The organism is Rhodococcus sp. MS16 (assembly GCF_013277795.1).
GTDB classification, from domain to species: domain Bacteria; phylum Actinomycetota; class Actinomycetes; order Mycobacteriales; family Mycobacteriaceae; genus Rhodococcus_F; species Rhodococcus_F globerula.
On sequence record NZ_VBTM01000001.1, the window covers coordinates 229,198 to 286,051 of the forward strand.

The window sequence follows — 56,854 nt, forward strand, 5'->3', positions numbered from 1 at the left end:
CGAGGCCGTTGAGCGCCATAGTTGCTGCGGTGAGATCGATCGCGCGCTGATTGATGTCCGTCGCGGTGACGGAATCAGCGTAGGTCTTGGCGTGCAGGGCTTGGATTCCGCAGCCGGTGCCCACATCGAGGACCGTTCCGACGCGAGACGTCGGCGTTGCCTGCAGTAATGACAGTGAGGCGTGGCCAACACCGAGGACGTGGTCGCTGGTTGTGGACTGCTTCGGCCGAATTCCACCGTCCAGGTCTGAAATCACCCAATGATCGCCGGCACCGACGTCGATGGGCCGCAGATCCACGGCGGCACGCACAGCGGAGTCGGCTGAATTTTCGAGCAGACCGGCTTCGATCGCATCGTCGACGGTCAGCGGCGCCAACGCGGCGGCGACGTCCTCGCGAGCACAGTCGTCGGCGAGAAGGAACAACCGGATGAGAACACCGATTTCTCCGTGCTCACGGCTCGCGCGTCGCACCGGAACCGGTTCACTGCGACCGAGCGCTGCGTGAACTTCCGGACCGAGCAGCTCGAGCAGGGTGTCGGTGTCGAACCGATTGCGCAGCAGAGCCGTGCGCAGCGCAGGGGTGATGGACAGGAGAGTTGTGCTCACCCGGACATTCTCGCAGGCGACGAATTTCTACCAGGTGATGCGTCAGCTCTCGATGATGTGATGCGGACTCGACTCGATCTCGCCGGCGTTGCGGCGTCGGCCGTCGTAGCGACTCGGCTCGTCCTTCGTGCGCGGTGGTCGATCATTTGCGATGAGGACCGCGATCCACGGAAGTGGGATGGACGCACCGATAATCAGCATCGAGACCCAGCCGTTCTCCCAAATGCCATACGCGATGGCAGCCAGAATCAACGCGGGGAAACGGAAAGCCATGATCGTCATGTACTTCCGCACGCGCGCTTTGTGCTGCTCGTCGATGGACAGCTGTGCTTCGGTGATCAATACGGGATTGTCGGGTGTTCCGGCTTCGTCGGGGTGACCGAACGCGCCATTTCTTGCCATAGCTCCACTGTTCCACTCTCGGCCGACAATTGCACACGCGGCCCGACGCTCGCACCGCTGCCGCGTAGACGGCATTATTGGAGGTATGAGCACCCAAACCAAGGAACGTCCCGACGTCTCGACCGACGAAACGACCGATGACGACACCCCGAAGGTCTTTCACTACGTCAAGAAGAACAAGATCGCCGAAAGCGCCGTGATGGGCACCCATGTGGTTGCACTGTGCGGCGAGGTCTTTCCGGTCACCAAGTCTGCGAAGCCGGGATCGCCCGTGTGTCCCGACTGCAAGAAGATCTACGAAGGACTTCGCAAAGGCGAATGACCGGGCAATCGGGAACGGCGTCGTTGCGCCGGATCCGATCCGCAGTCCGAACTCGGCGACTCGACAGTGTCAGTGCAGTCGGTCGCCGGGTTCGTTTCTGCTCCGATGCCGTCGCAATCCTTGACGTCCGAGTTGGCGCGCCGACTTCGCGGCCGACCGTAGGTCGGCACTGCCGCCGGATCGGACCTGTCACCGGACACCCGAATCGGACTTGTTGCCAGGTGCCACGTCAGAGTGGTCACCGGCCCGGCGCTGTTGTCGTCCTCCTGCTGTGCGGCCAGCCACTCGCGGACCTGTTCCAGGCGCGTCGCTCGCGCCGGCCAGAATTCTTGCACCGTCGCGTTGAACTCGGCGCCGAGCACCACTGCAAAGCCGAGGAAGAATGTGAACAGCAGGAAGGCGATCGGCGTCGCCAAGGCTCCGTAGGTGTAGCCGGTGCCCGTGACAAATCCCAGGTACCAGCGCAATCCGGTGCTCGCGGCCATGAAGAACACACCGGCCACCAGTGCGCCCGCGAGAAGTCGATGCCACGGCAGGGACTTCGGTAGCGCGACTTTGTACAGCGTTGTCAGGCCGATGATGACCAGCAGGCCTACGGCCGGGTAGTAGAAGGTGTCGACCAGGTTGGAGCCCACGTCGTACCACGACGGTGGCAACACACGTCCGATCATGGTCGGGCCGAGCGCGACCATCGGCAGGATGAACACGGCCATCCCGAGGAACATCACGTAGAGCAGTAGCGCAAAAATTCGCTGCCAGATCGCGTTACGGGCATCCTTCTGCCCGTGCGCTTCGACAATCGAATCCACGAACGTCGAGATCGCCGACGAACCGGCCCACAGCGACAGCAGGAAGCCGACCGAGATGATTTCCGGCCGGCCGCGCTGGAGAACGTCGGTGACCGTCGGCCTGATGATCTGATCGACGACGTTTTCGCTGAATATCGTCCCGCTGAACGTGACGATCTTCGACTCGATGATCTCGACCGTGTTCGGTCCGAACCAGCCGCCGATGTAACCGATCATGCCGAGCAATCCCAGCAGTAGCGGCGCCAGTGAGAGTGTCTGCCAGAACGCAGCCGTTGCGGCTTTGCCGAAGATCGAGTCGTCCCAAGCCTTGCTCAGAGTGCGGCCGATCAGCTGGCCCGTGCGGCGCAGCGGATGCCATCTGCGGTGATGCAGATCACTTCCGTGCGTTTTCGGGCCCGCCTTTTCACTCATAATCACTCCAGCATTCCTGATGACACACCTCGTTGCCCAACCGTGGCGTCGCCGTGTCGCATATTTTTCCGCGGTGAGGTTGTGTCTCCGATCTCGCGAAACCTCGCCGCGGGGAGGGGATCGACAGTGAATCCGGCCATGCCCGGGCGCTTCGGGTGCGGCTTTCGTCGGTAGCGACAGTTAGGCTCGTCGCCGGACATTCATGAAAAATCTAGGAGCGCGAGGCAACAGTGCGATTCCAGCGGAGGCGCGCTTATGACGTCTGAGACAACGACGACAGAAGTGACAGGGGCAGCCGAAGTGAACAACTCGACCGAGAGTGCCGGAGCGCAACCGACGGCCTCGACAGGGTCGCTTCGCGCGTGGCAGCGGCGGGCACTCACCAAGTACTTGGCGAGCAGTCCTCGGGACTTTCTCGCGGTGGCAACACCGGGTGCAGGTAAGACGACATTTGCTCTGCGAGTGGCGTCGGAACTGCTTCGCGACCGGACTGTCGACCAGATCACCGTCGTCGCGCCCACCGAGCATCTGAAGCATCAGTGGGCGGAGTCGGCGCAACGTTCGGGCTTGTCGTTGGACTCGCGGTTCTCCAACTCCACCGGCCAGACGTCCAGCGACTATCACGGCGTCGTTCTGACGTATGCCCAGGTGGCGGCGCATCCTACTAAGCACCGAGTCCGGACCGAAGGTCGCAAGACCCTCGTGATTCTCGACGAGATCCACCACGGCGGTGACGCAAAAAGTTGGGGTGAGGCAATTCAGGAGGCGTTCGGCGACGCCACCCGCCGCTTGGCACTGACCGGAACTCCGTTCCGAAGTGACGACAGCGCAATACCTTTCATTCAGTACGAGCCCGACAAAGAGGGATTGCTCCGATCCAAAGCCGATCATTCCTACGGCTACTCCGACGCGCTCAAGGACGGCGTTGTCCGTCCGGTTGTCTTTCTCGCGTATTCCGGTGAGGCCCGCTGGCGCAACAATGCCGGCGAAGAGTTCACCGCCCGACTGGGTGAGCCGCTCAGTGCCGAGCAGACCGCCCGAGCCTGGCGCACCGCACTCGACCCTGCCGGTGATTGGATTCCCGCCGTCCTGCAAGCAGCAGACACCCGTTTGGGGCAGCTGCGTTCCACCGGTATGCCCGACGCCGGTGGGCTGGTCATCGCCACAGACCAGACAGTTGCTCGCGAATACGCCAAGGCGTTGACCGCGATCACGGGGGAGGAGCCCACCGTGGTCCTCTCCGACGATCCCACCGCGTCCAAGCGCATTGCGGAATTCGGTGCGAGCGACCAGAAATGGATGGTCGCCGTGCGCATGGTGTCGGAGGGCGTCGACGTTCCGCGTCTGGCCGTCGGCGTGTATGCGACCAGTGCATCGACACCGCTGTACTTCGCGCAGGCCATCGGCCGATTCGTGCGTTCACGGCGTAAAGGCGAGACCGCAAGCGTCTTCCTTCCGTCGGTACCGGTCCTGTTGGACCTCGCCGCTCAGTTGGAGGCCCAGCGCGATCATGTCCTTGGCAAGCCGCACCGCGAAAAGGACGGCCTCGACGACGATCTTCTCGCCGACGCCAACAAGCAGAAGGACGAACTCGGCGAGGAAGAGAAGGCGTTCACGTCCCTCGGTGCCGACGCCGAGCTCGACCAGGTGATCTACGACGGTGCCTCGTTCGGAACGGCCACGTTCTCCGGCAGCGACGAGGAAGCCGATTATCTCGGTCTGCCCGGTCTGCTCGACCCCGATCAGATGCGTGCACTCCTACGGCAACGCCAGGCAGAACAGGTGAACAACAACTCCGCCAAAGCGTCGGCTCCGGCGCCGACTGCCGCAGTGGTCGCCGAGCGCGCTGCTACCGCCGATCAGCTGGGCGCCTTGCGACGAGAGCTGAACGGCCTGGTCGCGATGAATGTGCACCGCACCGGACGGCCTCACGGAATCATTCACGCCGAACTGCGTCGAGTGTGCGGTGGCCCGCCGACGGCAATCGCGACGGTCGATCAGCTCACCGAGCGCATTGCGATTCTGCGTAGCTGGTAGAAATCCTGAAGACGGCAAAACGGGCGATCACAGTAATTGTGATCGCCCGTTTCGGCGTTCATGGTGCGCCTCGCGAAGAGGCCACCCCCGGCTGACAGGTTAGTTTGCGGGTTCACTCTCGGAGACGACGGCATTCATCTCGCGAAGTCGATCCGCGTGTTCGGTTGCGTGGTGTCCGCAGAAGAGAAGCTCGCCGCCGGTGGGAAGCACGGCGCGTACGCGTGCTCCGGCACCGCACCGGTCGCACCGGTCGGCAGCGGTCAACTGTGGGCTGGTCAGTGTTCCGGGCATGACTCCTCCGTACTGGCTTGACGGCTTTCGTGCCGCGTGCCTGGGGCCTGGTCCGCCGCGTCGGAATGGCGCGGTAGATCCACTCTTACAGACGTTTGGCGTTCATGGGTTGTTCCCAGAAGAGTTTCTTAGTGTTGTGTCTCACTGGAAATGCGCTGGGCAGGCATTCTGTGTGCAGAATTGTTCGCTGAGAGCTGATTCAAATCCGCGTGTACAGAGCGATATTCTGGGGCGATGAACCAGGAAACCGGAACGGGCGCCGACGCATCGGCCGAGTTGCTCCATATGTGCACACGCGTCGAATGGGAGCGTGCGCAAGAGGTCGGGCAGCGCGTTCCCGACGGATTTGCCGCCGAGGGTTTTGTGCACATGTCGACGCCCATTCAGGTTCATCTACCGGCGAACCGGATCTTCGCGGGCCGAGACGACATAGTGTTGCTCTCCCTGGATCCGGCTCTGCTGGGAGCTGAAGTCAAGTGGGAACCGGGGGTGCCGTCGGATCCTGATTCGATGCGCTTTCCTCATCTGTTCGGGCCGATTCCCGTCGCGGCTGTCACTGCCGTTACTGCGTACATTCGCGACGAGAACGGTGCATTTCCGTCCCTGCGGTGACGCGATGGAATACGCAGCGCAGCACCGGTCGACGATAATTTCGCCCTCCTGCGAAACTTGTCACAGATCGGCGCTACCGTTGATATATGAATGTAGAAGTCACCCCTCTGCCGGGCATCGGGACTCGTAAGGATTTTGTCCTGGCCTCCGGTCGCCGCGTGGGTGTCGTCACTCATCGTGACGGACATACGGACCTCATCGTGTCCAAGGAAAACGATCCTGATGCGTGCGCCGCGTCGTTGCCGCTCACCACGGAAGAGGCCGCTGCACTGAGCAACCTGCTTGGTGCGCCGCAACTCGTGGCCCAGCTCGAAGACGAACACAGTGACATACCCGGGATCAGAACCAAACAGCTGTACATCAAGGACGGTTCCCGATACGACGGACAGACACTCGGCGACACCGGGATGCGGACACGCACCGGCGTCTCGATCGTCGCCGTGATGCGTGCCGGGCAGGTGAATCCGTCGCCGAACCCCGACTACACGTTCACCGGAGGTGATCTGCTGGTGGCAGTCGGTACACCCGACGGCTTGGCTGCCGCTGCAAAAATCCTGACCAACGGCTGACTGGCAGGTGGATACAACCACACTTGCACTCATCGAACTGGGCGCGGTCTTCTTCGCGCTCGGTCTTCTAGGAAGGCTCGCAGCACGATTCGGCATGTCGCCGATCCCGTTCTACCTGATCGGTGGCCTGTGCTTCGGTCAGGGTGGATTCATCCAACTCGGCGATATCGGCGAATTTGCGCACCTCGCAAGCGAAATCGGTATCGTTCTCCTCCTGCTCCTGCTGGGACTCGAGTACACCGCAGCCGAATTGATGACCGGGCTCAAACGGTCGAGGGTTGCCGGCATCGTCGACATCGTTCTCAACGCCACACCGGGCGCGGTAGTCGGTCTGATGCTCGGGTGGGGTGTTGTCGGCGCGACGGTCATGGCCGGTGTCACCTACATCTCGTCGTCGGGAATCATCGCGAAAGTTCTCAGCGACCTCGGACGTCTGGGCAACCGCGAAACACCCGTCGTTCTCTCGATCCTCGTGTTCGAGGATCTTGCGATGGCGGTGTACCTGCCGATTCTGACGGCGATGCTGGCGGGTGTCAGCTTCATGGGTGGACTCGAAGCTGTGGGAATTTCGCTGCTGGTCATCACCGTCGTTTTGGTGGTGGCCTTGCGATACGGACGGTATGTCTCGGCTCTGCTGGACAGTCCCGACAGTGAGACATTGCTCCTGAAGTTGCTTGGTGCTGCACTGCTGGTGGCCGGCGTCAGTTCCGCGATGCAGGTCTCCGCGGCGGTGGGGGCCTTCCTGCTCGGCATCGCGATTTCGGGTTCGACGGCACACAACGCCAGTCGGGTGCTCGAGCCCCTTCGTGATCTTTTTGCGGCGATGTTCTTCGTGGTGTTCGGACTCAGCACCGATCCAAGCACCATTCCGCCCGTGCTCGGGTGGGCTGCGATCTTGGCAGTCGTCACCGCGATCACCAAACTGATCACCGGGGCCTGGGCGGCAAAACGTCAGGGTGTGGCCCGCATGGGCCAGGCCAGGGCGGGCGCGGCACTGATTGCTCGCGGCGAGTTCTCGATCATCATCGCCGGTCTGGCAGTGTCCGCGGGCGCCGTGGAACCGGAACTCGCAGCGCTCGCAACGGCGTACGTGCTTCTGATGGCCGTGATCGGTCCCGTTGCGGCGCGAGTTGTCGAACCGGTCACCTCGTTGTACATCAGAGTTCGCACAAAGTCCTGATTGCGACAATATTCTGTTTTGATGCTCAATGGAATCGCTCGTCCCGCCGCAACAGTGGCATGTGCCTTCCTGCTCGCGTGTGCTCCGGTTCCCGCGTTTGCGGGCGGGATTCCCACCACAGACCAAGGCGTGGCGGCAGCGCAGGTTGTTGTCGACCGATCACTGCACCTCGAGGGTGCGTCGAATGCGAGGGACGTCGGCGGCTATCGAACGTCGGATGGACGTACGGTTCGGATGGGACAGGTCTTCCGGACCAATGCACTCGACAAACTGACGCCCTCGGATCTTGCGGTGCTGCACCAGCGCGGCGTGGCGTCGGTCGACGACTTCCGGACGGTCGTCGAACGCGCCATGTCCCCGGACCGCATCCCGGAGGGTGCCCGGAGCAATTGGTTCGACGTGATCGGGACCAACCCGGTGAACTTCCCGGCTCTGGCGGATATGCAGTCGATGTACACGGTCATGGTGAGTGATCCCGGAGCGAGCCGAGCATTCCACGACGCACTGGCGAATATCGCTGACACGGACGGCGCTGTCCTGTACCACTGTTCGGCAGGCAAGGACCGAACCGGCTGGATGACTGCCGTTCTGCTGACACTGCTCGGTGTGTCCCGCGAAGACGTGAACGCCGACTACTTGCTGAGCAACCAGTACCTGACCGGTCCCCGCACCGGCATAGCCTTCGTGGACGGTGTCGAGCAGTCGTGGCTGGATACGTCGTTCGCGACAGTCGAGCGCATCTACGGCAGTTTCGACAACTACGTCCGGGACGGCCTTCAGTTGAGCCAGGACGATATCGCACGGCTCGAGAACAAACTCTTGGCCTGAGGCTGTACGAAAGAAAAAGAGCCGCTCCCCGAGGAACAGGGGAGCGGCTCTTTTTGTGGAGCTGGTGTGACTAGTCGAGGTAGTCGCGCAGTACCTGCGAACGCGACGGGTGGCGCAGCTTCGACATCGTCTTCGATTCGATCTGGCGAATACGCTCACGCGTGACGCCGTAGACCTGTCCGATTTCGTCTAAAGTCCTCGGCTGGCCGTCGGTGAGGCCGAAGCGCAGGCGAACCACTCCGGCTTCGCGCTCGGACAGCGTCTCGAGGACCGACTGCAGCTGATCCTGCAGCAAGGTGAACGAGACGGCGTCAACTGCGACAACAGCTTCGGAGTCTTCGATGAAGTCACCGAGCTGGCTGTCGCCCTCGTCGCCGATGGTCTGGTCGAGAGAGATGGGCTCACGCGCGTACTGCTGGATTTCCAGCACCTTCTCCGGCGTGATGTCCATTTCCTTGGCGAGCTCTTCCGGCGTGGGCTCACGGCCCAGGTCCTGGAGCAGCTCTCGCTGGATACGGCCGAGCTTGTTGATGACCTCCACCATGTGCACCGGGATACGGATGGTGCGTGCCTGGTCGGCCATGGCACGGGTGATGGCCTGACGGATCCACCATGTTGCGTAGGTCGAGAACTTGTAGCCCTTGGTGTAGTCGAACTTCTCGACTGCACGGATCAGGCCCAGGTTGCCTTCCTGGATGAGGTCCAGGAACGCCATGCCGCGGCCCGTGTATCGCTTCGCGAGCGAGACGACGAGTCGGAGGTTGGCTTCGAGGAGGTGGTTCTTGGCGCGATTGCCGTCGCGGCAGATCCAGCTCATGTCGCGGCGCTGAGCTGCAGGCAGCTTTTCGCCCTTGTCAGCAAGATCCTGCATGATCTGCACGGCGTACAGACCGGCTTCGATGCGTTTGGCGAGTTCGACTTCCTCTTCGGCGTTGAGGAGTGCGACCTTGCCGATCTGCTTGAGGTAGGCGCGAACGGAGTCGGCGGACGCCGTGAGTTCGGCATCCTTACGAGCCTGACGAAGTGCCTCGGACTCTTCCTCGTCCCAGACGAAGTCGCCGGACGCTTTGTCCTTGTCGGTCGGTTCCTCGGTGGCGGGCTCTTCGTCCTCGCCGACTGCGACGACCTCGACCTCTTCGAGGTCTCCGTCCGTGATGTCGATGTCTTCCAACTCGACGTCGCCGTCTTCTACATCAGGATCCCCGGCCTTCTTGGGGCCTGCCTTCTTTGCTGCGGCCTTCTTCGCCGGAGCTTTCTTGGCGGGGGCCTTCTTAGCTGCTGCCTTCTTGGCGGGGGCCTTCTTCGCCGGTGCCTTCTTGGCGGCCGGAGCTGTGACGGTGGCCGCCTCCACGGCTGAAGATTGTGGCTCTGACTCTGATGGAGAATCAGCAGTCTGACGTGTATCGGTGGCTGCCACGTACGCCCTTTCGTGACGGTGTCGTGCGGCGTCACGCCAGAGTGGTGATCCGGCGGAGAGGTCAATGGTTGTGGCCGGCGCGCAGCCGGACTCCACCATTGTAACGACTCTCAGGAAACTCTTACGTCACGACGGGCGTTAACGGCTTTTTTCGGACCGGATTAACCCCTTGTTTCACCTTTTCGCTTGGCCCATCGCCAGCGGAATCACCCTAAATTTTCGATGCGGCGAGGGCGGCGCCTGCGATTCCGGCGGTGTTCAGGAGTGCGGCCGGAACGACTGGCGTGCGGTTGGTCAGCAGCGGAATCCACTTTTCGTGTTTGCGACTGATCCCGCCGCCGGCGATGAACAAATCGGGCCACGTCAGATCCTCGATCGTCGTGAGCACCTTCGAGACCTCGACGGCCCAGTGCTTGTAGCTCAGATCTTTTTTCTCCTTCACCGACGACGCAGCTCGATGTTCGGCTTCCTTGCCGTCGACTTGGAGGTGGCCGAACTCGGTGTTGGGCAACAGAACTCCGTTGTGCAGAATCGCCGACCCGATGCCGGTTCCGAAGGTCAGCAAGATGACAACCCCGGACGCGTCCTTGCCGGCGCCGTAGGTGTCTTCGGCGATACCTGCGGCATCGGCGTCGTTCAGAACGGTGACGGCCCGGCCGCCGAGAGCCTTGCCGAACAGTGCAACAGCGTCGGTTCCGATCCAGGACTTGTCGATGTTGGCGGCGCTGCGAGCGACGCCACCGGTGACGACCGACGGCAGGGTGATGCCGACCGGTCCGGCCCAGCCGGCTTGCTCGACGATCTGCGTCACAGTCGTGGCGATTGCCTCGGGAGTCGAGGGTTGCGGGGTCAGGATCTTGATGCGCTCACCGATCATCTCGCCGGTGCTCAGATCGATGAGAGCGCCCTTGACTCCACTGCCGCCTACATCGATTCCGAAACCTGTCGTTGTCATCGTCCTGCGCTCCTGAGGGCTCGAATTCGAATGTCGCGATCTGACCGAATCAAACACTAACCCGATTGGGTGCGCGTGGTGCGGCGCAACGAGGGATGTGTTGCGATGGTGGTGTGCGCCCACAAGAGATTTCCCTGTCCGAGTTGTCCACGGATTCGCTCGATCCTGCCGAACTGAGAGTGGTGGCGGTGGCCGTCGCGGAACGCGCTGCTGCGCACGTTCGCGCCCGTCGTCCGGAAGTGTTCGGCGTCGTCGGTTCGGGTGAGAGCGAGAACGGTTCCGACGCCGGAACCGTTGCGGCCAAGAGCACACCGACCGACCCGGTGACGATCGTCGACACCGAGACGGAACAGGTGATCCGGGATCTGCTTGCGACGCTGCGGCCGCACGATTCGATTCTCGGTGAGGAAGGTGGCGGAGACGCAGGCGACGTCGTAGGGGTCCGCTGGGTTGTCGATCCCATCGACGGAACTGTGAACTTCCTCTACGGAGTTCCGGCGTTCGCGGTGTCGGTAGCGGTGCAGATCGACGGAGTTTCCGTGGCCGGCGCGGTAGTCGATGTGTCTGCAGGGGCGACGTATTCGGCGCACCGCGGTGGCGGCGCCACGATGACCACCGAGGACGGTGCGGTCAGTGAGCTCGCCGCCAACCCGGTGACCGAGCTGTCAATGGCTTTGGTGGCTACAGGTTTCGGATACGGCGCTCAGCGACGCAAGGCACAAGGGCGGTTCATCGCGGAGATTTTGCCCCAGGTGCGCGACATCAGGCGGATCGGTTCTGCGGCGCTGGATTTGTGCATGGTGGCGACCGGTCGCGTCGATACCCATTTCGAGCACGGACTGAGCCCATGGGATTGGGCTGCCGGTTCGTTGATCGCCGAGGAAGCCGGTGCCGTGATCTGCATTCCGGGCCCGAATTCGACGTCTGCGGCGGGCGACATCGTCTACGCGTGCGCCCCGGGGATCGCCGACGAGTTCGCGGCGATGCTCACCGCATGCGGTGCGGACCGCCCGATCAGCACCTAGCGGTTCGCGCCGCCTTCAAGAGATCGATGTCCATTGCCGCGGCTTCGGCATTCGCGGGTTGCTCGGCGAGGGCGCGGAGCACCTCGCCGGCATCGGTGTTGGGGGAGACCTTGCTGAAGTACGTGCCCAGCGCAAAATCGACCGTGTCGTCGGTCCGGCCGTCCCTGATCAGTTCTGCACACGGAGCGACCAGCCACACGGCACTGGCCGCAGCGATTCCGTTCTCCCCGAAGCGGATCTGGCCCTGGCATTGCATGTTCTGATCAACGTAGACCGGGTCGTTGCCCACTTGTACGTCTGGAGCGCTGGCAAAGCCGTAGTCCTTCAGCTGGGCGGCTACCTGCGAGGCCTGACCGCTTTCACCGTTGGCGTTGAAGACTCGAACCTTGGTCGCAGCCAGCGGCGCCGGTTCCACGTCGAGCAGCGTGGTTCGGTCCACAACCGAACCGAGGGGCATCGGTTGTGGGGCGGCCGGATCGGACGATGCCTGCGGGCGATTGCAGGCGACCGTATCGCTGATTTTTGCGTCAGCCGTGAGGATCTTGATCCACAGCGCGCTGCCGAGGACGGCGAGTACCGCGAACACCGCGACGACCGGCCACACGCGTCGGCGCCGGAACGGACGACCTCGGTCGTCGGTCGCGCTGCCTTCGGTGATCAGAGAAACCACGGTATCCCTCGACTTTCTGGACGAGTTGGAGCTTCGTCGTCAAGCCGAGCAGAGCGGGCGTGACGTTCGGTGCCTACCTTAGAGGGCGCGCGGTTCAATCCCGTTCAGGTGTGTGGTGACTGGCCGTCAACCGAATTTCGCCGAGTTGATACGTCGGTGCTGCTGCGGTGATACCGCGGTGATTTCAGGGGAGTTTTCGGGGTCGAAGATCACAAAATGCTGTGTAGTTGGTGACGATTCGCAGACTTTTTTCGGAAATGACCGAATGGGTTACTACTTTCGCGCTTACTTCGGCTACTGTCTGGCGGCCCAGGTCGTTCGACTGGGCGTCGGCTCCATGCCGTAATGACAACCAAATGAGGCACAGATCACGTTCTCGGGAGAAGTTTCCGGGCACTTTTCCACCCGCTGCCACGTTGTGCAGCGACAGGGAATGATCTCCATGCCACGGCGGTTTCCATGCGCATGACGGGATCTACCGGATTCCAGGCGTTCATGGGACCGGGATACACGAGAAGGATGAGGGGTAAGCGACATGGCAACTGACTACGACGCACCGAGGCGTACAGAGTCCGACGAGGTTTCGGAGGATTCGCTCGAAGAGCTGAAGGCGCGGCGCAACGAGGCGCAGTCGGCTGTCGTCGATATCGACGAGACCGACACTGCAGAATCCTTCGAGCTGCCCGGTGCAGACCTTTCCGGCGAAGAGCTGTCGGTTCGGGTCGTTCCGAAGCAGGCCGACGAGTTCACGTGTTCGAGTTGCTTCCTGGTGCATCACCGCAGCCGTCTGGCGAGCGATGCAAACGGACAGCTCGTGTGCATGGACTGCGCAGCCTGATAGTTCTTCGCAGCTTTACATTGCGTCCCGACGGTCGACCCGATGTCTTCGGGTCGACCGAGGGATCAAGGCGGTCGTGAGACCGCCTACTACTTTGCTCAGTCTTCGCTGAGAGCTTTGACCAGTGCTTCGGGTCGACGTGAGCTCACGAGCCAGTACGGCGTCGGATCTTCTGGATCATCGAGGACGATCAAGACCATGGTCTTGACCCACGGTCGGTGCTGGACAAAAGCGGACGGGTCGAGCTGGCGACCCATCGCGGCACTCTTTGCCGAAGCAGGTACCGCAGCGGCGCGTGAGATCAGATTCACTGGAATGTGCGCTCGGCCGACATGCAATTCCTTGACCCCGCCGGTTTCGACAACCTCGACGCGGGTGCGGCTGAGCCAGAACGACAGCCAGATCGGGATGGGTAGCAGCACCACGTACGCGAGCAGCGACACCAGGCCCGGGCGCCCCATGTGGACTTCCGCTGCCAGGAGCGCGGCCACGGCGATTCCGGCGATCCACCACCCGATGGGCAGCCAGAGGCGCTCGGAATAGAGCGTCGTGGACGCAGGGGCTGTGGTAGCGACGTCAGGTCGAGATGTTTCGGGCACGAGTCAAGGATAGTCCGTCTCGCGCAGTGGTCCTCTAGGTGCTCCGCGCCCAGTAGTCCTCTCTCCAGTCTGCGCCGAGTAGTCTTGGCCGACGTGAGCGATCATCTCTCCATCGCCTTGAAGCGACTGGACCCAGACCTGCCGGTTCCGCAGCGTGCACATCCCGGTGATGCCGGTGTGGATCTGTGCTCCACCAGCGATGTCACTATCGAGCCCGGCCGCCGTACCCTCGTTGGTACGGGTATTGCGATTGCCTTGCCGGTCGGCACTGTCGGACTCATCCATCCGCGTTCCGGACTTGCTGCAAAATCGGGTTTGTCCATCGTGAATGCGCCGGGCACCGTGGATGCAGGTTATCGAGGCGAGCTCAAGGTGTGTCTGATCAATCTCGACCCGGACACAGCGGTCGAGATTCGTCGCGGCGACCGAATTGCGCAGCTCGTGGTTCAGCGCGTCGAACTGCCGGTATTCGAGGAAGTGGAGTCGCTCGACGACACCGCCCGAGGTACCGGTGGATACGGTTCGAGCGGCGGACACGCGATACTCGACACCGATGCAGGTGTGAGTCCTGTCGTAGAGGGAGTCTGAAACATGTTCGGACGTAAGAAGAAGTCAGATGTAGACGAGGAACCGACAGGTTTCTTCGAGGACGAGGATGTCGACCAGGTCGACGAATCCGACGACGCAGACGACACGGTGAGCGAAGAGTCCGAGGGCCCGTACGACATCGCGGACATCGAGTCCGACGATCCGACTGCCGGTCGGAACGGTCAGCGACTCGATCTCGGTTCTGTTCTGGTTCCGATGCCTCCTGGCGGCCAACTGCAGGTGGAGATGGCGCCAAACGGGTCACCCCAGGCCGTGCACCTGGTCACCGAACACGGACGGGTCACTGTCGCCGCCTACGCGGCACCGAAATCGCCTGGCCAGTGGCGTGAGGTTGTCGCCGAACTGGCGCAGTCCTTGCGAGACGACAATTCGCCGGTCAGCATCGAGAACGGTCCGTGGGGTCGCGAACTGGTCGCGGAGACCGCTGCCATGGATTTGCGTTTCATCGGTGTCGACGGTCCGCGGTGGATGGTTCGGTGTGTTGTGGCCGGTCCCAGTGGATCGACAGCCGCCGGCGCGCCGCTGGTTGCTATTGCGCGCGACATTCTGCGCGATACCGTCGTCAATCGCGGAGCGGAGCCACATCCGGTGCGGACTCCGCTGCCGGTGGTGCTGCCGCAGGCGTTGGCCGAGCAGCTCGCTGCCGCGCATGAGCAGCAGATGGTCGCGCAGCAGCAGGCCGCAGCTCAGCAACAAGTCGATCAGCAGATCGCTGCGAGCCAGCAGGTGCAGCAACAGCCGCCCACGCCGCCGGTCCCGCCGCAGCGCCGGGGCGAATCCGGTTCTGCCATGCAGCAATTGGGTCAGTAACTCACGTTTACTTCAGGCGCTCGCGGCGGTTGAGAGAATCCGGCCGCCGTGAGCGCCTCGAGGCAGGTGGCCCCGAGTATCGCGGCGTCGTGGCCGATCTGGTCGAGCTCGACTGTGCCCACTTCGGCGCGGGGGAGCGCGGCCGCCCATTCGTAGCCGACGGTCGCCGGATGAACCGGATCGTCGAGCGCTATCGCGATTCCGACCGGAACGTCGATCTCCGCAAGAGCTGCTTCGGTCAGCGAGTAATACGTCGCGGCCTCGTCGAGAGCCGCCGGCAGATCCGGCCACTGCGAACGCCACGAACGTTCCAGTTCGTGTCCCAGCCAGGCCGGGCTGGAGGCGAGCATCGCTGCAATGACCGATTCCAGACCTTCGCTGCGCAGCTGTGACGAGGTGAACCGTGCGCTCGCCGCTGCCGGTGCGTGATCGGGTGCTCCGGTCCACGGTGGCAGCGCCGCCAATACTCCCGACGTCTTGTCCGGATTGAGCGCTGCCCACTGCAAGGCGACGGCAGCACCGATGGACACACCACCGACAAGGATTTTCCCGTATTCGGTGGCTGCGGCATCCATCGCGTCGAGGTAGCTGCCGACGACACGCCGAGGGTCCGGTTCGATTGCGACGGTGCGCACACTTCGAGCGCTGAGCGGCCCGCGGAACGCGTGGTCCACGAAGTGTGCGTCAGAGCCCGTACCAGGGAGAACGACGGCAACGGACGGTGAATGTGTGAGCGCCATTACCTGATCTTGCCTGGTGCCCCGAGATCACCGATCGACCGGTGTGGTTACCCGCTCGTAATGGGGCTACAGTGGCGAACACACAGCCCTTCCGTGACGCGAAACCCGTGCGTCACATTTGTTCGCAGGAGCGCGCAATGGCACCCGCCGCCGCAGGATATTTTCGCCGACTGACTCGTCGCCTCACCGAGGATGTCGATCAGTTGGATGCACAGGAAATGACCGAGTCCATCGAGGCCGTGGGAGGCCGGAAAGCATGCGACTGTCGGCGCGGTGAAGAAGTCACGATGGAGGGTCGACTCCGTAGCGTCGACGCGTGTCCGAAGTCGGGCAATGCCAGTATCGAGGCGGAATTCTTCGACGGCACCGAGGTCATCAACCTCGTCTGGATCGGCCGCCGCCGGATTCCGGGCATCGAGACCGGCAAGACCATCCTGATCCGTGGCCGCGTCGGCGAGCGGGACGGGCGCAAGGCAATCTTCAATCCGTACTACGAGCTGCGCGGCGAGTAGCCGCAGCCGTAGGACCAGACACAGCGCATTTGCCGCATAACGCGGCGCGTGTGGCACCCTCGACAGGTGAGCGAACCCAAACAGCAATCGGTGATGGACCAACTCGGTGGAGTGAGTGGTCTCGTCTACACGTCGCTGCCGATTCTGATCTTTGTTCCGGTCAACAGCATCTGGAACCTCACCGCTGCCATCTGGGCGGCAGTGGGCGTGGCCGTGCTGATCGCAGCGTGGCGCGTCTTCCGTAAAGAGTCGATCCAGCCGGCAATTTCAGGCGTTCTCGGTGTCGCCGTATCGGCGTTCATCGCGCACCGCACCGGAGATGCGAAGGGCTACTTCCTCTTCGGGATTTACACGAGCCTCGCCTATGGTGCCGCATTTGTAGTGTCGATACTGATTCGCTGGCCCCTGGTCGGCATCATCTGGGGTTTTCTCAACGGTCACGGCAACCTGTGGCGTCGACACAAAGGCGCGGTGCGGGCTTACGACATCGCTACCGCGGCATGGGCGTTGGTGTTCGGCGCCCGGTACGTCGTGCAGTCGCAGTTGTACGACACAGATCACACGGGTTGGCTCGCGGTGGCACGTATCGCGATGGGGTGGCCGCTCGCCGGCCTGGCGTTTGTGGTCACCATTTGGGCTGTGCGCAAGGCAGATCGGATTGTCGAGCCCCCGCCTACCGAGAGCGATATCGAAGCGGTAGGCGAGGAGCCAGGCGATCAGCCGGATCAGCGCGACGTCAGCTGACCAGATCCTGATACTCGGGGTGCTTGCCGACGAACTTCACGACGTACGGGCACACCGGGTGTACTTTCAGCCCGCGTGATCGCAGTTGGTCCAGTGCGCCGCTCACCAGGATTGCTGCCAATCCGAATCCCTCGAAACGGGGATAGATCTCGGTGTGATTGAACGAGAGCACGTCGCCGGCAGTAGTGTAGTCCTCGATCCCGGCAAGCTCGCCGTCGACGTGAATCTCGAAGCGGCTCTGAGCCGGATTGTCGACGACAACGGTATTTTCGGGTGCAGCGGCCATGATTATCCCTTTCGTTGTGTGATGTCGGTGTCAGGCGTCGAGGCTCGTTGTCAGGCGTCGAGACGCAGCGCCGTTCGGAGCTGGTCCTCGGTGTCGATAGCCGCGACGAAAAGAAGTTCGTCGCCGCCTTCGATCGGGTCGTCGAGTTCGGGAACGATGACGCGGCCTCCGCGCAGGATCGTCACGAGCGCGCAGTCTCGGGGGAGTTCGAGCCGCTTGACGGGCTTGCCGGCGAGGGGAGTGTTGTCTGGCAGGGTGATCTCGACGAGGTTGGCCTGCCCCTGACGCAGAGTCATGAGTTTGACCAAGTCGCCGACCGAGACGGCCTCTTCGACCAGCGATGCCAGCATCCGGGGGGTGGAAACGGCGACGTCGACGCCCCACGACTCGTCGAACAGCCATTCGTTTCGCGGATCGTTGACGCGGGCGACAACGCGGCGCACGCCGAATTCCGTTTTTGCGAGCAAGCTCAGTACGAGGTTGGCTTTGTCGTCACCGGTTGCGGAGATCACCACCTCGTACTCCTCCAGCGAGGCCTCCTCGAGTCGGCTGAGCTCACAGGCATCGGCATGTACCCAGGTGGCTTCGGGCACTGACTCGGGTTCGACGTGTTCGATCTTGCGTTCGATCAGCATGACGTCGTGGTTACTGCGAATCAGCTCGCGCGCAATGGAGCGACCTACGGCACCTGCGCCGGCGATGGCGACCTTCACCTGGAACTTCCAATCACGTTGTGGTGCATCATGTTTTCGGGCAGTGCGGTCGGGTGTGACGTGTGCATAGCAGCCGCCTCAGTCGTCGCTCGGCGGCGGATTGCCGGCAAGTGCGATCGCTTCGGCGACGGTGCCGGACACCGCTGCGATGTACACCTGGTCGTCGGCTTGGATGACGGTCTTGCGATCGGGGAGAACGCCGGTACCGAAGCGGATGATGAATGCCACCCGGGAATTGGTCGCGCCTTCGAGAACCGAGATGGATTTACCGGCCCAATCCTCGTGTAGCGCAAGTTCGGTGATCGCGACGTTTCCCGACGGATCGCGCCACTTTGCCGTCTGGCTTTCCTTGGTCAACGTGTGCAGGAACCGGTCGGTCGACCATGGAACTGTTGCCACGGTGGGGATGCCGAGGCGCTCGTACACAGCGGCGCGCTTCGCGTCGTAGATTCGTGCGACGACGCGTTCGACACCAAAAGTCTCGCGCGCGACCCGGGCCGCGATGATGTTGGAATTATCACCCGACGAGACTGCCGCGAAGGCGTCGGCGCGCTCGATGCCTGATCGAATCAGTACGTCGCGGTCGAAACCCATGCCGAGGACTGTGGTTCCCGGGAAATCATGGTCGAGACGCAGAAATGCACTCTGATCGCGGTCGATGACCGCAACTTCGTGTCCGATCCTGGTCAGGGACGCGGCGAGGGAAGATCCCACACGACCGCATCCCATGATGACGACATACACGACCTACTCCGTTCATGGACTTTCGACGCGATTGCACGCCGAAACGAACCGTACATCGCTGAGCGGGAAGAGCAAGTCTCGACTGGCGCAATTCCGTTGTGATTGCGGGGATGACGGTGCAGTTCTACGGCGGATGACTCCATTTCAGGCTCGACGGCTTACGCTTTGGACGTGTCTAAGCTCTCGACCGCGACCAAGCGGCTCTTGCTCGGCCGGCCGTTCCGAAGTGACAAACTCGGGCACACGCTGCTACCCAAGCGGATTGCGCTCCCTGTGTTCGCGTCCGACGCCATGTCGTCCGTTGCCTATGCCCCCGAAGAAATCTTCCTGGTTCTCTCCGTTGCGGGCATTTCGGCGTACGCCTACACGCCGTGGATCGGCCTGTCGGTCGCCATCGTGATGGCTGTCGTGGTGGCGAGCTACCGCCAGAACGTCCACGCGTATCCGTCCGGTGGTGGTGACTACGAGGTGGCGACGGTCAATCTCGGGCCGACAGCGGGCTTGACCGTGGGCAGCGCGCTGATGGTCGACTACGTGCTCACTGTTGCTGTATCGATCTCGTCAGCGGCGTCCAACATCGGTTCGGCACTGCCGTTCGTGGCTCAGCACAAGGTGTTGTTCGCGGTGGCGGCGATCGTCCTGCTGACGGCGGTGAACCTACGCGGCATCCGGGAGTCGGGAACTGCATTCGCGATTCCGACCTACGCCTTCATCGTCGGGATGTTCTTGATGTTGGCGTGGGGGTTCTTCCGGATCTACGTGCTCGGTGAAGATGTTCACGCGGAATCGTCGTCGTTCACACTCAATGCCGAGGACTCGCATCTGTACGGAATTGCCTTCGCGTTCCTGATCGCGCGCGCGTTTTCCTCGGGTTGTGCCGCGCTGACCGGCGTCGAGGCAATCAGCAACGGTGTGCCGGCCTTCCAGAAGCCGAAGTCGCGCAATGCTGCCACGACCTTGCTGCTGCTCGGTTCGATCGCCATCGTCTTGCTGATGGGCATCATCATCCTGGCTCAGAAGATCGGCATCGTCTACGCCCACAATCCGGCAGAACAGCTGGTCGGCGCTCCTGAGGGTTACCACCAGAAGACACTGATCGCGCAGATCGCCGAAGCTGTGTTCAACGGATTCCCGATCGGATTCTTCTTCATCGCGATTGTCACCGCGCTGATCCTCGTGCTGGCAGCGAACACCGCGTTCAACGGATTCCCCGTCCTCGCATCCATCCTGGCTCAGGATCGCTATCTGCCACGTCAGTTGCACACTCGCGGCGACCGCCTGGCATTCAGCAACGGCATTTTGTTCCTGTCGGCTGCAGCCATCGCGTTTGTGGTCATCTTCGGCGCTGAGGTCACCAAGCTGATCCAGCTGTACATCGTCGGTGTCTTCGTCTCGTTCGTGCTCAGTCAGACCGGCATGATCAAGCACTGGACGCGCCACCTGAAGTCCGAGACGGACAAGGCACAGCGCGCTCGTATGCAGCGGTCGCGGGTCATCAACTCGATCGGTCTCGCGATGACCGGTGCCGTGCTGATCATCGTTCTGATCACCAAGTTCGCAGCGGGTGCCTGGATCGCAATCGTCGCGATGGTGGCCATCTTCGGCGTGATGAAGCTGATCAGACGCCACTACGACAGCGTTGCCGCCGAACTCGAGGAGCAGGAGTGGGACGGTGTGCTTCCCAGCCGCACGCACTCGATCGTGCTTGTCTCGAAGCTGCACATGCCGACGATGCGCGCCCTGGCCTATGCGCGAGCAACACGACCGGACACGCTCGAGGCAATCACCGTCAACGTCGACGAACCTGACACCCGCGCGCTCGTTCGGCAGTGGGAGAAGAGCGACGTGACGGTGCCGCTCAAGGTGATCGAGTCGCCGTACCGCGAAATTACGAAGCCGGTTCTCGACTACGTCAAGCGAGTGCGACGTGACGCACCCCGTGACGTGGTTACCGTGTTCATCCCCGAGTACGTGGTCGGCCATTGGTGGGAGCAGATCCTGCACAACCAGAGCGCATTGCGACTCAAGAGCCGTTTGCTCTTCCAGCCCGGCGTCATGGTGACGAGTGTTCCGTGGCAGTTGAGTTCGTCGGCAAAGGCCAAACCCCTCGATATCGAGAAGACAGCCGGCGCAACTCGTCGTGGTTACGACGCCGGAGAAAAATGATTGATCAAGAAAATGGAACGGCAGGCGTAGTTCGTTGAGTGAGAATTGGACCGGGCAGACCTTCGAGGCGGAACTGGGCAAGCCCGGTCACGGCGGGTTTGTTGTTGCCCGCCACGAGGGGCGTGTGGTGTTCGTCCGTCACGGCTTGCCAGGGGAGCGGGCACTGGTTCGCGTTACCGAGGACAAGGGCGGATCGTTTGCGCGCGCCGACGCGGTATCCATTCTCGAGGCGTCGCCGCATCGGATCGACCCGACGTGCCCTATCGCCGGACCCGGAGGAGCAGGTTGCTGCGACTACTCGCATGCCGATCTGCAGATCCAGCGAGAGATGAAATCTCTGGTGGTGGCCGAGCAGTTGCAGAGATTGGCCGGCGTCGAACGCGACGTGCAGGTTGAGGAACTGCCGGGCACCGGCGACGGCACCGGGTGGCGGACTCGCGTTCGGCTCGCCGTTGACGGAAACGGTGAGGCGGGGTATCACGCGTTTCGCAGCAATCACATTGTCACGGACCTGCGATGCACCCAGATCGAGGAACGTGCCTACGACGGATTGGCCGGAGATCAGTGGTCTCCGGGCAGTGAACTGCAGGTGGTCCTCGACGCCACCGGTGCCAGGCATGTGGTCGAGATCAGTGCGCCCACCATCGCGAAGGCGGGGCGCCGTGCGCCCGGTCGGCGCGGGGCGACGGCTCGCCGTGCTGCGAGCAGCGGCCCGCGGAAAACTCGTGTTGCGATCGGTAATGACACCGTGCGTGAGCGCGTGGGAACCCGCGAGTGGGAATTGTCCGCGACGGGCTTCTGGCAGGCGCATCGTGGTGCCGCGCAAGCATATTCAGATGTTGTGCGAGACTGGGCCGGTGTCGGCTCCGGTGCTACCGCGTGGGATCTGTACGGCGGGGTCGGAGTGTTCGCGGCGGTACTGGCCGATCTTGTCGGATCGGATGGCGTCGTGGAATCCGTGGAGTTGTCGGCGCGGGCAACATCGGACGGCCGGGCAGCGTTGTCCGATCTGGAGCAGGTCCGATTCCACACTGACCGGGTGGAGAAGATCGTCGCAAGCGCGTCATTGTCTTCCGCGCCGGGTGTGATTGTTCTCGATCCGCCGCGAGCGGGCGCCGGCCGACCGGTGGTGGAGGCGATCGCGTCGACCGGCACCGAACGTGTGATTCATATCGGGTGTGATCCGGCATCGTTCGGCCGGGATATCGGTCTGTATCTCGAGCAGGGATTCCGCATCGGTGGACTCCGTGCCTTCGACGCTTTTCCTCAAACGCATCATGTGGAATGCATAGCTCTGCTCGAGCGTTGATCACTGTCAGGGTCTGATCGCTGTCGGTTAGCTGATTCCCGAATCGGGTGTGACCCTTATCGCGTCGCCAGAGGTTGCTTGAGCTATGCAACTAAATGTATAGTTGCGTTCTGCAAGTAGTTTTCGCGTAGATCGTTGTCAGGGGTTCTCATGTCAGTGCAGCCGGATACGGCCCAAGCTCTTGTCGACACGGTTTTCCTGTTCGGCAGATCCTTGCGGGCCGTGGTGACGCACAGCGCTGAAAGCGTGTTGCCCCCGGCGCTGATCAGTGTGTTGTTCATGCTGGCAGCCAAAGGGGAGTGCAGGCAGAACGAGCTGGCAGTAGACCTCTGTGTCAGCCAGTCCTCGCTCAGTCGGCAGATGTCCGATCTCGTGGATGCCGGGTATGTCGAGCGAAGTCCCGACCCCGCAGACAAGAGAGCGTTCCGGATCCGGGTCTCGGACGAGGGGCACAGCGTTCTCGAGGAAACAAAACAACGGCGAGCGGCGCGATTGCGCAGCATGCTCGAAGACTGGAGCCAGGAAGAGGCCATGGCCGCAGTGTCATCGCTACAACGTCTCAACGAGACGTTCGGCGCAGCGCTCCATCGTCGGCCTCACCTGCAGTCCCGCACCCGGCCTTGCCGGTCGCGGGCGTAGAAACTATTGGGAGATAAGCACATGTCAGCCACAGTTGGAGAAACTCGGGCTAGTACCGAGAGCGGTGCGATGACGCACAGCGAAATTTTGAAAGTCCTCACCGGACTCATCGCGGCACTCTTTACCGCGCTGCTGAGCAGCACCATCGTCTCGACGGCTCTCCCGACCATCATCGGTGAATTGCACGGAACGCAGACGCAGTACGCCTGGATCATCACGGCGGCACTGCTCGCGACGGCCGCGTCGACGCCCATCTGGGGCAAATTGTCTGACCTCTTCAACAAGAAGTTGCTGGTCCAGACGTCGATCGTGATCTTCGTGGTCGGTTCCATCATCGCCGGCGCAGCGCATAACGTGCCGCTGCTTCTTGGCGCCCGCGTGATTCAGGGCATCGGCATGGGTGGTTTGACTGCCCTCGTCGTGGCCATCATCGGCTCCATCATTCCGCCGCGTGATCGTGGTCGGTACTCCGGCTACATGGGTGCTGCCATGGCTGTCTCGATGTCCGGTGGACCCGTTCTCGGCGGTGTCATTGTCGACACGGTCGGTTGGCGCTGGTGCTTCTACGTGTGTGTTCCGTTGGCAGTCATCGCACTGTTCCTCCTGCAGCGCACATTGCACATCGAGACCGAGAAGAAGGAAAACGTCTCCATCGACTGGTTGGGTGCCACCTTGCTCACCGCCGGTGTCAGCGTTCTGCTGATCTGGGTTTCCTTCGCCGGTCAGGATGACTACTACGCCTGGTTCTCGATGCAGTCGCTGTACTTCGTCTTCGGCGGACTTGCCTTGCTGGCTCTGACGATGTTCGTCGAATCCAAGGTCAAGGATCCGATCCTGCCGATCAAGATCATCACCGAGCGCACCACCGCGTTGGCAATCATCGCGTCGGTCGCAGTGGGTGTCGGCCTGTTCGGTGCAACGACCTTCCTGACGCAGTACTTCCAGACAGCTCGCGGTTTCGATCCGACGGCAGCCGGACTGCTCACCATCCCCATGGTGGCAGGCATGCTCGTCGCCTCGGTCGGCTCGGGTCAGATGATCACCAAATTCGGTCAGTGGAAGCCGTTCGTTGTTTCCGGCGCAGTGCTGCTGCTCATCGGTTTCGGTCTGCTCTCGACGATCGACCACGCGACCAACCTGTGGACCATCGGAATCTTCATGGCCATCGTCGGTTTGGGTACCGGCATGCTGATGCAGAACATCGTGCTCGCGGTCCAGAACACCGTCAGCGTCGAAAACATCGGCGCGGCAAGCAGTATCGTTGCGTTCTTCCGTACCTTCGGTGGTGCGATCGGCGTGTCGGTACTGGGTTCCATCCTGGCAAGTCGCGTCGGCACCCTGACCAAGGAATCCGTGTCCGCACTGCCGCCCGAGCAGCAGATGGTTGCAGGCAAGAGCTTGCAGGACGGACTCGACCTGAACAACATGCCCGACTTCGTCGGACAGATCGTTCGATTCGCGTACGGCGACGCAACGGGACGCATCTTCCTGGTCGCAGCCGTTGTTGCCATCGTCACCTTGGTAGCGGTTTCCTTCATCCCGAACCGGGCACTGCGAACCACGATCGACATCGTTGTACCCGAGGTGGACGAGGTCAACCTCGAAAAGTCGGCTTCACGCTGATCACGCCATAGACCATCGAACACGGATCGAGATCGTTTCCTCGATCTCACCGTGTTCGACGGCTAGCGGAGCAGAATCTGCCCGAGCCGCGGCAAATACACCGTGCACCGGGACCATCTGGTCGGCGCCCTCGACAATCTCGAGGGTGTCGACCAGATTTTTCCGTGCCAGGGCCGCGAACTGTGCGGCTTTTGATTGTGCTGACGCCCAGGCAGATTCGCGGGCGAGCTCGGCCAGCGCCGTTCGATCCTCGAGGTCGAATGCCACGCTGTCGAGTCGGATCGCGTCGCCGGAGGCGGACACACAATCAGCGATAACGGCGGCGGGAGAATGCGAGCTGTTCGCACTCAACTCGCGCACTACTATTCGAAATGTCGTCGACGCAGTGAAACCGGTGGTTTCTGCTCGGCCGCCGTCCACCCACTGAGTCTGCGGGTGGATGCTCAATCCTGTTGTCACGAGGTCGGCTCCGCGGATGCCGTGTGCGTGCAGTACGTCCGTCAATGCGGTCGAGTGCCTGGCCAGGGCACCGAACGCGTCGGCAACTGCCGGGTCTGTCACCGAGATGCCAATCGACAACCGGGCAATGTCGGGAGTGGCTGTTGCGCGGCCGATTCCACTGACCGTCACGCTGGTCGCGTCCGACTGTTCCGAATGAGTGAAGGTCATTGGGCTTCTCCGATCAGATGCGTCCTGCGCCGATAACACTGCGCAAGGTCATGTCGAGTTGTTCGTACGCGCCCGATGCCAGGCTCTCGAGCAGCGCAAGTTTGAGCTCCGGTGCCGCAGAGGTCAGTTCGTTGTACCGCGCAGTCGTGAGGACAGCCACAACCACAGTGGTGTCGGCCCGGACGTCGTTGAGGAAGCGGGAGTTCAGGAACATCGTCATCTCGCCGAACGTCATTCCGGCGGACAACGTCGCGATCCGGTGCGTGAGGCCTTGAACGTCGGTGAACGTCGTGCTGACCTGTCCTTGCAGAATCAAATAGAACCCTGACGCCGCATCACCGCGGCGGGCGATAGTTTCGCCCCTGGCATACGTTCGGCTCTCGAGCTGAGACACGAAGGCAGACACCTGTTTCGGTGACAATGCGTCGAGGACGGGGTGATCCTCGATCGACATGCTCGCCGGCTGACGCTGCTGTGAGCAGTGGAGCGTCAGGAGAGCGTCCTCGCACCACGCCATCGCCGCGTCGAGGTCGGCAAAAACCCGTCCGCCGCGTTGCGCGGGATTGATGCTCGAACTTGCCTGTCCGAGAAGCCCGCTCGGATCCACCAATGCCACGGCGCAACCCTTGTCGGCCAGTTGGGTCCGCAGAGCCGTGATCATGCGAATCGCCACGTCGCTGGCGTCGTCGACCCGTCGTACGTCGATCACGACCACTTCGAGTCCTTCGTCCACCGAACCGATCTCGCGCACGGCGGACTCCGCGCCGGTGAACAGGAGATCGCCGTGCAGTTCGTAGATCCGGCTCCGCTTGCCGACGTCTTCGAGAACAGCCTGTTCGGTGGGTGTGCGCCTGACTCGGGAAGGAGCCTGAGTCACGTTATAGCGCGCGCGGATCGACGACCTCGACGCCCGCGTCACATGGAGGAAGTGAAGTTCCAACTCCTTGGACAGCGCCTTTGCCGCGGCCACACCACGAACGCTGTTTCCGTGAGCATCGAGTCTGGGGGAGTAGACGGCGATCCCGATCTGCCCGGGAAGAACTGCCATGACGCCGCCGCCGACGCCACTCTTGGCGGGTAACCCAACTTCGACCAGCCACTTCCCGGCGCCGTCGTACATTCCACACGTCGACATGACGCTGAGGACCTGTTCGACGCCGACGGCGGTGAGTGCGCGCTCGCGGGTCAACGGATTGACGCCGTTGTTGGCCATCGTCGCGGCCATCAGGCTCAGGTCGCGGCACGTCACGTCGATGGAGCATTGACGGAAGTACAGGTCGACGGCGTCGTTGGGGTCGCCGGAGATCACATCGAACGAGCGCAGCATGTGTCCGATCGCGCGATTGCGATGTCCGGTGCGCGCTTCGGATTCGTAGACGGCTTCGTTGAACGGCAACTCCCGGCCTGCGTAACGCGAATATGCTGCGCGAATTCGTTCGAAGCGGGTTGCTTGATCTGCACCCGTCACCAGCGAGGCCGCGGTGATCGCGCCCGCGTTGATCATCGGATTCCGTGGTCGCTCGGTGAGGGGATCGAGGCTGATCTCGTTGAACGGCTCACCGGACGGTTCGACGTCGATCTTGGCGTCGACGGCCTCGGCACCGCGATCGGCGAGAGCGAGTGCGTACGTGAACGGCTTGGAGATCGACTGGATCGTGAATGGATGTCGGGAATCGCCGATTTCGTAGACGTATCCGTCGATGGTGGCGAGGCAGATCCCGAACGAATCGGGGGCGACGGCAGCAAGTTCGGGTATGTAGTCGGCGACTTCTCCGGCATCGAGTGATCGGACGTCGTCGAAGACTCGGGCGATCAGATCGTCAACCACGTTTCCCATAGGATGACTGTAGGCGGACGAGTTCGACAATTTGTGGTCGCCGAGCGGATATCTACAAGACCGGCCATCCGTTTTGTCTGTGATTGCAGTCACGGACCGCCGCCCCGGTGGTGCTGTAACTCGAAGTTATAGGTGAATACCGCCGAGTCCGCGTGTCGGTTCGCTGAGTCGCTCCGTAGACTGACAGAACTGTCGTACAGACAGCCGCGGCGCGCACCGGTGCAGCTGTGAAGCACGGAAGGAGCGATCTCGTTGGGTGTTCTTGCCCGCATTCAAGGTCCTGACGATCTGCGTCAGTTGAGCCACGCCGAGGTTTCGGAGTTGGCTGACGAGATTCGTGAGTTCCTGGTGCAGAAGGTCGCTGCCACCGGTGGTCACCTCGGCCCCAATCTCGGGGTTGTCGAGCTGACCCTTGCCCTGCATCGAATTTTCGATTCTCCGCAAGATGCCATCATCTTCGACACTGGGCATCAGGCGTATGTCCACAAGATCCTGACCGGACGCAAGGATCAGTTCGAGACCTTGCGCAAGCAGGGTGGTTTGTCGGGATATCCCTGCCGGGCCGAAAGTGAGCACGACTGGGTCGAGTCCTCCCATGCTTCAGCTGCACTGTCTTATGCCGACGGTTTGGCAAAGGCGTTCGCGCTGACCGGTCAAGATCGACACGTTGTCGCCGTTGTCGGTGACGGTGCGCTCACCGGCGGAATGTGTTGGGAAGCCCTCAACAACATCGCGGCCGGCAAGGATCGCTCGGTGGTGATCGTCGTCAACGACAACGGTCGTTCGTACGCGCCTACCATCGGCGGACTCGCCGATCACCTTTCTGCGCTGCGTACCGCCCCGAGCTACGAGCGTGCCCTCGACAACGGTCGCAGGATGGTCAAGAAGCTTCCCTGGGTGGGTCGCGCTGCTTACTCGGTACTGCACGGAATGAAAGCCGGTCTCAAGGACGCGGTCAGCCCGCAGGTCATGTTCACCGACCTCGGCATCAAGTACCTCGGCCCTGTCGACGGCCATGACGAGCAGGCCATGGAATCGGCGTTGCGCCGGGCCAAGGCATACGGCGGACCGGTGATCGTTCATGCCGTCACCCGCAAAGGCAACGGTTACGCGCACGCCGAGAACGACATCGCGGATCAGATGCACGCAACCGGGGTCATCGACCCCGTGACCGGTCGCTCCGACAAGACGCCGGCACTCGACTGGACATCGGTTTTCTCCGCCGAGTTGATCGAGCAGGCTTCGCGCCGCGAGGACATCGTGGCGATCACAGCCGCGATGGCCGGCCCGACAGGCCTGGCCGCGTTCGCGGAGAAGTTCCCCGACCGCATGTTCGACGTCGGTATCGCGGAGCAGCATGCGATGACGTCGGCCGCCGGATTGGCGCTCGGCGGATTGCACCCGGTGGTCGCGATTTACGCGACGTTCCTCAACCGTGCCTTCGATCAGCTGCTCATGGATGTTGCGCTCCTGAAGCAGCCGGTCACGGTAGTTCTCGATCGTGCCGGCGTCACCGGGGTCGATGGCGCCAGCCACAACGGTGTTTGGGACCTGTCCCTGCTCGGCATCATTCCCGGAATTCGTGTTGCGGCTCCACGTGACGCCGTCACGCTCCGTGAAGAATTGGACGAAGCACTCAAGGTCGACGACGGTCCCACCGTCGTCCGGTTCCCGAAAGGCGCTGTCCCCGAGGGGATTCCGGCGATCAAGCGGCTCGACGGAATTGACGTGCTTCGTGAATCCGACGGCGATCGCGGCGATGTGCTCCTCGTTGCCGTCGGACCATTTGCCTCCTTGGCCCTCGCGATCGCCGATCGTCTCGACAAGCAGGGCATCGCGGTGACTGTCGTCGATCCGCGTTGGGTTCTGCCCGTCTCGGACACGCTGGTCAAGATTGCCGACAAGTTCGCGCTGGTTGTCACCCTCGAAGACGGCGGGGTGCACGGCGGTATCGGATCGACGGTTTCCGCAGCGTTGCGGGCTGCGGGTGTTCACACCGCGTGTCGCGACATGGGTGTGCCGCAGCAGTTCCTGGATCACGCCTCCCGTGAAGCCATCCATCAGGAACTGGGTCTGACGGCGCAGGATCTGTCCCTGAAGATCACCGGTTGGGTGGCCAGCATGGGTGGCTCCGCGGTTCACGTTAACGGGGATGCGCCTGCACGTGGCGACGCCCCTGCCCAAGGCTGAGTAACGCTTCATACAGATCGGCACTGCTGGAAATTGCTTCCCAGCAGTGCCGATACGTATATGAGCTGGTGCTGCAATTACTGCACCGATTCGAGTGTGCTGCCTCGAGTTTCCTTTACGAATCTCAGCACCACGAACAGGGACAGCAGTGCCATTACCGCGTAGCCGCCGTAGGTGAGCGACAGATTCCAATCGGCCAGCGACGGGAAGGTCCAGGACACCAGGAAGTTGGCGACCCAGTTTGCTGCAGTGGCGAGACCGACTGCGGTGGCGCGCACACGGTTGGGGAACATCTCGGAGATGAGGACCCAGACGACCGGTCCCCATGACAGCGCGAAGAAGAACACAAACGCGTTTGCACCGATGAGGGCGATGGTGGCGTTGGCGCCGCTGAGGGTCGCGACGGATTCGCCGATCTCGTTCTTTGTCACTGTTGCCGAATGGAAACAGATAGCCGCGGTGCCGAGTGAGATTGCCATACCGGCGGAACCGACCAGCAGCAACGGCTTTCGTCCGACGCGGTCGATGACGGCAATCGCGACGAAGGTGCCGACGATGTTGACCAGCGCACTGACGACGCTGATCAGGAGCGAGCGGTCTGCGCCGAATCCGACGGCCTGCCACAGCGTGCTGGAGTAATAGAAGATGACGTTGATTCCGACCAGCTGCTGGAGTGCTGCCAAGGCGATGCCGAGCCAGACCAGGTACGAGACACCGAGTCGTTTCGAAAAGAGCTCGCGCACAGTGGTTTTGGCCTGCTTGAGTTTGAGAGACTCGCGAATTTCGTTCATCCGGCCGGTGACGGCGTCATGGTCGCCGCCTTCGAGGTCGGAGATGATCTTGCGCGCCCGATCGTCCTTGCCTTGAGCGACGAGGAAGCGCGGAGACTCCGGGATCGTGGTGGTCATCACGAGATACAGAAGTGCAGGTACTGCCTCGAGCATCAGCATCCACTGCCAGGCTTCGAGGCCCGCGATCTGATTGCGCGCGCCACCGGCAGCGGCTTGCAGGGCGTAGTTGACCAACTGTGACACCGCAATTCCGAGCACGATGGCCAATTGATACATCGAACCGAGGCGGCCGCGGATAGCGGCCGGCGAGATCTCCGCGATGTATGCCGGCGCGATCACCGACGCAAAACCGACAGCGACGCCACCGACGATGCGCCAGAATGTCAGGTCGTAGACACTGAACGGAACGGCCGAACCGACGGCGCCGACAACAAAGAGCACTGCCGCGATCTGCATGACGCGGATGCGACCGAGTCGATCAGCTAGTGACCCCGCTATCCAAGCGCCCAATGCTGCGCCGAGCAGGGTCAGGGACACGGTCAGGCCGGTGGCACCTGCGCCGATGTCGTATTTGTCGCGGATCGCTCCGACGGCTCCGTTGATGACAGCTGTGTCGTATCCGAACAGGAATCCGCCGAGCGCGGCAGCGCCGGCAAAGAGAACTGCATGTCCGACGGCGGCGCGTGTAGCGCCGGAACCGCCACTGTCGGTGGTACCGCTGAATGCCATTCCTGCCCCCTCCGGGCCAAGTGAACGATGCCCCGCTGCGTCGTCCGCGTGTAAAAGCACTCTGGACGCTACGCCCACCACGCGCGATTTGGCGGTTAGTCGAGTCTTGTTATCCACCTGAGTTGTTCGGGACATTCATCGGCGACGCCGATCGCGCGTCAGGTTGATGCGATCCGTTCGGCCTTTGCGGCGAAGTCCGCGAGATCCGCAGCCATCATCTTTCGGGTGATTCGAAGCCCGAGGCGCCCGAATACAGCACCGAGGACTTTGGACACGGCCGACTGGGCTTCGGAAACGCCGGCGAAGTTCATTTCGAGGAGCGTGCCGCCGGGTGCGGGCTTCAGCGTGAATCCGGACGTGTAGTCCATGCCATTCGAATGTGCTTTCACCACAGTGCGAATGGGCGCCTCGACCTCCACGACCCACATTTCCTCGGATGCTTCCTTGCCCATCAGCTTGCGGGTTTCACGCCACCTGGTGCCCACGGCGTACCCCTCACCGGCAAGCCGTTCGATATGGGTTACGCCGGTGAGGGTGTCGACCGCGCCGTCGAGGTCGGTGACGACCTGCCACACGGTGTCCACGGGTGCATTGACAACTCTGGTCACGGAAGCAGCAAGTTCAGCCATGCGCAGAGCCTAGGTCGTGACACCGACACGCGGCGGTTACTTACTGTCAGCCGGCGCGGTTGGCAGCTTCCGTCAACGACGGCGTGATCTGATCGAGGACCCACGGGGTGCTCAGTACGTTGACGTTGCTGAGGCCGCCGATGACTCTGGTGTCGCTGAGGAAGACCGTCGATCCGCGCTTGACGGCGTCGAGTGCGCTGACCGCGGGAATGCTTGCCGGGTCGGTGGTTCCGTCGGTGAAGCCGACAATCACGTCGGCGTCGATGTCGGCGATGTTCTCGTAGGAGAGCGTCGTGAAGAACGATCCACCGGCATTGGCAGCGCCGAGCTTTTCGACGCCAGGAGCGTTGACAAACCCGAGTTCGTTCAACACCTGCACACGGGGATCCGTCGGGAGGTACACGTTGACGTTGCTGGCGTCGGTGTCGAAGTTGACGACGGCAATGGTCTTTCCGGCGTATTCGGGATGCGCAGCGGCAGTGTCGGCGAGAGTGGTGTCGAGGCCCTCGATCAATGCGTCGGCTTCGGTCGGCTTGCCTACGGCCTTTCCGACAATGCGTGTCTGGTCCTGCCAGGTTGTCTGCCACGCATCGCCGGGATAGGCGACAGTCGGCGCAACCTTGCTCAGCTGTTCGTAGACCGATTTCTCGAATCCTTCGTATGGGGCAAGGATCGCGTCGGGAGTCAGGGAAGCCACGATTTCGACGGGCGGCTCGCCAGTGGCCGGCATGTCGAACAGCGTGGTCTTGTCAGCGTCGAAGTATTCCTGTGCCCACGGCATCACTCCGTTGTCGTCGGCCCCGTAGGTGTACTTGGGCTGTCCGACCGGAGTGAGACCGAGGGCGTAGAGGATGTCCTGAGCGTTCCAGCCGAGGGTGACCAACCGTTCCGGTTGGGTTTCGATCGTGGTGGTGCCGAAGACGTTGTCGATGCTGACCGGGAAACCCTCCGAGTTCGCCGGAGCAGACGAGGAGTCCGAATCGGATGAGCAGGCTACGAGTGCGGTGGCGGTGAGTGCAGCCAGACCCAGTGCTGCCCATCCGCGAACGGTAGTTTTCATGTAGGAAAGCCTAACCTGTTCCGGCGGCCTGAGAGCGACCTCTTCGGGATCAGTCGAACTGGCATCCACTCACCGGTACTCCATTGAAGCGATCGCGGAGGTAGTCGAATGCGTTGTTCGGGCCGAATCCGTCGATGATTTCCGGACCGAAGTGGTTAACAAAGGTTGTACCGGGTGCGATCGGTGGCAGGTCGTTGGTTCTGAAGGTGACCGTGGCACCGCGTGAGCACCACGACTGCGCAAGGCTGCGAGCCTGGGAATAGGGGATGGTGTCGTCGTTGATTCCGCTGGTCACGAGAACTGGAGACGTAGGCGTCAGGTTGCCGACCTGTTGTTCATCGAGAATCGTTGCCGCTTCAGGGATCTCGTCCAAGTGTGCAAGGAGGGGCCGGCCGTCGACCGTCAGTGCGTCGGTGCGCATGAAGGGGTGTTTCACGATGATGTCGCCGACACATTCGGTGGACAGTTGATCAAGAACCGCGCGCCCTTGCGGCGTGATTCGCTTGTCCAACGATGTATTCAGGTCAGGATAACGCGCGAGCAATCCGTTGATGTTGAATCCGACGACCCCGCCGATCAGGTTGCCGTCGATCTGTCCGAGTACCGATCGCAGATCAGCGGGAGGAGCGCCAGCCCAGGTTCCCGCGAGATTGAGTTCCGGTGCGTAGCTCGGCTGGAGTTCGGCCGCTGCTGCAGCCGCTCCGCCGCCCTGCGAGTATCCCCAGAAAGCCAAGGGAGTGTCGGAGCCGGTTCCACTGAGAATGTTCGCCGCCCGGGCGGCGTCGAGCATTGCGTGTGCTTCTTCGATTCGATTGACGTAGGTGTGGACGCCGGGGGTGCCCAGACCGATGTAGTCGGTGACAAAAACGCGGGCCCCCAATGCATTCCAGGTTCCGGCGGAGAACAGTTCCTGATTGGCGGACATGGACAGTGGATCGGTCTGGATCAGCAGTGCGTCGGGAAAGGCACGCGATGGTGCGCACTGGTCGCCTTGGCCCATCGTGCCCGGTCCGATGACAACGGTTGGTCGCTCGCCGGTCCCTTGCCACGGCTTCGACGAGTCGATGTAGGTGCCCGTCACCGCGGCGGGCGTGCCGTCCTGGAGTCGTGATGTGTACATGACTCGTTGCGCCGGCGCGGGCCACGGACCGTTGTACGCGGGTAGTGATGCCCGCAGGGTCATCGGCTCAGTGCGAATGACACTTCCGGGAACTTCAGGGAATTCCGCCGGCGGTTGATAAAACTCGGGGATCGCCGGAGCGGCAGCGGCCGGGTTGATCGCGGTGACGGTGCAGAGCGATGTTGCGACGACGGACATGCCGACCACTGTGGCCATCCGGAGTCGTCGAGTGGACGTGCGCCGAAATGCTGCGGACAACTTCTTCATGGAAGCCTCTCGATGCGTGTCGACGACAGCGCACGAGTTGCTGCGATCGACAGAAAGAAGTGTGAAAGACGGTCCTCGGCAGAGTCCCGCGTGCCGGATCGGAACGCCGTACGCATAGGTGCGGCAATCGATCTCGGCAGTGCTCGGAAGGTGTGGTGCGGAGCTCACCCCTATGAGCTACCGGCGAGTAACAACATAGCCCATAATTTCGTGAACTGGGTCACGAAAGTGTGATTTCGCCCGAAAATCTTCACGAGTGGTTCGAAAATCGTCGTGACCTGCGGCCTTGTTGCAATCCTGGTTTGGGTGAATCGGGTAGTAATAGGCGATAATTGTCCGGTGCGGTCGCAGCAGAAGATCTTGAACGCCACGCTTCGGCTGATCGAGGGTGGCGGGTTCGAGGCCGTCAACATGGCGGCGATCGCTCATGAAGCCGGTGTGTCGCGCCAGACTGTGTACTCCAACTTCGGGTCCCGTGAAGAAGTGGTGTCAAAGGCGATGTCCGATCTTACTGTCGAGATGTTGAGTGGTATCAAGGCTCGACTGGCTACTGTGGAGAGCGCCTGCGAATACGTCGTCGAATTCATCGTGGCGTCGCGGGCCGAGGTGCGGGCGCACCCGGTGCTGACGACGTTGTTGCTCGCCGAACGAGGTGATCCGGTGTTCTCGGCGGAGATGATGGTACGTGCCAAACCTGTTGCACACGAGTTTCTTTCGCCCATCGTGGAGCGAGGTCTCGCAACCGAGGAGGAGTTGGACGGCATTATCGAAATTGCCGTTCGACTGGGTTTGTCGGTCATTGCGTTCGACAGTGAGTCCATCCACTCCGACGACGATTTACGAACTTTTCTCACTCGCTGGCTTCAACCTGCAATGGGTTCCACAGCCTAGATATCAGCTTTCTCTTCAACTTTTCTTGACACTTTTCCGGTAAGTGTCTAGTTTTGGACTCGCTCGGTTGTTTTGTCCATACGGAACTAGGCACTTCCCCTGATTTTCTTGTGCCCCGTGAGTTTTCGCCGCCGGCACATTCGGCGATTCACCAAGGGAGTACAGCTATGTCTGCACTGAAACGGCGAGCCTTTCTGTCCGGGGCCGCCGCGGCAATGGCGGCAGTGGCCATACCGAGTGTTGCCCGGGCCGATGCCGGTACCGCTGCCCGAACCGTCGGCGTGCCACTCACCCGCGAAGAACATCGCGTTGTCGTGATCGGTTCGGGATTCGGTGGCGGCGTGACCGCGCTTCGTCTGGCTGAGGCGGGCGTTCCGGTTACGGTGCTGGAGAGGGGAATTCGGTGGCCCTCGGGTCCGAATGCCGAGACATTTCCCCATCCGGCCAGTCCTGACAAACGGATCCTGTGGCACCAGTCCAGTCCGACGCTCTTCGGGAGACCGGTTGCTTTCGAGCCGTACGTCGGGTTGCTGGAGACGGTGTCCGGGGAGAACATGACATCGATCTGCGCGGCCGGCGTTGGCGGTGGATCGTTGGTGTACCAGGGCATGACGCTGCAGCCTGCCGAATCCGTCTTCAACACGCACTTTCCCGAGCAGTTGGACTACGCGACGATGGACCGCGTCCACTATCAGCGCGTGGCATCCATGCTGCAACTCGCAGTAGCGCCGGACGAGTTGGTTGCGAGTCCGAATTACGAGGCTGCCCGTGTATTCGCCCGCAATGCAACGCGTTCCGGGCTTCCGGTGTCGAAGATTCCGATGCCGATCGACTGGGACTTTGCGCTGGCCGAACTGCGCGGTGAGATGAAAGCCTCGTACACCAACGGCGACGGCGCACTCGGCGTGAACAACGGCGGCAAGCACTCCGTCGACGTCACCTACATTGCCGCCGCAGAAGCCACAGGATTGGTGAAAGTCGAGACGCTGCACCAGGTTACCGACGTCGAACGCGCGGAAGACGGCCGATGGCGGGTATATGTGAACCGCACCGACATGTCCGGGCGGGTGCTCGAGAACAAGATCCTGACGACAAAGGCGCTGGTCATGGCCGCGGGCAGCGCCAACACGACCAAGTTGCTCGTGCGGGCCGGTGCGCAGGGGCGGATTCCCGATCTGCCCGGCGAGTTGGGCGGCGGCTGGGGCACCAACGCCGACCGCATCTACATCTGGTCCGACCCCACCGAGAATTTCGGTAGCACCCAAGGCGGCCCGGTTGTCTACGGAAGCCGGAACTGGGACGACCCGGATTCGGCATTCACCCTCATTCAGGCGTCGTTCCCGCCGGTGCCGTTCGATGCGCGCAGCACAGTGATGGTCGGATTCGGTGTCAGCAGCGACCGAGGCCGGTTTGTGTACGACTCCGCGCGGGACGAGGCAGTGCTCCGTTGGCCGAAGGACGGCGACTCTGCCATCCAGCGAGGCCACATCGGGCCGGCTGCCCACAAGATCGCCGGGACCACCGGCATCCTCACCGACACGAATGCGGTGCTGTCGTCGACGTGGCATCCGCTCGGCGGCGCATGCATGGGAACGGTCTGCGATCTCGAAGGTCGCGTGCAGGGCCAGCGCGGACTGTACGTCCTCGACGGTGCTTTGATGCCGGGTAATGCTGCTGCGTGCAATCCGTCGATGACTATCGCTGCCGTGGCGGAGCGAGCACTTGACTACATTGTGAAAGAGGATGTCGGAACAGTGTTTTGAGCTGCCGCACAGTGTGAACTATAGCGAACGGCGCACCCGGAAAATTCGAGTGCGCCGTTCGGCTTTGTCAGAGCGAGAGAATCAGACGCTCGCAACACCAGGCGCGAGGAAGCGCTTGCCGTTGACGGCCTCGGAGGTGCCGGTGCGGTCCAGGTACGGCGTGATGCCACCGTTCCAGAATCCGAATCCGCCGCCGAGCAGCAGGCAGAGGTCGATGTCCTCGGCTGCCGCTACGACGCCCTCGTCGAGCATGATCTGAATTTCCTCGGCAAATGCACGACGTGTGCGCTCGAGTACTTCTTCCGAGGTGGACACCTTGTCGCCTCGAGGCCACAGCGCGGCAACCTCGGGATCGACAGCTTGGCCGTTCTCGCCCCAGGTCCAGACGCCGGGCTTGCGGGCTTCGACCAGTGCTTCGAGACCGGGCGAGCTCTTGAACCGGTCCGGGTACGACGCCTGCAGGGTCTCGCCGGTGTGCAGAGCCACTGCGGGTCCGACGAGGGCCAGCAAGGTGAACGGCGACATGGGCATGCCGAGTTCGGCGATGGCATTGTCCGCGACGTCGAAGGGGGTGCCTTCGTCAACGGCGGACATGACCTCACCCAACGTGCGGGTGACGAGACGGTTGAAGACGAAGCCGGCCTTGTCGCCGCACAGGACTGCAGACTTCTTCAGTGACTTTGCGGTGGCGAAAGCCGTTGCAAGCGTGGCGTCGTCGGTCTTCTCGCCCCTGATGATCTCGAGGAGTGGGAGAACGGCAACCGGGTTGAAGAAGTGGAAGCCCACCGCGCGCTCGGGATGCTTCAGCTCGGACGCCATCTCCGTGATGGAGAGCGACGAGGTGTTGGTCGCGAGGATGGTTTCGGGAGCGATGAACTGCTCGAGTTCCGCGAAGACCTTCTTCTTGACGTCCATGTTCTCGAAGACGGCTTCGATGACGAAGTCGGTCTTGGCAAACGCGGCCTTGTCGAGTGAGCCGGAGACGAGGGCCTTGAGACGGTTCGCGGCGTCGGGGGACAGGCGCCCCTTGCCGAGGAGCTTGTCGATTTCGGTGTGGACGTAACCGACACCCTTGTCGATGCGCTCCTGGTCGATGTCGGTCAGGATGACCGGCACCTTGAGCTGGCGGACGAAGAGCAGCGCGAGCTGGCTGGCCATGAGACCGGCACCGACGATGCCGACGCCGTTGACCTTGCGAGCCAGCGAACGGTCGGGCGCTCCGGCGGGACGCTTGGCGCGCTTGTTCACAAGATCGAAGGCGTACAGGCCGGCGCGGAGCTCGTCGGTCAGGAGGAGATCGGCAAGTGCCTCGTCCTCGGCCGCAAAGCCCTTGTCGAGCGAAGCTGCATCCGTGATGTCGGTGGTGCGAGCCAGTTCGAGCAGCTCGACAGCTTTGACGGCGCCGGGAGCGTTGCCCTTGGTCTTACCGTCGACGATGGCCTTCGCACGGGCGATCGCGTCGTCCCAGCCCTGGCCACGATCGATCTCGGGGCGAGCGGGAGTGACGGTACCGGCCAGAACCTGCGCGGCCCAGGCGAGTGACTGCTCGATGAAGTCGGCGGAATCGAGAACGACGTCGACGACGCCGAGTTCGAGTGCCTTCTTGGGGGAGAGCACCTTGTTCTGGTTGAGCGAGTTCTCGATCACCACGGTCACGGCGTTGGACGGGCCGACGAGGTTGGGGAGCAACTGCGTGCCACCCCATCCGGGGACCAGGCCGAGGAACGCTTCCGGCAGGCCGAGGGCACCGGCGTTGGCCGCAACGGTTCGGTAGTGGCTGTGCAGGCCGACCTCGAGGCCGCCGCCAAGGGCGACGCCGTTGATGAAGGCGAACGTGGGAACGGAGGACTCACGCAGGCGTCGGAACACCTTGTGGCCCAAGCGGCCCAGCTCGAGTCCCTGCTCACGTGAGGTGATCGCGGGAACACCCTTGAGGTCCGCACCGGCGGCGAAGATGAACGGCTTTCCGGTGACGGCGATGGCCACCGGGTTCGCGGCAAAAGCTTCGTCCAGTGCGGCGTCGAAGGATGCGAGCCCGCCGGGGCCGAAGGACGACGGCTTGGTGTGGTCGAAGCCGTTGTCGAGGGTGATCAGTGCAAACGGGCCCTCGATGCCGGGGACCGAGATGATCTTGGTGTACGCGTTCGTCACGACCTCGTCGGCGAATGCTGTTGCAATATCAGACATTTAGTTAACTCCGGCCTGGTAGTCAGCGTGGTTCGGGTTCTCCCAGATGACGGTGCCGCCCATGCCGAGGCCGATGCACATGGTGGTCAAGCCGTAGCGCACCTCGGGACGCGTCGCGAACTGGCGGGAGAGTTGCGTCATCAGGCGCACGCCCGACGAGGCGAGGGGGTGGCCACACGCGATGGCGCCGCCCCACTGGTTGACGCGGGGGTCGTCGTCGGCGATGCCGTAGTGCTCGAGGAACGCGAGAACCTGAACCGCGAATGCTTCGTTGATCTCGAAAAGTCCGATGTCCTCGATCTTCAGACCGGTGCGTGCCAGAAGCTTCTCGGTGGCGGGGACCGGTCCGATACCCATGACCGCGGGGTCGACGCCCTGGTAGGCAAAGCCGACCATGCGCATGCCGACGGGCAGTCCGAGCTCCGCTGCGGTGTCTTCACCGGCGAGAAGTGCTGCCGTGGCGCCGTCGTTGAGGCCTGCGGCGTTACCGGCGGTGATGCGCCCGGCGGGGCGGAACGGTGCTTTGAGCTTCGCGAGGTCTTCGACGGTAGTTCCGGGGCGCGGCGGCTCGTCCTCGGTGGCGAGGCCCCAACCGGCTGCACTGCGGGTCGCGACGGGAACCAGCGTGTCGGCGATGAAGCCGGCCTTCTTGGCAGCGTCGTACTTGTTCTGGCTGTTCACGGCGTAGGCGTCCGTGCGGTCTTTGGTGATGGTCGGGAACCGGTCATGCAGGTTCTCTGCGGTGTTACCCATCACGAGTGCGCTCGGGTCGACCAGACGGTCGGCGAGGAAGCGCGGGTTGGGGTCTGCGCCCTCACCCATCGGGTGGTGGCCCATGTGCTCGACGCCACCGGCGACAACAACGTCGTACTGGCCGAAGCCGATGCCCGACGCGGTGGTAGTGACGGCGGTCATCGCGCCGGCGCACATGCGGTCGATGGCAAATCCGGGGACGGTTTCGGGCAGGCCGGCGAGGATCGCGGCGGTGCGGCCGATGGTCAGTCCCTGGTCACCGGTCTGAGTGGTGGCAGCGATCGCCACTTCGTCGATCCGCGCGGGATCCAGCTGCGGGTTGCGACGAAGCAGTTCGCGGATGGCTTTGACGACCAGGTCGTCTGCACGCGTCTCGGCGTACATGCCCTTGGGGCCTGCCTTGCCGAACGGGGTGCGAATGCCGTCGACAAAGACGACGTTGCGTTGGTTGTGTGTGGATGGAGCCACGCGAATTCCTCCTGATGGAGATGCCCACCACGCGCTGGGCGGATGGGACTTACGGTTCGGCAATCACGGCCAAGCGTCCGGCCTTGTAACAAGCGTACTACTGCCCATTACTCACCGGTAACTTAACGGGTCGAATTGCTCCACCCACACCCGCAACCCCGTCAGGATTCGCCGGTTGCCGCTGCTTCCTCCTCGGCCGCGACCGCGTCGTCCTCTGCCGGAACTACCGAGTTCAGCGCCTCGGCGAGGACCGGCACGGTCAAGGTGCGCTGCCACAATCGGGCGCCGCCGGACGTGAGCTTCGTCTCGATCGCAGCCGTGACCACGGCGATGTCCGATCCCGGCTCGATTGTCCAGTCCCAGCACAGACGACGCACCAGCTCCGGTTGCAGCAGATTCTCGACGGGGACCGATACCTCGGAACTGAGATCCGACAAGGCTGCGCGGGCTGCGGTCAGACGATCGGCGGCTTCGGGATCCTGACGCGCCCACCGTCCGGGAGCTGGCGGGCCGATGTTCGGCGGAGTCTTCGGGGGAAGCTCGCTGTCCGGCAGGGACCGAGCTGATTCCAATGCAGTCATCCAGATTCGTGAATAGCGTCGTTGCCTCGGTCCGCCGAACACGGGCAGCGACCGCAGCGCATCCATCGACCGGGGATCCTTGAGCGCCGCGTCGATGATCGCCGAATCCGGCAGCACTCGGCTGGGAGACACGTCGCGCTTACGTGCGAGATCTTCACGCGCCTGCCACAGCGCCCGGACCGCAGCCAATTGGCGAGTGGTCTTCAGTGACGTGATGTGCGACGTGCGGCGCCAGCGATCCGGCTTCGGCTTCGGCGGGCCGGCAAGTCGAATGTGCTCGAATTCTTCTTTCGCCCAATCCAATTTGCCTTGTGCACGCAGTTCGGCTTCCATGGCGTCGCGCAATTCCAGCAGCACTTCGACGTCGAGCGCGGCGTAGTTCAGCCATGGTGCCGGCAGTGGCCGTGTCGACCAGTCGGCGGCGCCGTGGCCCTTGCGAAGCTCGACATGCAACGTGCGTTCCACGATCGCGGCCAGACCGACCCGTTCGAATCCGGCCAGTCGGCCCGCCAATTCAGTGTCGAAAAGTACAGCCGGATACAACCCCAACTCGGCCAGTCCGGGCAGATCCTGATCTGCGGAATGCAGAACCCACTCCAGAGGGTTGATCGCCTCGGCCAGCGGTGCCATGTCCGCGGCGGTGGGGATCGGATCGATCAGAAACGAGCCGGCGCCCTCACGTCTGAGCTGAATCAGATACGCACGGGCGGAATACCGGAATCCCGACGCACGCTCGGCGTCAACAGCCAAAGGCCCGGTGCCCGCTGTCAATTCAGCGGCAGCCTTCGTGATCCCGTCGGCGGTGGTGATGACATCAGGCACACCGTCACGCGGCACCAGGAGTGGTTCGACATCGGACGTGGGCTCGGTTGCATCATCGGTGACTTCGGACATGATCGATAACTCTACGTCGCAGAAGGCGTCGTAGTTGCGCAACCTTCCCCGTCACTTTCTTCGTCGCCTTTCTCGGCTGCTCCCAGGAGTTCGTCGAGCGCCAGGGCGAATCCTTGCGCGAGTTCGTGCAATTGGGGTGCCAGGTCCGTGCAACTGACAATGCCCACATCTACTTTGCCGTCGAGCGACATCACCGTCACATTGAGTCCGGCGCCGTGAAAGATGGGTCCCAGTGGGAACATTCCCGTAATGCGTGCGCCCAGGAAGTACAGCGGAACCGGCGGGCCGGGAACGTTCGACACCACGAGATTCGACACGACAGGGTGCCGTTCTGCGAGCTTGAGCGAGGAGTAGACGCGCATTGCGGCGCCGAAAACTGCCGGCGACGCAAATTGTGACCAATCTTGAAGCATGTTTGCGCCCAACGCCTCGTTATGGTTTTTCGAGGTCGCGTTGTATTCGCTGATCGCGCGCAAGCGGTCGAGTGGGTCGACGATCTGGGTGCCCAGTTGCGTGAACATACCGGAGATCTGGTTTGTGCCGGCGCGGTCGGATTTCCCGTGAACCGACACAGGAACCATCGCGACCAACGAATCCTCGGGAAGCTCGCCGCGCTCCTCGAGGTAGTTGCGCAGCGCTCCGGCGCACAGCGCAAGAACGACATCGTTGACCTTGACGCCGTGACGGTGCTTTACGGCTTTCACTTTGGCCAGGTCGAGCTGGGCGAAGGCAATATTGCGATGACCGGTGATGGCGCCGTTGAACGACGTTCGAGGGGCGGTGAACGGCGCAGGCATCGCTCTGCCTTTGCGGGCGCGGGTCACCCATTTGGGCAGCATCGCGATACCGCCGGGGACGAGGCGCGCCAGCCGCGCAGGCCTGGAAATTACGGCGAGGAGGCCGCCGACAGCGATGTCGAGTGTGCCGGCGTCACCGGCGCTCTCGGCTGTGGTGTCTACAAGTGCGGGGGATTCCGGTTCCAGACTGCACAGTTGAGCCAGGATGTTCGCACCGGTAATGCCGTCAGCGGCACTGTGATGGATCTTCGACATGACGGCGATGGTTCCGTCGGCAAGTCCTTCGATGACCCACATTTCCCACAGCGGACGGGAACGGTCCAGCGGTTGGCTCGCGATATGTCCGGCAAGTTCTGCCAGCTCGTCGTGGCCACCTGGCGCCGGTACCGATGTGCGATGGCAGTGTCGTTCGATATCGAAGTCGTGGTCGTCCACCCAAACGGGGTAGTCGAGGTTCAAGCGTGAATCTTTCAGCTTGCGCCGGAACGTCGGCATCGCTGCCATGCGGGAGTCCAACTCGCCGAGTAGTGATCGGTAGCGGTAACCGCCCGGGATGGTCGACGGGTCCAGTATTACCAGGCCGCAGACGTGGAGTAGCTGTGTCGACGTTTCCAGGTACAGGAAGGTGGCATCAAGTCCGCTGAGACGCTGCATCTACCGATTTTAGAACGGGTTCTAGTTAGATTTTGGTGGAATGATCAAACCGGCGTTGGGGATCAGTCGTTCTTTCGCGACAATTCTGTTACCCCGGCGGGTGGTAGGCCCGCGGCGTAGGCCAGCACTTCGCAGAATGCCTCGACGTGATGTCCCAATTCCGTTGACGTGGCAGTCCAGGAGGCCCGCAGTTCCAGCTGATGCGCCCGCGGAGGCCCTGCGATGTCGCCGTAGCGAACCGACGTTGTTGCCGTGACCGTGCCGCCGAGCGCTACAAACGGAGCGCCGCCGGCTTCGAGGGCGTCCACCAGCCAACTCCACGCAACTTCGGGCAATAGTGGATCAGCGGCAAGTGATTCGTCGAGATCGGCCTGGATGTAGGCGACCAGACGCATGGTGCCGTTCCAGGCTTCGTCCCCGTCGGGGTCGAAAAGCAAGATGAGTCGACCGAAGGCGTCACCTTCCGATTGCTCGGACACGGTGTCCGATTCGGGGTGAAGCACCTCGGCGCCGATTGCGTGGCTGTACGGGGCAAGTCGTTGTGGCGGGCGTATCGGACCGACTTCGATCTCGGACCGGACCTGTGCTGAGCCCATTGCGGCGATTGCGGCACGGAATTCGGCCGGGTCAGCGGTGGATCCGGAAGTTGTCACAGGTCAGGACGTTAGTCGGGGAAAAGGTCCCTGAGGTGGAGGCGCGCCGATCAACTGTGACGTGCTCCGCACAGATAAGTGTGAGCACCGTCACGAAATGTGACGTGGACTTTTCTGCGCGCCGAACATGGCAGCATTGGGAGCGGTCGGATACACATGTTGGCGGAGAGCGCGAGGATTGATGAGCGGGTTGGACAACTTGAATTCAGGCACCATCGGGTCAGCGGAGTACAGCGCACGGCGCGTGCTTCCGGATGCGCCGTTGTTGGCGGCGGCCACCGGTCGGACGCCGGTGCGGCGTCCGGTGTGGTTCATGCGGCAGGCCGGCCGCTCGCTGCCCGAGTATCGCGAGATCCGCGCCGGAATCGGAATGTTGGAGTCCTGCTTCGATCCGGCGTTGGTCTGTGAGATCACGATGCAACCCGTGCGTCGCCACGACGTCGACGCCGCAATTCTCTTCTCGGACATCGTGGTGCCGCTGAAAGCGGCCGGCATCGACCTCGACATCGTTGCCGGTGTCGGTCCCGTGGTTGCCAATCCTGTTCGCTCGATCGACGACGTCGCGTCCCTGCCGCGGTTGGTGCCCGACGAGGTCGGCGCAATTGCGCAGGCTGTGCGTCTGCTCACCGCCGAGTTGGGTTCGGTGCCGTTGATCGGGTTTGCCGGAGCGCCGTTCACGTTGGCGTCGTACCTGGTCGAAGGTGGACCGAGCCGCAACCACGAGAAGACCAAGGCGCTCATGCTGTCGGATCCGGCGACGTGGCACCAGCTCCTCGGCAAGATCGCCGACATCACGATCTGCTTCCTGCAGGCACAGCTCCACGCCGGTGTCGACGCCGTTCAGCTGTTCGATTCCTGGGCAGGCGCCCTCTCGCTCGCGCAGTACCGCGAGTTCGTACTTCCACACTCCGAGCGCGTGTTGGCCGAGGTGGCGAGCGCAGGAGTGCCGCGTATCCACTTCGGTGTTGGTACCGGTGAACTGCTCGGCGCCATGGGTGAAGCCGGGGCTGACGTCGTAGGCGTCGACTGGCGTATTCCGCTCGACGTTGCCGCGAGGCGAGTCGGTCCGGGCAAGGCGCTGCAGGGCAACCTCGATCCGGCAGTGCTCTTCGCGGGTCCCGAGGCGGTCGACCGTGAGGTCAGACGCATCGCGGCTGAAGGTGACCGCGCTATCGAGGCCGGCGCCATCGGGCATATCTTCAACCTCGGACACGGTGTTCTTCCGGATACCGATCCGGCGGCAATCACGGCGGCGGTGGAGCTGGTGCATTCGCTGTGAGGACAACGCGTCCGTCGGTAGCGGTGATCGGGGGTGGAATCTCCGGCCTGGTCGCCGCCTACCGGCTTCGCCGTAGCCTCGGAGCGGACGCCGAGATCACGATCGTCGACCACAGCCGCAGGCTCGGCGGAAAGTTGCGAACGGTCGATATCGGCGGCGGGCCGATCGATGTCGGCGCCGAGGCGTTCATTGCGCGTCGGCCCGAGGTTCCGGCACTTCTGGCCGAGCTCGGTCTCACCGACCAGATCGTGTATCCGGCGGGACGCACTCCGTTGATCTGGTCGCAGGACTCGTTGCATCGTCTCCCCGTAGGCACGTTGATGGGCATTCCGGCGAGCGCCGACGCGGTCGAGGATCTAGTCGACGACGCAACCCTGGCGCGAATCGCGGCGGAACCGGAGCGCCGGATCGACTGGACTCCGGGTTCGGATAGCAGTGTGGCCCAACTTGTTTCGGATCGCTACGGCGATCAGGTAGTTGCCCGCTCGGTTGATCCACTGCTCGGGGGTGTGTACTCCGGATTGGCGGAGAACATCGGAATACGGGCTGCATTGCCGACCCTCGCGGCGGCGTTGGACGCCGGAGCGCGGAGCCTGTCGGAAGCCGTGTCGGCGGCGCTACCGACGCCGGCTCCCGGGCCGGTCTTCGGTGCGTTGAAGGACGGATACGGAGTGCTCCTGGATGCACTCCGGGAGGCAGCTGCCGCGCATGTCGTTCACGCGGAGGCCGGAGTCGTGCGCGCCGACGGGAGCCGCTGGTTCATCGATCCGGTCGGCGCCGTCGATGCGATTGTCCTGGCAGTTCCCGCTCCGAACGCCGCAGTGCTTCTCGCTGACGTCGCGCCACAGGTCGCCCGGATCGCGGCTCGGATCGAGCTGGCGTCCTCGGCTGTCGTGGCGATGCGTCTGCCGGGTAATGTCGAGTTGCCGGAGAATTCGGGAATCCTCGTCGCGACGGACGCAGATCTCACGGCCAAGGCATTCACGCTGTCCAGTCGCAAGTGGACCCATCTCGCCGATCGGGGCGAGCACCTCGTGCGGGCGTCGTTCGGCCGCTTCGGTGCCGCAGACATCGTCGATCGCGCCGACGACGAACTGATCGCTCTGGCCCGCGCTGATCTTGCAACAGTGACGGGAATCACTGCGAGTCCGGCTGCGTCCTTTGTCCAGCGCTGGCATGGGGGACTGCCGCAGTACGCACCAGGTCACGTGCAGAAAGTGGCTGAAATCGAACAGTCGGTCGCAGGGTTGGACGGTATCGAGGTGGCCGGTTCGTGGCTACACGGCGTCGGCGTTCCGGCGTGTGTTGCCACTGGCACGACGGCGGCGACACGGATTTTCGAACGGGTGGCACGATAGAGGTATGGCACGCCTTGATTTCGACAAACTGAACTCTGAAATCCGATACCTCATGTTCTCCGTGTTCCAGGTGGAACCCGGTGTGCTGGGCGACGATCGGGAAGCTGCGGTCAAGGACGCCCGCTTGTTCTTCGAAGGTCTCGAAGACAAGGGCGTCGTGGTTCGCGGAATCTACGACATCGCCGGCATGCGCGCAGACGCAGACTTCATGATCTGGACCCATGCAGCCAGCATCGAGCAGCTGCAGGCCGCGTACTCGGACTTCCGCCGCACCACGACACTGGGCAAGATCAGCGCTCCGGTGTGGAGCAACTCCGCCGTGCACCGTCCGGCCGAGTTCAACAAGAGCCACGTGCCGTCGTTCATCGCGGGCGAGGATCCGGGCGACTACATCTGCGTCTACCCGTTCGTTCGGTCGCTCGAGTGGTACCTGCTTCCCGACGAGGACCGTCGCAAGATGCTCGCCGATCACGGTATGGCGGCACGCGGATACAAGGACGTTCGCGCCAACACGGTGCCGTCGTTTGCGCTCGGCGACTACGAGTGGATTCTTGCCTTCGAGGCACCGGAACTCATTCGCATCGTCGATCTCATGCGCGACCTGCGCGCCACCGAGGCTCGTTTGCACGTGCGCGAAGAGGTTCCGTTCTTCACCGGACCGCGTGTCGACATCGAGAAGCTGGTTCTTTCCCTTCCCTGATCGAAAGTAGCTGCTGTGGCCACCACGCCGAATCGGCGTCATCAGCACATGTCTCACTGGGGCATGTTCACTGCCGAATCGGTAGCCGGCGAAGTCACTGCGGTGCATCCGTACGAGGGAGATTCCAATCCTTCGCCGATGCTCGGCAACTTCGCCGGTTCGGTGCGCAGTCGCAGCAGAGTGGCCGGCCCGGCAGTGCGTCGTGGCTGGCTCGAGAACGGTCCAGGCCCCACGGAAAAGCGGGGCTCTGACGAGTTCGTCTCGGTCGAGTGGGACGAACTGACAGAACTGCTGTCCCGCGAATTGCGCCGGGTCGTTGACACTCACGGCAACAACGCGATCTTCGGTGGTTCATACGGATGGGCCAGCGCCGGTCGATTCCACCACGCGCAGAGCCAGGTTCACCGGTTCCTGAATCAACTCGGTGGTTACACCAAATCGGTACACAGCTACTCGCTCGGAGCAACGGGCGTCATCATGCCCCGTGTGGTCGGGACCCACAGTCAATTGTTCGAACGCTCCACGTCGTGGGACGTCATCGCGCAACATTCCGATCTGTTGGTGTGCTTCGGTGGGGTGCCGATCAAGAACACTGGCGTCAATGCCGGTGGTACCAGTGAGCATCCGACTCGCGGCGCGATCGACGCATTCCGTCGTCGCGGCGGAAAGATCGTCTCGATCAGCCCGTTGCGTGACGATCTCGACGGTGAATGTGACTGGATCGCACCGATTCCCGGGACCGACGTGGCGATCATGTTGGCGCTGGCGTATGTCCTCGCTTCGGAGGGTTTGCATGACATCGCATTCTTGAACCGGTACTGCGTCGGCTACGAGCGATTCGAGGAGTACCTGCTCGGACGCAGTGACGGTATCGCGAAGGATCCTCACTGGGCCCAGGAGATTTCAGGAATCCCTGCCGAGATACTGGTCGACCTGGCCCGCCGCATGGCCGCCGGTCGCACGCTGGTCTCTGTCACCTGGTCACTTCAACGCATCAAACACGGTGAGCAAGCCCCGTGGATGGGGGTGACTCTCGCCGCGATGCTGGGTCAGATAGGGCTTCCCGGAGGGGGATTCGGACACGGCTACGGTTCGATGAACGAGCCGGGAATGACGTCGATCCCGTACCCGCTGCCCACCTTCCCGCAAGGACGGAATCCGGTCACGGACTTCATTCCGGTCGCTGCGGTATCGGATCTTCTGCTCTCGCCCGGCGAAGACTTCGACTACGACGGCAGACGCCTCACCTATCCCGACATTCGCCTGGTCTACTGGGCAGGCGGCAACCCGTTCCACCATCATCAGGACATCCCGAGGCTGCGGCGGGCTTTGGCACGTCCGGACACGATCGTCGTTCATGATCCGTACTGGACGCCGATGGCCAGACACGCCGACATCGTGGTGCCATCGACCACGTCATTCGAACGCTCCGATCTCAGTTGTACGCGCAACGACGCGTTGCTGGTCGCGATGCACCAGGTCACCGAACCGTTTGCAGGTGCGCGCGACGACTACGAGACCTTCGCGGCACTTGCCGACGCGCTGGGATTCGGTGACACGTTTACCGAGGGACGATCGTCGCAGCAATGGATCGAGCACCTCTACGGTCAGTGGCAGCCGAGCGTCGACGCGGACGGTGGCAACACCCCGTCGTTCGAGGACTTCTGGGCCGATGGTCATTACCGGATGCGTACGCGCGGCGACGAGGTTCTGTTCGGCGACTTCCGCGAGAATCCCGAGAAGTATCCGCTTGGCACACCCAGCGGAAAGATCGAGATATTCTCCGAAACCATCGAATCTTTCGGCTACGACGACTGCGTCGGCCATCCCCGATGGTACGAGCCTGATGAATGGCTGAAAGGTCCACGTGCGGAGGCTTTTCCGCTGCACCTCATCGCCAACCAGCCCAAGACGCGGCTGCACAGCCAACTCGATCACGGCGCCGTGAGCCAGGCGTCGAAAATTCACGGGCGAGAACCGATTCGGATGCATCCCGATGCAGCGGCAGAGCGAAGCATTGTCGGCGCGGACGTGGTGCGGGTGTTCAATGATCGCGGTGCGTGCCTGGCAGGTGTTGTCGTCGACGCAGACCTTCACCCGGGCGTTGTCCAACTTGCGACGGGAGCCTGGTACGACCCACTCGATCCGGCCGACCCGGACTCGCTGTGTGTCCACGGAAATCCCAATGTTCTGACCCCGGACGTCGGCACGTCGCTGCTGTCACACGGATGCACCGGACAACACGTCCTGGTGCAGATCGAGAAGTTCGAGGGGGAACTTCCCCCTGTTCGCGCATTTGATCCGCCGGTGCTGAATCCACGCTGACGGAACCGATCGAGGCCAGGCCGCGTCGAACTTGGTGAGCACCTGATATCCGGGTGAGCACGTCGAGCGAGGTGGGGGCCATCGTGAGTACAGCGCAGTGGAATACGGCACGGGGGAGATCGGAAGTCCTTCGCGGGCAGATTGATTCAATGATGGAGGACCTGCACGAGCGGACGCGGTTACTTGCGCTCGCGCAGGAGAAGATCGCGTTGTCGACTGCGCGTGCTCAGTCGGCTGACGGGTTGGTGGAGGTTGTCGTCAATGCCTCCGGAGCCGTTGTCGGCGTGAAATTCTCATCGGACGCGTGTGCGAAATCAACGCCGAAAAAGCTTGGTGCGTCGGTGCTGGCGGCGTCGACGGCAGCGTCGGCAGACATGCGTCGGCAAAACGCCGAGATATTGAAGCCGTTCACCACTGGGACGCAGTTGGATCTTCCAGATCTGATAACCGGAGCGCCCAGCGTGCGCGGTCTGTCCGCAGTGCCTCAGATAGCCGAGCACATGGAACAGGATTGGGATCAGACCGTTCTCAGGAGCGCGGGCAATGTCTGAACTGTGGATCGATGTTCAGATTGTGCGTGCATTGGCACCGCGATTCGTGGGACTCGCCGAAGACATCGAGAGGTCGAAAGCGGATCTCGAACGGGAAATGACTGCCGAAGGCTCGAGCTGGGGAAATGACGAGGTCGGCAACACTTTTGCCGCCGCCTACCTTCCGGGCTCAGAGTCGGTGATTGCCGGTATCTCGATGATGGCCGGCTTCATGCGGAATCTCACGGATGCGCTGTACCGGACTTCGGACAACTTCGAGGGCGTCGACGCGGAACTTGCCGACAACTTTGCAGGTGGTCTCTGATGGGAATCGAGATACCGGGATACCTGCAGGCCGTTGCCAGTGTGGCAGTGGGTAGCGACTGGCCGGAGGGGGACGAGACTTCCTTGTGGCGATTGGGTGACGCGTGGACCGAGATTGCAGACCATCTGACCAGTGCATCCATGGGTGGTGATGTCACACTGAGAGGAGTACTGACAGCAATCACCGGTGAGACGCACGATTCACTCGATGCATTCTGGCAGGATTCCGGTGGCGTCGCTGATGTCTTTGATCGATTGATTGCTGCCGCAACGGAATTAGCGGAATCCTGCAATGCTACGGCGACGGAGATCGAGTACACCAAACTTGCGATCATCGCGGCGTTGATCGCGCTGGCGCTCGAGTTGGCGGCCATGGCAGCGGCAGCGATTCCCACTCTCGGGCTGAGTGCGGTAGGAGCAGGCGCAGCGGAGGTCGCTACCGCGGTTACTGTCCGAATGCTGTTGCGCCAATTACTGACCGGGGTGCTCGAAGCCGCTGCGGTGGAAGCAGCGTCGGCCGTCTTCTCCGGCCTGGCCATTCAGCTGGGCCAGATAACAATGGACCATCGCGAGTCCGTGGATGTCGGCAAGGTCGTGACCGAGGGGCGCGAGGGGTTTGTCACGGGCGCGGTGGATGAGTTGTCCACATCCGGCGGCGCACTGAACTGGAATTTCTGACGCCGTAACCGGGCCTGAGTGTGCACAACATTCACTCGCGTGCGGCCACGAGCTCGCTGTCCGCGGTGGATTTCACTCCGATGAGTGGAAGCAACGCGACGGCGGCAATCAATGCGAGTGAGCCGCTGACCACCAGAAATCGCCAATCGGCGAGCCACGCTCCGAGCAGTGGTGAGCCGGCTCGGGCCAGCGCTGTCGGAATGGTGATCGCGGCAAGGACACTCGCGAAGTGGGTAACGCCGAAGTTGTCGGCCAGTATCGACGGCCGCGCGATGACGCCGACGCCTTGGCCGAGACCCACAGCAGCGACGCACAGCAACGTCAGGGGTATCGACAAGCCCGCGAGTGGTAGCAACAGTAGGCCGAACCCCTGTATGGCGAAGGCGCACGACGTGACCGGTGTGATGGCCAGACGGGTGCCCGCCACTGTGAGTATCAGCCGCGAGAGAATCTGCAGGACACCGACGGCGATGGGCACTGATGTTGCGACCGCAACAGAGTGACCTTGGTCGAGCAAGTATGCGATCACGAGTAGGAGGAAGGCCGACGCCGATCCTGCCTGAGCGACGAAAGCGATCAGCAGCAACCAGAACCGGCGCTGCCGCAGTGCTGCACCGAAAGGCGTTCCTGACCTTGCCCGGACTCGGTTGCGATGAGCGGCGCGCGACGGTACGGCCCACAGATGACCCGGAACCGCGGTAGTGACGAGTATCGCCGACAGGATGATCAAGGTTGTGCGCCAGCCGAATTCGCTGTTCATCCAACCGAGGAGTGGATACACCAGATATGTCGACAGTCCGGCGATCATCGTGACGGTGAGAATCGCCTGATTTCGTTGATGCGCTTCGGTCGCCACCACGATCACCGCGAAGGTCGACTCGTACGTCGACATTGCCAGTGCCAGCCCGATCAAGGCAAACGCAACGTACAGCGACATCAGGTTGGTTGCCTGTGACCACATCAGTACCGAGCCTGCTCCGATCACCGAGCCGGTGGCCATGAGCGTGCGTCCGCCCCGCCGGTCGAGGATGCGACCGACGGGCAAAGCGGCCAGTCCGCCCACCAGCGTCGATACTGTGGAGGCACCTGCCACGGCGGTGCGTGAGACATCGAGATCGGTGGCGATGGGAATGAGGATCACCGGCAGGATCTGGATCATCGCGATGAAACTGATGGTGTTCGTGAGCGCGAAGACCATCACCAGATGGCGTCGATACTTAGGGCTGAGAGAAGTTGGAGTGTCGGTCTCGGCGGTCATCCGCGAAGTAGCGGAAGCAGCTGGCTGCCTTGGCGTTCGATCTCGGGCAAGTACGGGGTGTCGGACAGAACGAAGTGACTGATCCCGAGATCTTCGTATTTACGTAGCGATTTTGCAACGTCTTCGGCGGAACCGACCAGCCACGTGGTTGCCGCGCCACCACCGCCCACTTTGCCGGGCGTGGTGTAGAGGTTGTCATCGAGTACCTCACCGCGCGAGGCCAGATCGAGCAGGCGTTGTTGGCCAACTGCGCTTCGACGGTGTGGATTCTGTGCCAGCGATTCGGGTGCACCTTGTTCGCGCTGGCGGGCTGCCATCTGTGCGACTTTTTCCTCGGCTTCTTTCCACGCCTGCTCTGTTGTGTCTCGGACAAAGGTGGTGATCCGCAAACCGTATTCCAGTGGGGCGTGTTGCCGTTCGATCTGTCGACTCAGTGCCTCGAGTCTGTCGATGCGTTCGGCGACACCGTCAAGTGTTTCGCCCCAGAACAATTGGACATCGGCCTCCGCGGCTGCGACTTTCTCGGCGGCTTCCGAGGCGCCGCCGAAGTAGAGCTTCGGGTGTGGACGGCCCGGCCGAGTCTCGATGCGCGGCCCAATGGTCGAGTTCTCCACGTGGAAATGCTCGCCGCGGTAGGTCACGTTCTCTTCGGTCCACAGTTTGCGAACGAGTTGGAGGAACTCCTGGGTCCGCGCGTAGCGATTCGCTTGATCACCATCGGTGTCTCCGTAGGCAGCGAGATCGTCCTTGCCGGATACGATGTTGACGCGGACGCGACCGCCGGTGAGGTGATCGAGTGCCGCCGCAGACGCCGCAAAGTTAGCCGGGCGCCAGTATCCGGGGCGGATCGCGATGAGTGGCTCGAATGTGGTTGTCCGCGCGGCCAGTGCAGTGGCCACCGTGAAGGTGTCCGGACGCCCCCAGCCTGCGCCGATCAGGGCACCGGTCCAACCGTTCTGCTCCAGCGCGAGTGCCTGGCGAGTGAGGGTTTCGAGGCTGTTGTGACCGGCCTGCGTGTTGTCGCCGCGGTGGCCGGGCTCAACCTGATTGGGGATGTACCAGAGGAATTCGGTGCTCATTGCTTCTTCCTGATCTGTGCGAGATGGGACAACTGCGCGTCACGTACTTCGGCTGTTTGTCCTTGCACCAGGACGAAGAGGGCTGTGCGCGCGTACAACTGCGCAGTGTTGTCGCGAACGATGCCCCGTCCCGCTCGGGCTATGACAAGGGCATGAGTGAGGGTGACGAGAGCTTCGCCCATGGCAACTTTTGCCGCCAGCCGCTCATCGATTCGGTGCCTTTCGTTCCCCGTGCTCTTGGCTGCGTCGGAGAGTGCGTATGCGTCGGTCCGAAGCTGCGCGATCCGGGGGCGCCACAGGTCGGCGAGCTCACGGGAAGTGGGATGAGCCTGCTCGAGTTCGCCGAGGACTCTGTCGGCAAGCCCGAAATGATGTGGCCGGGCGTCGCTTGCCGTGCTGAAATCGGTTGTGCGGTACTTGGATAGAGGAACCCTGCTGATGACATGCGCTTCCGGTACGAACACTTCGGACAATGTCACTCGTTCCGTTCGACTACCGGCCACGGCACTCAACTCCAGATCGGAGGACTGAACACGCTCGTTGATCGGTACCAGTGCGGTCACAACGGTGCGGGTCGAGCTTTCGACAGCAGCCACCATCAAGACGGTGTTCAGGCCCCAACCGCTGACCCACGAGATAGTGCCGGAGAACGTCCAGCCGGCAGATTCACGCGTCGCCGCGATGAAGTGGTCGGGGTATCGCCGGACGTCGCTGATCGCCGCTCCGGTCAGTAGGCGTCCGCGCAGAATCTGGTGGGCGATCGGGGGTAACTCGGTGCCTGCCGCGTGTGCATCGGCCAGTCGCCCGACCACTGGCGCATGCTGCGCCCATACGAGCCACGTGTTCAGGCAGGCACCGGCCAGGACTTCGTGGAGGAGTCGATCACTATGTCGGTCGACATGTGCCCCGTCGAACTCGGCCGGCGCCAGATGGTTCAACAGGTGGAGGTCGGAGAACTCGACAATGCGTTCAGGGGTTACTCCGTGCCGATCCGTTTCGAGCGCGGTCGGTAGCAGTACGGCGTCGGCATACTGCTTGGCACTGGCCACCAACGGATGCGTGTTGGCAGCCGTAACTGCCTGAGCTCTCACGTGGGTGGCGAGTTCGGAGACAGTCATACAGGCACGATTCCTCTCGAGGTGTAATGGATTTCGGCAGCGGCGAAGAGGGGATTTGGATCGTCGCGAGAAAAACTCGCTGTTGCGATCGCATGTGCCCCTACAGAGAAATCTACTGCGGCGGAGCAATTTTCACCAGATTGTGATCATCGTGAATGCAAGAGGTGACGTTTGCTCCGGGATCGGGTTGACTTCCATTCAGTGTCTACCAGACCTCGACGGGCTGCGTTCTCGTTTCAGTCGCGACGGTGATCGTCCGTCTCTCCCTTCGGAGCCCTTCAAGAAAGGCAAATTCCTTTGTTCACCAAAAGTTTTCAACGTGCCGTCAAGTCTGCGGCGGCCGTGACAGTACTGGCCGTAGCACTTGCCGCCTGTGGTGGCGCGTCGGCGTCGGACGGCACCGCCGGAACACCGGTGGACGGCGGGACGCTGACCTTCTACGACCCTGTCGATTACGCGGCGTGGAAACCTACGAACTCGCTGTGGTCCAACAGCCAGGTTTCCAACAATCTTGCTGAGCGGCTGATCTGGCAAGACCCTGAAACGGGTGAATACCGGCCATGGTTGGCAGAGTCGTACCAGGTCAGCGATGACCATCTGTCGTACACATTCACGCTGAAGTCCGGCGTTACATTCAGCGACGGCACTGCGCTGAATGCCGGAGTGGTCAAGGCGAACTTCGATCAGCACGGCATCGGCGACGCGCAGAAGGGCATCACCGTGGATCCGTTCTGGACCGATTACGCCGGCACCGATGTGGTCGACGATCGGACGGTTGTCGTCAAGCTGGCGAAGCCCAATGTCGGCTTCATTCAGATCCTGTCGAACTACCGTGCCAGCTCGATCCTCGGGCAGTCGCTGCTGGATCGAGATCTCAACGGTCAGAGTGATATTCGTAACTGGGTGGGAACAGGCCCCTTTGTGGTCGAGTCGGTGAACGGAACCAGCGGCGTCACTCTCGCACGACGCGACGATTACAACTGGGCGCCCGAAGGTTCGGGTCATTCCGGCCCAGCCTACTTGGAGAAGATCGTCTTCAAGACAGTTCCGGAAGCCGGAACGCGAGTCGGCGCATTGCAGTCGGGTGAGGCGCAGATCGCGCGCAACATCGCGCCGTACGACGAGGAAACTGTGACGGCAGGCGGCGGAGTCCTGCTACCGATTTCGGTGCAGGGTGAGACCAACGACCTGACCCTTCAGTTGAAGGATCCGGAAGCGCCAACTCAGGACAAGCGGGTCCGTCTTGCGTTGCAGGCGGCCACCGATCGCACGGAGATCAACCAGACTGTGCTGTCCCCGAACTACCCGGTTCCGTCGAGTGCACTGGTTCAGGGAACGCCGCTTCGTGGTGATTCGAGCAGCTATCTCACCTACGACCTCGACAAGGCCAAGTCCCTGCTCGACGAAGCGGGTTGGAAGCCGGGAGCAGACGGGGTCCGGGAGAAGGACGGCAAGCGATTGGCCTTCCACTTGCGGGTGGCACCCTACTATCAGGTCTCGCAGTCGGTTCTGGAAGTTGTTCAGTCGCAGTGGCGAAAGGCCGGCGTCGACGTCACGCTGACGCGCCCGTCGTTGACTGAATACGAGTCCCAGCTGGCTTCCGCGCCGGACTGGTACTTCACGCAAGGTCAGACGTCCACCGCGGAACCCAGTGTCCTGCGCACGTCGTATGGCAGTGACCGCCAGAACGGGACCAAGAACTTCCAGAAGGACGAAAAGTTCGATCAACTCTTGGCGGCGCAGTCGTCTGCATTCGATCCGAATGAGCGCAAGACCGCGATCCAGGCGATCGAAGATCACATCTTCGGCGAGGGCTACTCGATACCGCTCTACGACGAGACCCAGGTCTTCGGCCTCGCTTCCAGCGTCCACGGTTTTGCCACTGAATCCACCGGCCGGTCGTGGTTCTACGACACATGGGTTTCGCAGTGAGAGGCAACGGAGGAATGTGCAATTACACCCTGAAGCGAATCGGGCAGTCGTTCTTGGTGATGTGGGCCGCCTACACTCTGTCCTTCTTTCTCCTCAGCGCATTGCCTGGGGACGCGGTGAACAACCGCATCCAGAACCCGGAGGCCCAACTGTCCCCGGAGTCCGCGCGGGCGCTGGTCGAGTACTACGGACTTGATCGGCCGTTGCTGGAGCAGTATGTCAGTGGTCTGGGTGGAATCCTGCGGGGAGACTTGGGGTATTCGCTCACCAATGGCACACCGGTGACCGGTCTCATCGGTGACGTCCTACCGAGCACGCTCCAACTTACCGGTCTGGCATTGGTTTTCGGCCTCGTCCTGGCAGCTGTCATCGCCGTGGTCGCGAACTATGCTCCGTGGGCGTCGGTGCGAAGTGTGGTTGGTTCGGTACCGGCGCTGTTCGGTTCGGTACCCACTTTTGTGGTGGGAATCCTTGTACTGCAATTCTTGTCGTTCAAGTTGCATGTGATTCCGTCGTCCGACGACGGTTCGTTCCTGGCACTACTGGCTCCGGCCGCGACATTGGCTATTCTCATCGCTGCACCGCTGGCACAGGTGTTCAGTACCTCGATAACCACAACCCGCGACTTGCCATTTGTTCACGTACTGCATGCGAAGGGCGCTGGGGAAGGGTATGCCTTTCGCCGGGGCGTACTGCGAAACTCTGCATTGCCGGTACTGACGCTTCTCGGACTTGCCTGCGGCGAACTGATCGCCGGATCTGTGGTGACCGAGGCAGTCTATGCTCGACCAGGACTCGGCCAGCTGACCGTGAACGCGGTCGGTACCCAGGATCTCCCGGTTCTCCAGGGAGTGGTGTTGGTTGCGGCTTTGG

General features: G+C 62.4%; 54 protein-coding genes (2 of these 54 running past the window's edge). 28 read left to right on the forward strand and 26 right to left on the reverse strand.

What is annotated here, in order from left to right:
- Both FEZ60_RS01060 and FEZ60_RS01065 read right to left on the reverse strand, forming a co-directional pair.
- A protein-coding gene (locus FEZ60_RS01060; protein ID WP_045067418.1) for a class I SAM-dependent methyltransferase crosses the window boundary here: on the reverse strand, positions 1–607 show its 5' end (the start). Its footprint begins 878 nt before the window's first position; 607 of the gene's 1,485 nt are visible here — the first part of the coding sequence; the start codon lies at positions 605–607; the stop codon falls past the left edge of the window.
- A 42-nt stretch (positions 608–649) separates the two neighbouring features.
- Positions 650–1,009, reverse strand: coding sequence for a DUF3099 domain-containing protein (locus FEZ60_RS01065; RefSeq protein WP_045067419.1), 360 nt, complete (start codon positions 1,007–1,009; stop codon positions 650–652).
- Between the two features lie 85 nt (positions 1,010–1,094).
- On the opposite strand from FEZ60_RS01065, the gene FEZ60_RS01070 reads away from it, so the two are divergent.
- The gene (locus FEZ60_RS01070; protein WP_033234787.1) at positions 1,095–1,331 is read left to right on the forward strand and encodes a DUF3039 domain-containing protein; all 237 of its coding nucleotides are present in this window, start codon (positions 1,095–1,097) and stop codon (positions 1,329–1,331) included.
- On the opposite strand, the gene FEZ60_RS01075 is transcribed toward FEZ60_RS01070, so the two are convergent.
- Positions 1,304–2,551 carry a YihY/virulence factor BrkB family protein gene (locus FEZ60_RS01075; protein WP_172935346.1) on the reverse strand — a complete coding sequence of 416 codons (1,248 nt, stop codon included), beginning with the start codon at positions 2,549–2,551 and terminating at the stop codon, positions 1,304–1,306. The genes FEZ60_RS01070 and FEZ60_RS01075 overlap by 28 nt on opposite strands.
- Before the next feature lie 255 nt (positions 2,552–2,806).
- Between FEZ60_RS01075 and FEZ60_RS01080 the strand changes: the two genes are divergently transcribed.
- On the forward strand, positions 2,807–4,588 hold the full coding sequence (locus tag FEZ60_RS01080) for a DEAD/DEAH box helicase (RefSeq protein WP_033234785.1): 1,782 nt from the start codon (positions 2,807–2,809) through the stop codon (positions 4,586–4,588).
- Positions 4,589–4,687: 99 nt separating this feature from the next.
- On the opposite strand, the gene FEZ60_RS01085 is transcribed toward FEZ60_RS01080, so the two are convergent.
- Positions 4,688–4,879, reverse strand: a complete 192-nt coding sequence (locus FEZ60_RS01085; RefSeq protein ID WP_033234784.1) for a hypothetical protein — start codon at positions 4,877–4,879, stop codon at positions 4,688–4,690.
- Positions 4,880–5,113: 234 nt separating this feature from the next.
- On the opposite strand from FEZ60_RS01085, the gene FEZ60_RS01090 reads away from it, so the two are divergent.
- The 4 genes from FEZ60_RS01090 (at position 5,114) to FEZ60_RS01105 (ending at position 8,068) form a co-directional block, all read left to right on the forward strand.
- Entirely contained in the window at positions 5,114–5,491 is a 378-nt protein-coding gene (locus FEZ60_RS01090) for a DUF952 domain-containing protein (protein WP_172935347.1), read from the forward strand.
- A gap of 86 nt (positions 5,492–5,577) precedes the next feature.
- Positions 5,578–6,060, forward strand: a complete 483-nt coding sequence (locus FEZ60_RS01095) for a cation:proton antiporter regulatory subunit (RefSeq protein WP_033234782.1) — start codon at positions 5,578–5,580, stop codon at positions 6,058–6,060.
- A gap of 7 nt (positions 6,061–6,067) precedes the next feature.
- The gene (locus FEZ60_RS01100) at positions 6,068–7,240 is read left to right on the forward strand and encodes a cation:proton antiporter (RefSeq protein ID WP_033234781.1); all 1,173 of its coding nucleotides are present in this window, start codon (positions 6,068–6,070) and stop codon (positions 7,238–7,240) included.
- A gap of 21 nt (positions 7,241–7,261) precedes the next feature.
- Positions 7,262–8,068 (forward strand): tyrosine-protein phosphatase, encoded by an 807-nt coding sequence (locus FEZ60_RS01105; RefSeq protein WP_172935348.1) that lies wholly within the window; start codon positions 7,262–7,264, stop codon positions 8,066–8,068.
- A 70-nt stretch (positions 8,069–8,138) separates the two neighbouring features.
- Here the strand turns inward: FEZ60_RS01105 and FEZ60_RS01110 are convergent, their stop codons facing one another.
- Together FEZ60_RS01110 and FEZ60_RS01115 are read right to left on the reverse strand one after the other, a co-directional pair.
- The gene (locus tag FEZ60_RS01110) at positions 8,139–9,584 is read right to left on the reverse strand and encodes an RNA polymerase sigma factor (RefSeq protein ID WP_202025569.1); all 1,446 of its coding nucleotides are present in this window, start codon (positions 9,582–9,584) and stop codon (positions 8,139–8,141) included.
- A 112-nt stretch (positions 9,585–9,696) separates the two neighbouring features.
- Positions 9,697–10,440 carry a polyphosphate--glucose phosphotransferase gene (locus FEZ60_RS01115; RefSeq protein WP_116104010.1) on the reverse strand — a complete coding sequence of 248 codons (744 nt, stop codon included), beginning with the start codon at positions 10,438–10,440 and terminating at the stop codon, positions 9,697–9,699.
- Between the two features lie 95 nt (positions 10,441–10,535).
- Here FEZ60_RS01115 and FEZ60_RS01120 point away from each other — a divergent pair, with 95 nt between their 5' ends.
- The gene (locus FEZ60_RS01120; protein WP_045067426.1) at positions 10,536–11,465 is read left to right on the forward strand and encodes an inositol monophosphatase family protein; all 930 of its coding nucleotides are present in this window, start codon (positions 10,536–10,538) and stop codon (positions 11,463–11,465) included.
- Here the strand turns inward: FEZ60_RS01120 and cei are convergent.
- On the reverse strand, positions 11,455–12,135 hold the full coding sequence (gene cei, locus FEZ60_RS01125; protein ID WP_033234778.1) for an envelope integrity protein Cei: 681 nt from the start codon (positions 12,133–12,135) through the stop codon (positions 11,455–11,457). The genes FEZ60_RS01120 and cei overlap by 11 nt on opposite strands.
- 535 nt (positions 12,136–12,670) lie before the next feature.
- On the opposite strand from cei, the gene FEZ60_RS01130 reads away from it, so the two are divergent.
- Positions 12,671–12,973: a DUF4193 domain-containing protein gene (locus tag FEZ60_RS01130; protein ID WP_003942593.1), complete on the forward strand. Its 303-nt coding sequence runs from the start codon at positions 12,671–12,673 to the stop codon at positions 12,971–12,973.
- A 98-nt stretch (positions 12,974–13,071) separates the two neighbouring features.
- Here FEZ60_RS01130 and FEZ60_RS01135 read toward each other — a convergent pair whose 3' ends face one another.
- Entirely contained in the window at positions 13,072–13,572 is a 501-nt protein-coding gene (locus FEZ60_RS01135; protein WP_033234777.1) for a DUF3093 domain-containing protein, read from the reverse strand.
- A 93-nt stretch (positions 13,573–13,665) separates the two neighbouring features.
- On the opposite strand from FEZ60_RS01135, the gene dut reads away from it, so the two are divergent.
- Both dut and FEZ60_RS01145 read left to right on the forward strand, forming a co-directional pair.
- The gene (dut, locus tag FEZ60_RS01140) at positions 13,666–14,160 is read left to right on the forward strand and encodes a dUTP diphosphatase (RefSeq protein ID WP_033234988.1); all 495 of its coding nucleotides are present in this window, start codon (positions 13,666–13,668) and stop codon (positions 14,158–14,160) included.
- Between the two features lie 3 nt (positions 14,161–14,163).
- A complete protein-coding gene (locus tag FEZ60_RS01145; RefSeq protein ID WP_033234776.1) occupies positions 14,164–14,991 on the forward strand; it encodes a DUF3710 domain-containing protein in 828 nt (275 codons plus the stop codon).
- On the opposite strand, the gene FEZ60_RS01150 is transcribed toward FEZ60_RS01145, so the two are convergent.
- On the reverse strand, positions 14,985–15,731 hold the full coding sequence (locus FEZ60_RS01150; RefSeq protein ID WP_172935349.1) for an alpha/beta hydrolase: 747 nt from the start codon (positions 15,729–15,731) through the stop codon (positions 14,985–14,987). The genes FEZ60_RS01145 and FEZ60_RS01150 overlap by 7 nt on opposite strands.
- 137 nt (positions 15,732–15,868) lie before the next feature.
- Here FEZ60_RS01150 and FEZ60_RS01155 point away from each other — a divergent pair, with 137 nt between their 5' ends.
- Positions 15,869–16,243, forward strand: a complete 375-nt coding sequence (locus tag FEZ60_RS01155) for an OB-fold nucleic acid binding domain-containing protein (protein ID WP_033234775.1) — start codon at positions 15,869–15,871, stop codon at positions 16,241–16,243.
- A gap of 66 nt (positions 16,244–16,309) precedes the next feature.
- Positions 16,310–16,987: a DUF3159 domain-containing protein gene (locus FEZ60_RS01160; protein WP_045067432.1), complete on the forward strand. Its 678-nt coding sequence runs from the start codon at positions 16,310–16,312 to the stop codon at positions 16,985–16,987.
- On the opposite strand, the gene FEZ60_RS01165 is transcribed toward FEZ60_RS01160, so the two are convergent.
- The 3 genes from FEZ60_RS01165 to FEZ60_RS01175 all read right to left on the reverse strand — a co-directional run bounded on the left by FEZ60_RS01165 (position 16,980) and on the right by FEZ60_RS01175 (position 18,730).
- Complete coding sequence (locus tag FEZ60_RS01165; protein ID WP_033234773.1) at positions 16,980–17,273, reverse strand: GNAT family N-acetyltransferase; 294 nt, start codon at positions 17,271–17,273, stop codon at positions 16,980–16,982. The two genes, FEZ60_RS01160 and FEZ60_RS01165, sit on opposite strands and share 8 nt — an antisense overlap.
- Positions 17,274–17,323: 50 nt before the next feature.
- Entirely contained in the window at positions 17,324–17,986 is a 663-nt protein-coding gene (locus FEZ60_RS01170) for a TrkA family potassium uptake protein (protein ID WP_033234772.1), read from the reverse strand.
- A gap of 78 nt (positions 17,987–18,064) precedes the next feature.
- A complete protein-coding gene (locus FEZ60_RS01175; protein ID WP_033234771.1) occupies positions 18,065–18,730 on the reverse strand; it encodes a TrkA family potassium uptake protein in 666 nt (221 codons plus the stop codon).
- A gap of 171 nt (positions 18,731–18,901) precedes the next feature.
- On the opposite strand from FEZ60_RS01175, the gene FEZ60_RS01180 reads away from it, so the two are divergent.
- The 4 genes from FEZ60_RS01180 (at position 18,902) to FEZ60_RS01195 (ending at position 24,467) form a co-directional block, all read left to right on the forward strand.
- Positions 18,902–20,896 (forward strand): APC family permease, encoded by a 1,995-nt coding sequence (locus FEZ60_RS01180; protein WP_033234770.1) that lies wholly within the window; start codon positions 18,902–18,904, stop codon positions 20,894–20,896.
- Between the two features lie 34 nt (positions 20,897–20,930).
- A complete protein-coding gene (locus FEZ60_RS01185; RefSeq protein WP_033234769.1) occupies positions 20,931–22,205 on the forward strand; it encodes a class I SAM-dependent RNA methyltransferase in 1,275 nt (424 codons plus the stop codon).
- Between the two features lie 150 nt (positions 22,206–22,355).
- On the forward strand, positions 22,356–22,844 hold the full coding sequence (locus FEZ60_RS01190; protein ID WP_242484359.1) for a MarR family winged helix-turn-helix transcriptional regulator: 489 nt from the start codon (positions 22,356–22,358) through the stop codon (positions 22,842–22,844).
- Between the two features lie 21 nt (positions 22,845–22,865).
- Positions 22,866–24,467 (forward strand): MDR family MFS transporter, encoded by a 1,602-nt coding sequence (locus tag FEZ60_RS01195; RefSeq protein WP_172935350.1) that lies wholly within the window; start codon positions 22,866–22,868, stop codon positions 24,465–24,467.
- Here FEZ60_RS01195 and FEZ60_RS01200 read toward each other — a convergent pair whose 3' ends face one another.
- Entirely contained in the window at positions 24,468–25,136 is a 669-nt protein-coding gene (locus FEZ60_RS01200) for an SIMPL domain-containing protein (RefSeq protein ID WP_095886084.1), read from the reverse strand.
- 13 nt (positions 25,137–25,149) lie between these two features.
- The gene (gene glsA / locus FEZ60_RS01205; protein ID WP_033234765.1) at positions 25,150–26,973 is read right to left on the reverse strand and encodes a glutaminase A; all 1,824 of its coding nucleotides are present in this window, start codon (positions 26,971–26,973) and stop codon (positions 25,150–25,152) included.
- Positions 26,974–27,225: 252 nt separating this feature from the next.
- Here glsA and dxs point away from each other — a divergent pair, with 252 nt between their 5' ends.
- The gene (dxs, locus tag FEZ60_RS01210; protein ID WP_045067438.1) at positions 27,226–29,163 is read left to right on the forward strand and encodes a 1-deoxy-D-xylulose-5-phosphate synthase; all 1,938 of its coding nucleotides are present in this window, start codon (positions 27,226–27,228) and stop codon (positions 29,161–29,163) included.
- A gap of 77 nt (positions 29,164–29,240) precedes the next feature.
- Here dxs and FEZ60_RS01215 read toward each other — a convergent pair whose 3' ends face one another.
- The 4 genes from FEZ60_RS01215 to FEZ60_RS01230 form a co-directional block, all read right to left on the reverse strand.
- Positions 29,241–30,683 carry a sugar porter family MFS transporter gene (locus tag FEZ60_RS01215; RefSeq protein WP_095886087.1) on the reverse strand — a complete coding sequence of 481 codons (1,443 nt, stop codon included), beginning with the start codon at positions 30,681–30,683 and terminating at the stop codon, positions 29,241–29,243.
- Positions 30,684–30,841: 158 nt separating this feature from the next.
- Positions 30,842–31,312, reverse strand: coding sequence for an SRPBCC family protein (locus tag FEZ60_RS01220; protein ID WP_045067441.1), 471 nt, complete (start codon positions 31,310–31,312; stop codon positions 30,842–30,844).
- A 46-nt stretch (positions 31,313–31,358) separates the two neighbouring features.
- The gene (locus FEZ60_RS01225) at positions 31,359–32,372 is read right to left on the reverse strand and encodes an iron-siderophore ABC transporter substrate-binding protein (RefSeq protein ID WP_033234986.1); all 1,014 of its coding nucleotides are present in this window, start codon (positions 32,370–32,372) and stop codon (positions 31,359–31,361) included.
- Between the two features lie 49 nt (positions 32,373–32,421).
- Complete coding sequence (locus tag FEZ60_RS01230) at positions 32,422–33,759, reverse strand: lipase family protein (RefSeq protein ID WP_242484360.1); 1,338 nt, start codon at positions 33,757–33,759, stop codon at positions 32,422–32,424.
- Positions 33,760–34,098: 339 nt separating this feature from the next.
- On the opposite strand from FEZ60_RS01230, the gene FEZ60_RS01235 reads away from it, so the two are divergent.
- Both FEZ60_RS01235 and FEZ60_RS01240 read left to right on the forward strand, forming a co-directional pair.
- Positions 34,099–34,650: a TetR/AcrR family transcriptional regulator gene (locus tag FEZ60_RS01235; protein ID WP_033234761.1), complete on the forward strand. Its 552-nt coding sequence runs from the start codon at positions 34,099–34,101 to the stop codon at positions 34,648–34,650.
- A 167-nt stretch (positions 34,651–34,817) separates the two neighbouring features.
- On the forward strand, positions 34,818–36,413 hold the full coding sequence (locus tag FEZ60_RS01240; RefSeq protein ID WP_172935351.1) for a GMC oxidoreductase: 1,596 nt from the start codon (positions 34,818–34,820) through the stop codon (positions 36,411–36,413).
- A gap of 81 nt (positions 36,414–36,494) precedes the next feature.
- Here FEZ60_RS01240 and FEZ60_RS01245 read toward each other — a convergent pair whose 3' ends face one another.
- The 5 genes from FEZ60_RS01245 to FEZ60_RS01265 form a co-directional block, all read right to left on the reverse strand.
- Positions 36,495–38,600: a 3-hydroxyacyl-CoA dehydrogenase NAD-binding domain-containing protein gene (locus FEZ60_RS01245; RefSeq protein ID WP_172935352.1), complete on the reverse strand. Its 2,106-nt coding sequence runs from the start codon at positions 38,598–38,600 to the stop codon at positions 36,495–36,497.
- Positions 38,601–39,821 carry an acetyl-CoA C-acyltransferase gene (locus FEZ60_RS01250; protein ID WP_172935353.1) on the reverse strand — a complete coding sequence of 407 codons (1,221 nt, stop codon included), beginning with the start codon at positions 39,819–39,821 and terminating at the stop codon, positions 38,601–38,603.
- Between the two features lie 161 nt (positions 39,822–39,982).
- A complete protein-coding gene (locus FEZ60_RS01255) occupies positions 39,983–41,296 on the reverse strand; it encodes a ribonuclease D (protein WP_116104077.1) in 1,314 nt (437 codons plus the stop codon).
- Between the two features lie 11 nt (positions 41,297–41,307).
- Positions 41,308–42,747 carry a wax ester/triacylglycerol synthase family O-acyltransferase gene (locus FEZ60_RS01260; RefSeq protein WP_172935354.1) on the reverse strand — a complete coding sequence of 480 codons (1,440 nt, stop codon included), beginning with the start codon at positions 42,745–42,747 and terminating at the stop codon, positions 41,308–41,310.
- A gap of 62 nt (positions 42,748–42,809) precedes the next feature.
- The gene (locus FEZ60_RS01265; protein ID WP_033234757.1) at positions 42,810–43,400 is read right to left on the reverse strand and encodes a DUF3000 domain-containing protein; all 591 of its coding nucleotides are present in this window, start codon (positions 43,398–43,400) and stop codon (positions 42,810–42,812) included.
- Between the two features lie 181 nt (positions 43,401–43,581).
- On the opposite strand from FEZ60_RS01265, the gene hemE reads away from it, so the two are divergent.
- From hemE to FEZ60_RS01300, 7 genes are all read left to right on the forward strand, one after another.
- Positions 43,582–44,679: a uroporphyrinogen decarboxylase gene (hemE, locus tag FEZ60_RS01270; RefSeq protein ID WP_033234756.1), complete on the forward strand. Its 1,098-nt coding sequence runs from the start codon at positions 43,582–43,584 to the stop codon at positions 44,677–44,679.
- Complete coding sequence (locus FEZ60_RS01275) at positions 44,676–46,037, forward strand: protoporphyrinogen oxidase (protein WP_172935355.1); 1,362 nt, start codon at positions 44,676–44,678, stop codon at positions 46,035–46,037. Before hemE ends, FEZ60_RS01275 begins: the two co-directional genes overlap by 4 nt.
- A 4-nt stretch (positions 46,038–46,041) precedes the next feature.
- On the forward strand, positions 46,042–46,737 hold the full coding sequence (hemQ, locus tag FEZ60_RS01280) for a hydrogen peroxide-dependent heme synthase (RefSeq protein WP_033234754.1): 696 nt from the start codon (positions 46,042–46,044) through the stop codon (positions 46,735–46,737).
- A gap of 48 nt (positions 46,738–46,785) precedes the next feature.
- Positions 46,786–49,062, forward strand: a complete 2,277-nt coding sequence (locus FEZ60_RS01285; RefSeq protein ID WP_172935610.1) for a molybdopterin-dependent oxidoreductase — start codon at positions 46,786–46,788, stop codon at positions 49,060–49,062.
- A gap of 149 nt (positions 49,063–49,211) precedes the next feature.
- Complete coding sequence (locus FEZ60_RS01290) at positions 49,212–49,613, forward strand: YbaB/EbfC family nucleoid-associated protein (RefSeq protein ID WP_202025573.1); 402 nt, start codon at positions 49,212–49,214, stop codon at positions 49,611–49,613.
- Positions 49,606–49,917, forward strand: a complete 312-nt coding sequence (locus FEZ60_RS01295) for a hypothetical protein (protein ID WP_172935356.1) — start codon at positions 49,606–49,608, stop codon at positions 49,915–49,917. Before FEZ60_RS01290 ends, FEZ60_RS01295 begins: the two co-directional genes overlap by 8 nt.
- Entirely contained in the window at positions 49,917–50,594 is a 678-nt protein-coding gene (locus FEZ60_RS01300) for a hypothetical protein (RefSeq protein WP_095886092.1), read from the forward strand. Before FEZ60_RS01295 ends, FEZ60_RS01300 begins: the two co-directional genes overlap by 1 nt.
- Before the next feature lie 31 nt (positions 50,595–50,625).
- On the opposite strand, the gene FEZ60_RS01305 is transcribed toward FEZ60_RS01300, so the two are convergent.
- The 3 genes from FEZ60_RS01305 to FEZ60_RS01315 are packed head-to-tail and all read right to left on the reverse strand — an operon-like array spanning position 50,626 to position 54,049.
- Complete coding sequence (locus FEZ60_RS01305; protein ID WP_172935357.1) at positions 50,626–51,852, reverse strand: MFS transporter; 1,227 nt, start codon at positions 51,850–51,852, stop codon at positions 50,626–50,628.
- A complete protein-coding gene (locus tag FEZ60_RS01310) occupies positions 51,849–52,931 on the reverse strand; it encodes an LLM class flavin-dependent oxidoreductase (RefSeq protein ID WP_095886094.1) in 1,083 nt (360 codons plus the stop codon). Before FEZ60_RS01310 ends, FEZ60_RS01305 begins: the two co-directional genes overlap by 4 nt.
- Positions 52,928–54,049: an acyl-CoA dehydrogenase family protein gene (locus FEZ60_RS01315; protein ID WP_172935358.1), complete on the reverse strand. Its 1,122-nt coding sequence runs from the start codon at positions 54,047–54,049 to the stop codon at positions 52,928–52,930. Before FEZ60_RS01315 ends, FEZ60_RS01310 begins: the two co-directional genes overlap by 4 nt.
- Positions 54,050–54,346: 297 nt before the next feature.
- On the opposite strand from FEZ60_RS01315, the gene FEZ60_RS01320 reads away from it, so the two are divergent.
- Both FEZ60_RS01320 and FEZ60_RS01325 read left to right on the forward strand, forming a co-directional pair.
- The gene (locus FEZ60_RS01320; RefSeq protein ID WP_095886096.1) at positions 54,347–55,981 is read left to right on the forward strand and encodes an ABC transporter substrate-binding protein; all 1,635 of its coding nucleotides are present in this window, start codon (positions 54,347–54,349) and stop codon (positions 55,979–55,981) included.
- A 14-nt stretch (positions 55,982–55,995) separates the two neighbouring features.
- Positions 55,996–56,854: the 5' portion of an ABC transporter permease gene (locus tag FEZ60_RS01325; RefSeq protein ID WP_095887814.1), read on the forward strand. 206 nt of this gene lie beyond the right edge of the window; only the first 859 of its 1,065 coding nucleotides appear in the window; its start codon is at positions 55,996–55,998; its stop codon lies off the right edge, out of view.

Coding starts and splice junctions, on each gene's coding strand:
- FEZ60_RS01065 (WP_045067419.1), bottom strand. CDS start 1,009: ATGGCAAGAAATGGCGCGTTCGGTCACCCCGACGAAGCCGGAACACCC.
- FEZ60_RS01070 (WP_033234787.1), top strand. CDS start 1,095: ATGAGCACCCAAACCAAGGAACGTCCCGACGTCTCGACCGACGAAACG.
- FEZ60_RS01075 (WP_172935346.1), bottom strand. CDS start 2,551: ATGAGTGAAAAGGCGGGCCCGAAAACGCACGGAAGTGATCTGCATCAC.
- FEZ60_RS01080 (WP_033234785.1), top strand. CDS start 2,807: ATGACGTCTGAGACAACGACGACAGAAGTGACAGGGGCAGCCGAAGTG.
- FEZ60_RS01085 (WP_033234784.1), bottom strand. CDS start 4,879: ATGCCCGGAACACTGACCAGCCCACAGTTGACCGCTGCCGACCGGTGC.
- FEZ60_RS01090 (WP_172935347.1), top strand. CDS start 5,114: ATGAACCAGGAAACCGGAACGGGCGCCGACGCATCGGCCGAGTTGCTC.
- FEZ60_RS01095 (WP_033234782.1), top strand. CDS start 5,578: ATGAATGTAGAAGTCACCCCTCTGCCGGGCATCGGGACTCGTAAGGAT.
- FEZ60_RS01105 (WP_172935348.1), top strand. CDS start 7,262: ATGCTCAATGGAATCGCTCGTCCCGCCGCAACAGTGGCATGTGCCTTC.
- FEZ60_RS01110 (WP_202025569.1), bottom strand. CDS start 9,584: ATGGTGGAGTCCGGCTGCGCGCCGGCCACAACCATTGACCTCTCCGCC.
- FEZ60_RS01115 (WP_116104010.1), bottom strand. CDS start 10,440: ATGACAACGACAGGTTTCGGAATCGATGTAGGCGGCAGTGGAGTCAAG.
- FEZ60_RS01120 (WP_045067426.1), top strand. CDS start 10,536: ATGTGTTGCGATGGTGGTGTGCGCCCACAAGAGATTTCCCTGTCCGAG.
- FEZ60_RS01130 (WP_003942593.1), top strand. CDS start 12,671: ATGGCAACTGACTACGACGCACCGAGGCGTACAGAGTCCGACGAGGTT.
- FEZ60_RS01145 (WP_033234776.1), top strand. CDS start 14,164: ATGTTCGGACGTAAGAAGAAGTCAGATGTAGACGAGGAACCGACAGGT.
- FEZ60_RS01150 (WP_172935349.1), bottom strand. CDS start 15,731: ATGGCGCTCACACATTCACCGTCCGTTGCCGTCGTTCTCCCTGGTACG.
- FEZ60_RS01155 (WP_033234775.1), top strand. CDS start 15,869: ATGGCACCCGCCGCCGCAGGATATTTTCGCCGACTGACTCGTCGCCTC.
- FEZ60_RS01165 (WP_033234773.1), bottom strand. CDS start 17,273: ATGGCCGCTGCACCCGAAAATACCGTTGTCGTCGACAATCCGGCTCAG.
- FEZ60_RS01190 (WP_242484359.1), top strand. CDS start 22,356: ATGTCAGTGCAGCCGGATACGGCCCAAGCTCTTGTCGACACGGTTTTC.
- FEZ60_RS01195 (WP_172935350.1), top strand. CDS start 22,866: ATGTCAGCCACAGTTGGAGAAACTCGGGCTAGTACCGAGAGCGGTGCG.
- FEZ60_RS01200 (WP_095886084.1), bottom strand. CDS start 25,136: ATGACCTTCACTCATTCGGAACAGTCGGACGCGACCAGCGTGACGGTC.
- glsA (WP_033234765.1), bottom strand. CDS start 26,973: ATGGGAAACGTGGTTGACGATCTGATCGCCCGAGTCTTCGACGACGTC.
- FEZ60_RS01215 (WP_095886087.1), bottom strand. CDS start 30,683: ATGGCATTCAGCGGTACCACCGACAGTGGCGGTTCCGGCGCTACACGC.
- FEZ60_RS01220 (WP_045067441.1), bottom strand. CDS start 31,312: ATGGCTGAACTTGCTGCTTCCGTGACCAGAGTTGTCAATGCACCCGTG.
- FEZ60_RS01225 (WP_033234986.1), bottom strand. CDS start 32,372: ATGAAAACTACCGTTCGCGGATGGGCAGCACTGGGTCTGGCTGCACTC.
- FEZ60_RS01230 (WP_242484360.1), bottom strand. CDS start 33,759: ATGAAGAAGTTGTCCGCAGCATTTCGGCGCACGTCCACTCGACGACTC.
- FEZ60_RS01240 (WP_172935351.1), top strand. CDS start 34,818: ATGTCTGCACTGAAACGGCGAGCCTTTCTGTCCGGGGCCGCCGCGGCA.
- FEZ60_RS01245 (WP_172935352.1), bottom strand. CDS start 38,600: ATGTCTGATATTGCAACAGCATTCGCCGACGAGGTCGTGACGAACGCG.
- FEZ60_RS01255 (WP_116104077.1), bottom strand. CDS start 41,296: ATGTCCGAAGTCACCGATGATGCAACCGAGCCCACGTCCGATGTCGAA.
- FEZ60_RS01260 (WP_172935354.1), bottom strand. CDS start 42,747: ATGCAGCGTCTCAGCGGACTTGATGCCACCTTCCTGTACCTGGAAACG.
- hemE (WP_033234756.1), top strand. CDS start 43,582: ATGAGCGGGTTGGACAACTTGAATTCAGGCACCATCGGGTCAGCGGAG.
- hemQ (WP_033234754.1), top strand. CDS start 46,042: ATGGCACGCCTTGATTTCGACAAACTGAACTCTGAAATCCGATACCTC.
- FEZ60_RS01285 (WP_172935610.1), top strand. CDS start 46,786: ATGTCTCACTGGGGCATGTTCACTGCCGAATCGGTAGCCGGCGAAGTC.
- FEZ60_RS01290 (WP_202025573.1), top strand. CDS start 49,212: ATGATGGAGGACCTGCACGAGCGGACGCGGTTACTTGCGCTCGCGCAG.
- FEZ60_RS01295 (WP_172935356.1), top strand. CDS start 49,606: ATGTCTGAACTGTGGATCGATGTTCAGATTGTGCGTGCATTGGCACCG.
- FEZ60_RS01300 (WP_095886092.1), top strand. CDS start 49,917: ATGGGAATCGAGATACCGGGATACCTGCAGGCCGTTGCCAGTGTGGCA.
- FEZ60_RS01305 (WP_172935357.1), bottom strand. CDS start 51,852: ATGACCGCCGAGACCGACACTCCAACTTCTCTCAGCCCTAAGTATCGA.
- FEZ60_RS01310 (WP_095886094.1), bottom strand. CDS start 52,931: ATGAGCACCGAATTCCTCTGGTACATCCCCAATCAGGTTGAGCCCGGC.
- FEZ60_RS01315 (WP_172935358.1), bottom strand. CDS start 54,049: ATGACTGTCTCCGAACTCGCCACCCACGTGAGAGCTCAGGCAGTTACG.